The 57,671-nt window shown below is 67.7% G+C and carries 51 protein-coding genes (2 of these 51 only partly in view); 33 read left to right on the top strand and 18 right to left on the bottom strand.

What is annotated here, in order from left to right:
* The 15 genes from EPO41_RS06435 to ligA form a co-directional block, all read left to right on the top strand.
* Positions 1–765, top strand: the 3' portion of a protein-coding gene (locus EPO41_RS06435) for a UDP-N-acetylmuramoyl-L-alanyl-D-glutamate--2,6-diaminopimelate ligase (protein ID WP_296322068.1). 726 nt of this gene lie to the left of the window's left edge; 765 of the gene's 1,491 nt are visible here — the last part of the coding sequence; its start codon lies beyond the left edge, outside the window; it ends in the stop codon at positions 763–765.
* On the top strand, positions 762–2,168 hold the full coding sequence (gene murF, locus EPO41_RS06430; RefSeq protein ID WP_296322065.1) for a UDP-N-acetylmuramoyl-tripeptide--D-alanyl-D-alanine ligase: 1,407 nt from the start codon (positions 762–764) through the stop codon (positions 2,166–2,168). Before EPO41_RS06435 ends, murF begins: the two co-directional genes overlap by 4 nt.
* Position 2,169: 1 nt before the next feature.
* Positions 2,170–3,261, top strand: coding sequence for a phospho-N-acetylmuramoyl-pentapeptide-transferase (gene mraY / locus EPO41_RS06425; RefSeq protein WP_296322062.1), 1,092 nt, complete (start codon positions 2,170–2,172; stop codon positions 3,259–3,261).
* A 4-nt stretch (positions 3,262–3,265) separates the two neighbouring features.
* Positions 3,266–4,654, top strand: a complete 1,389-nt coding sequence (murD, locus tag EPO41_RS06420; protein ID WP_296322055.1) for a UDP-N-acetylmuramoyl-L-alanine--D-glutamate ligase — start codon at positions 3,266–3,268, stop codon at positions 4,652–4,654.
* Positions 4,651–5,778: a putative peptidoglycan glycosyltransferase FtsW gene (locus EPO41_RS06415; RefSeq protein ID WP_296322054.1), complete on the top strand. Its 1,128-nt coding sequence runs from the start codon at positions 4,651–4,653 to the stop codon at positions 5,776–5,778. The genes murD and EPO41_RS06415 overlap by 4 nt, the downstream gene beginning before the upstream one ends.
* Positions 5,775–6,902, top strand: coding sequence for an undecaprenyldiphospho-muramoylpentapeptide beta-N-acetylglucosaminyltransferase (gene murG, locus EPO41_RS06410; protein WP_296322051.1), 1,128 nt, complete (start codon positions 5,775–5,777; stop codon positions 6,900–6,902). The genes EPO41_RS06415 and murG overlap by 4 nt, the downstream gene beginning before the upstream one ends.
* Positions 6,899–8,374: a UDP-N-acetylmuramate--L-alanine ligase gene (murC, locus tag EPO41_RS06405; protein WP_296322048.1), complete on the top strand. Its 1,476-nt coding sequence runs from the start codon at positions 6,899–6,901 to the stop codon at positions 8,372–8,374. Before murG ends, murC begins: the two co-directional genes overlap by 4 nt.
* A complete protein-coding gene (gene murB, locus EPO41_RS06400; protein ID WP_296322084.1) occupies positions 8,374–9,300 on the top strand; it encodes a UDP-N-acetylmuramate dehydrogenase in 927 nt (308 codons plus the stop codon). Before murC ends, murB begins: the two co-directional genes overlap by 1 nt.
* Positions 9,297–10,226, top strand: coding sequence for a D-alanine--D-alanine ligase (locus tag EPO41_RS06395; protein WP_296322046.1), 930 nt, complete (start codon positions 9,297–9,299; stop codon positions 10,224–10,226). Before murB ends, EPO41_RS06395 begins: the two co-directional genes overlap by 4 nt.
* A complete protein-coding gene (locus EPO41_RS06390; RefSeq protein ID WP_296322043.1) occupies positions 10,223–11,104 on the top strand; it encodes a cell division protein FtsQ/DivIB in 882 nt (293 codons plus the stop codon). Before EPO41_RS06395 ends, EPO41_RS06390 begins: the two co-directional genes overlap by 4 nt.
* A 42-nt stretch (positions 11,105–11,146) precedes the next feature.
* The gene (gene ftsA, locus EPO41_RS06385; protein WP_296322040.1) at positions 11,147–12,382 is read left to right on the top strand and encodes a cell division protein FtsA; all 1,236 of its coding nucleotides are present in this window, start codon (positions 11,147–11,149) and stop codon (positions 12,380–12,382) included.
* A 149-nt stretch (positions 12,383–12,531) separates the two neighbouring features.
* A complete protein-coding gene (gene ftsZ / locus EPO41_RS06380; RefSeq protein WP_296322037.1) occupies positions 12,532–14,304 on the top strand; it encodes a cell division protein FtsZ in 1,773 nt (590 codons plus the stop codon).
* A 109-nt stretch (positions 14,305–14,413) separates the two neighbouring features.
* Complete coding sequence (locus tag EPO41_RS06375; protein WP_296322034.1) at positions 14,414–15,229, top strand: outer membrane protein assembly factor BamD; 816 nt, start codon at positions 14,414–14,416, stop codon at positions 15,227–15,229.
* Positions 15,230–15,238: 9 nt separating this feature from the next.
* On the top strand, positions 15,239–16,912 hold the full coding sequence (gene recN, locus EPO41_RS06370; protein WP_296322031.1) for a DNA repair protein RecN: 1,674 nt from the start codon (positions 15,239–15,241) through the stop codon (positions 16,910–16,912).
* A 10-nt stretch (positions 16,913–16,922) separates the two neighbouring features.
* Positions 16,923–19,091, top strand: a complete 2,169-nt coding sequence (gene ligA / locus EPO41_RS06365) for an NAD-dependent DNA ligase LigA (protein WP_296322028.1) — start codon at positions 16,923–16,925, stop codon at positions 19,089–19,091.
* Positions 19,092–19,585: 494 nt separating this feature from the next.
* Here ligA and EPO41_RS06360 read toward each other — a convergent pair whose 3' ends face one another.
* Complete coding sequence (locus EPO41_RS06360; RefSeq protein WP_296322025.1) at positions 19,586–19,720, bottom strand: hypothetical protein; 135 nt, start codon at positions 19,718–19,720, stop codon at positions 19,586–19,588.
* Between the two features lie 84 nt (positions 19,721–19,804).
* Here EPO41_RS06360 and EPO41_RS06355 point away from each other — a divergent pair, with 84 nt between their 5' ends.
* On the top strand, positions 19,805–25,381 hold the full coding sequence (locus EPO41_RS06355) for an autotransporter-associated beta strand repeat-containing protein (RefSeq protein ID WP_296322022.1): 5,577 nt from the start codon (positions 19,805–19,807) through the stop codon (positions 25,379–25,381).
* 21 nt (positions 25,382–25,402) lie between these two features.
* Here EPO41_RS06355 and EPO41_RS06350 read toward each other — a convergent pair whose 3' ends face one another.
* Entirely contained in the window at positions 25,403–27,412 is a 2,010-nt protein-coding gene (locus EPO41_RS06350; protein ID WP_296322020.1) for an aminopeptidase P family protein, read from the bottom strand.
* Between the two features lie 211 nt (positions 27,413–27,623).
* Between EPO41_RS06350 and EPO41_RS06345 the strand changes: the two genes are divergently transcribed.
* Entirely contained in the window at positions 27,624–28,031 is a 408-nt protein-coding gene (locus tag EPO41_RS06345) for a DUF1127 domain-containing protein (RefSeq protein WP_296322017.1), read from the top strand.
* A 71-nt stretch (positions 28,032–28,102) separates the two neighbouring features.
* Here the strand turns inward: EPO41_RS06345 and EPO41_RS06340 are convergent, their stop codons facing one another.
* From EPO41_RS06340 to EPO41_RS06320, 5 genes are all read right to left on the bottom strand, one after another.
* Positions 28,103–28,990 carry a 50S ribosomal protein L11 methyltransferase gene (locus EPO41_RS06340; protein ID WP_296322013.1) on the bottom strand — a complete coding sequence of 296 codons (888 nt, stop codon included), beginning with the start codon at positions 28,988–28,990 and terminating at the stop codon, positions 28,103–28,105.
* Positions 28,987–30,000, bottom strand: coding sequence for an ABC transporter ATP-binding protein (locus EPO41_RS06335; protein ID WP_296322009.1), 1,014 nt, complete (start codon positions 29,998–30,000; stop codon positions 28,987–28,989). Before EPO41_RS06335 ends, EPO41_RS06340 begins: the two co-directional genes overlap by 4 nt.
* A gap of 5 nt (positions 30,001–30,005) precedes the next feature.
* Positions 30,006–31,682, bottom strand: a complete 1,677-nt coding sequence (locus EPO41_RS06330) for an iron ABC transporter permease (RefSeq protein WP_296322007.1) — start codon at positions 31,680–31,682, stop codon at positions 30,006–30,008.
* Positions 31,683–31,830: 148 nt separating this feature from the next.
* Positions 31,831–33,156, bottom strand: a complete 1,326-nt coding sequence (locus EPO41_RS06325) for an extracellular solute-binding protein (protein ID WP_296322004.1) — start codon at positions 33,154–33,156, stop codon at positions 31,831–31,833.
* Between the two features lie 25 nt (positions 33,157–33,181).
* Complete coding sequence (locus tag EPO41_RS06320; protein ID WP_296322081.1) at positions 33,182–35,416, bottom strand: UvrD-helicase domain-containing protein; 2,235 nt, start codon at positions 35,414–35,416, stop codon at positions 33,182–33,184.
* 136 nt (positions 35,417–35,552) lie between these two features.
* Here EPO41_RS06320 and EPO41_RS06315 point away from each other — a divergent pair, with 136 nt between their 5' ends.
* The 6 genes from EPO41_RS06315 (at position 35,553) to EPO41_RS06290 (ending at position 40,737) form a co-directional block, all read left to right on the top strand.
* A complete protein-coding gene (locus tag EPO41_RS06315) occupies positions 35,553–36,572 on the top strand; it encodes a S1C family serine protease (RefSeq protein WP_296322001.1) in 1,020 nt (339 codons plus the stop codon).
* Positions 36,573–36,652: 80 nt separating this feature from the next.
* A complete protein-coding gene (locus EPO41_RS06310; protein WP_296321999.1) occupies positions 36,653–37,609 on the top strand; it encodes an MBL fold metallo-hydrolase in 957 nt (318 codons plus the stop codon).
* 67 nt (positions 37,610–37,676) lie between these two features.
* Positions 37,677–39,263 (top strand): FAD-dependent oxidoreductase, encoded by a 1,587-nt coding sequence (locus EPO41_RS06305; RefSeq protein WP_296321996.1) that lies wholly within the window; start codon positions 37,677–37,679, stop codon positions 39,261–39,263.
* A 10-nt stretch (positions 39,264–39,273) separates the two neighbouring features.
* The gene (locus EPO41_RS06300; RefSeq protein WP_296321993.1) at positions 39,274–39,489 is read left to right on the top strand and encodes a DUF2783 domain-containing protein; all 216 of its coding nucleotides are present in this window, start codon (positions 39,274–39,276) and stop codon (positions 39,487–39,489) included.
* Positions 39,486–40,241 carry a glucose 1-dehydrogenase gene (locus EPO41_RS06295; RefSeq protein ID WP_296321991.1) on the top strand — a complete coding sequence of 252 codons (756 nt, stop codon included), beginning with the start codon at positions 39,486–39,488 and terminating at the stop codon, positions 40,239–40,241. The genes EPO41_RS06300 and EPO41_RS06295 overlap by 4 nt, the downstream gene beginning before the upstream one ends.
* The gene (locus EPO41_RS06290) at positions 40,231–40,737 is read left to right on the top strand and encodes a GNAT family N-acetyltransferase (protein WP_296321988.1); all 507 of its coding nucleotides are present in this window, start codon (positions 40,231–40,233) and stop codon (positions 40,735–40,737) included. Before EPO41_RS06295 ends, EPO41_RS06290 begins: the two co-directional genes overlap by 11 nt.
* On the opposite strand, the gene EPO41_RS06285 is transcribed toward EPO41_RS06290, so the two are convergent.
* Both EPO41_RS06285 and EPO41_RS06280 read right to left on the bottom strand, forming a co-directional pair.
* Positions 40,712–41,230, bottom strand: a complete 519-nt coding sequence (locus EPO41_RS06285) for a thioesterase family protein (RefSeq protein ID WP_296321986.1) — start codon at positions 41,228–41,230, stop codon at positions 40,712–40,714. The genes EPO41_RS06290 and EPO41_RS06285 overlap by 26 nt on opposite strands.
* Before the next feature lie 8 nt (positions 41,231–41,238).
* Positions 41,239–41,751, bottom strand: coding sequence for a thioesterase family protein (locus tag EPO41_RS06280; RefSeq protein ID WP_296321982.1), 513 nt, complete (start codon positions 41,749–41,751; stop codon positions 41,239–41,241).
* A gap of 68 nt (positions 41,752–41,819) precedes the next feature.
* Between EPO41_RS06280 and EPO41_RS06275 the strand changes: the two genes are divergently transcribed.
* Positions 41,820–42,563 carry an SDR family NAD(P)-dependent oxidoreductase gene (locus EPO41_RS06275; RefSeq protein ID WP_296321980.1) on the top strand — a complete coding sequence of 248 codons (744 nt, stop codon included), beginning with the start codon at positions 41,820–41,822 and terminating at the stop codon, positions 42,561–42,563.
* Between the two features lie 137 nt (positions 42,564–42,700).
* Here the strand turns inward: EPO41_RS06275 and EPO41_RS06270 are convergent, their stop codons facing one another.
* Positions 42,701–43,423, bottom strand: coding sequence for an alpha/beta hydrolase (locus EPO41_RS06270; RefSeq protein ID WP_296321977.1), 723 nt, complete (start codon positions 43,421–43,423; stop codon positions 42,701–42,703).
* Positions 43,424–43,487: 64 nt separating this feature from the next.
* Between EPO41_RS06270 and EPO41_RS06265 the strand changes: the two genes are divergently transcribed.
* Positions 43,488–44,510, top strand: coding sequence for an NADP-dependent oxidoreductase (locus tag EPO41_RS06265; protein ID WP_296321974.1), 1,023 nt, complete (start codon positions 43,488–43,490; stop codon positions 44,508–44,510).
* Positions 44,511–44,514: 4 nt separating this feature from the next.
* Here the strand turns inward: EPO41_RS06265 and EPO41_RS06260 are convergent, their stop codons facing one another.
* On the bottom strand, positions 44,515–45,099 hold the full coding sequence (locus EPO41_RS06260) for an HdeD family acid-resistance protein (protein ID WP_296321972.1): 585 nt from the start codon (positions 45,097–45,099) through the stop codon (positions 44,515–44,517).
* A 106-nt stretch (positions 45,100–45,205) separates the two neighbouring features.
* Here EPO41_RS06260 and EPO41_RS06255 point away from each other — a divergent pair, with 106 nt between their 5' ends.
* The 7 genes from EPO41_RS06255 to EPO41_RS06225 all read left to right on the top strand — a co-directional run bounded on the left by EPO41_RS06255 (position 45,206) and on the right by EPO41_RS06225 (position 52,009).
* On the top strand, positions 45,206–46,045 hold the full coding sequence (locus EPO41_RS06255) for an NUDIX hydrolase (protein ID WP_296321969.1): 840 nt from the start codon (positions 45,206–45,208) through the stop codon (positions 46,043–46,045).
* Positions 46,046–46,170: 125 nt separating this feature from the next.
* Positions 46,171–47,613, top strand: a complete 1,443-nt coding sequence (locus tag EPO41_RS06250; RefSeq protein WP_296321966.1) for an OB-fold domain-containing protein — start codon at positions 46,171–46,173, stop codon at positions 47,611–47,613.
* A gap of 67 nt (positions 47,614–47,680) precedes the next feature.
* Positions 47,681–48,880, top strand: a complete 1,200-nt coding sequence (locus tag EPO41_RS06245; protein ID WP_296321964.1) for an acetyl-CoA acetyltransferase — start codon at positions 47,681–47,683, stop codon at positions 48,878–48,880.
* 82 nt (positions 48,881–48,962) lie between these two features.
* Entirely contained in the window at positions 48,963–49,424 is a 462-nt protein-coding gene (locus tag EPO41_RS06240) for a MaoC family dehydratase N-terminal domain-containing protein (RefSeq protein WP_296321962.1), read from the top strand.
* 11 nt (positions 49,425–49,435) lie between these two features.
* Complete coding sequence (locus EPO41_RS06235) at positions 49,436–49,864, top strand: MaoC family dehydratase (RefSeq protein WP_296321959.1); 429 nt, start codon at positions 49,436–49,438, stop codon at positions 49,862–49,864.
* A 22-nt stretch (positions 49,865–49,886) separates the two neighbouring features.
* On the top strand, positions 49,887–50,711 hold the full coding sequence (locus EPO41_RS06230) for an SDR family NAD(P)-dependent oxidoreductase (protein WP_296321957.1): 825 nt from the start codon (positions 49,887–49,889) through the stop codon (positions 50,709–50,711).
* Positions 50,712–50,803: 92 nt separating this feature from the next.
* Positions 50,804–52,009, top strand: a complete 1,206-nt coding sequence (locus EPO41_RS06225; RefSeq protein ID WP_296321952.1) for an NAD(P)/FAD-dependent oxidoreductase — start codon at positions 50,804–50,806, stop codon at positions 52,007–52,009.
* Here EPO41_RS06225 and EPO41_RS06220 read toward each other — a convergent pair.
* Positions 52,006–52,809 carry an AraC family transcriptional regulator gene (locus EPO41_RS06220; protein ID WP_296321949.1) on the bottom strand — a complete coding sequence of 268 codons (804 nt, stop codon included), beginning with the start codon at positions 52,807–52,809 and terminating at the stop codon, positions 52,006–52,008. The genes EPO41_RS06225 and EPO41_RS06220 overlap by 4 nt on opposite strands.
* A 47-nt stretch (positions 52,810–52,856) precedes the next feature.
* Between EPO41_RS06220 and EPO41_RS06215 the strand changes: the two genes are divergently transcribed.
* Positions 52,857–53,267, top strand: a complete 411-nt coding sequence (locus EPO41_RS06215; RefSeq protein WP_296321947.1) for a DUF2000 domain-containing protein — start codon at positions 52,857–52,859, stop codon at positions 53,265–53,267.
* Here EPO41_RS06215 and EPO41_RS06210 read toward each other — a convergent pair.
* The 6 genes in view from EPO41_RS06210 to EPO41_RS06185 are tightly spaced (at most 50 nt apart) and all read right to left on the bottom strand, a layout consistent with a single transcriptional unit that may run on beyond the window.
* Positions 53,242–54,447: an MFS transporter gene (locus EPO41_RS06210; RefSeq protein ID WP_296321945.1), complete on the bottom strand. Its 1,206-nt coding sequence runs from the start codon at positions 54,445–54,447 to the stop codon at positions 53,242–53,244. The genes EPO41_RS06215 and EPO41_RS06210 overlap by 26 nt on opposite strands.
* Before the next feature lie 13 nt (positions 54,448–54,460).
* Entirely contained in the window at positions 54,461–54,829 is a 369-nt protein-coding gene (locus tag EPO41_RS06205) for a nuclear transport factor 2 family protein (protein WP_296321943.1), read from the bottom strand.
* Between the two features lie 28 nt (positions 54,830–54,857).
* Positions 54,858–55,331 (bottom strand): SRPBCC domain-containing protein, encoded by a 474-nt coding sequence (locus EPO41_RS06200; protein ID WP_296321941.1) that lies wholly within the window; start codon positions 55,329–55,331, stop codon positions 54,858–54,860.
* Positions 55,312–55,698, bottom strand: a complete 387-nt coding sequence (locus tag EPO41_RS06195; protein ID WP_296321939.1) for a metalloregulator ArsR/SmtB family transcription factor — start codon at positions 55,696–55,698, stop codon at positions 55,312–55,314. The genes EPO41_RS06200 and EPO41_RS06195 overlap by 20 nt, the downstream gene beginning before the upstream one ends.
* 50 nt (positions 55,699–55,748) lie before the next feature.
* Positions 55,749–57,563: a patatin-like phospholipase family protein gene (locus EPO41_RS06190; protein ID WP_296321936.1), complete on the bottom strand. Its 1,815-nt coding sequence runs from the start codon at positions 57,561–57,563 to the stop codon at positions 55,749–55,751.
* Positions 57,560–57,671, bottom strand: partial view of a M14 family metallopeptidase gene (locus EPO41_RS06185; RefSeq protein ID WP_296321933.1) — the final stretch only. 980 nt of this gene lie beyond the right edge of the window; 112 of the gene's 1,092 nt are visible here — the last part of the coding sequence; its start codon lies off the right edge, out of view; the stop codon is at positions 57,560–57,562. The genes EPO41_RS06190 and EPO41_RS06185 overlap by 4 nt, the downstream gene beginning before the upstream one ends.

Raw genomic sequence — 57,671 nt, 5'->3', positions numbered from 1 at the left:
GACAGCGATCGCGCCACGGCGCTCGGCGCGATCTGCCGGCAGCGCGGCATCCGCTTCTGGACCTACGGCACGAAGGGCAGTGAATTCCGGCTGCTGGGCGACGATCCGACGCCGACCGGACAGCACCTTGCGCTGGAAATCATGGGCGCGCGCCACGAAGTCGAGTTGCCGCTGGTCGGCGGCTTCCAGGCTTCGAACGCGCTTGCCGCCCTCGGCCTCGTGGTTGCGACGGGCGGTGATCCGGCGCGCGCCGTGGAGGCTCTTCCCCATCTGACGGGCGCGCCTGGCCGCCTGCAGCTCGTCGCCCGCCATCGCTCGGGCGCCGCAGTCTATGTCGACTATGCCCACAAGCCCGAGGCGCTGGAGACGGTGCTGCGCACCCTGCGGCCCTTTGCCCGCGGCAAGCTGGTGGTCGTGTTCGGTTGCGGCGGCGACCGTGACCGGGCGAAGCGTCCGGTGATGGGCGAGATCGCGACGCGTCTCGCCGACCTCGCGATCGTGACGGACGACAATCCGCGCAGCGAGGAGCCGGCAGAGATCCGCGCCGAGATCGTGCGCGGCATCGCTGCCGACCGTCGCAACTGGATCGAGGTCGCCGACGGCCGGCACTCCGCCATCGCCGCCGGCATGGAGGCGCTGTCGAGCGCCGACGACCTGCTGCTGATTGCCGGCAAGGGCCACGAGACCGGCCAGACGATCAAGGGCGTGACACATCATTTCGACGATGCCGAGGAGGCGCGCGCGCTGGCCGGAGGTGAAGCGTGAGCGCGCTCTGGACTTCCGGCGAAGTGCAGGCCGCCTTGTCGGCGGCGTCGATCACCGCGCCGTTCGAGGCCACGGGCGTGACGTTCGACAGCCGCGCCGTCGGCAAGGGGGATCTCTTCTTCGCGCTGAGCGGCGAGACGACCGACGGTCACGGCTTCGTCACGGACGCCCTGTCGCGCGGCGCTGCGGCGGCCGTCGTCTCGCGCGACGTCGAGGGCGCTCGGGGCACGCTGGTCCGCGTTCCGGACACGATGAAGGCATTGGTCGAACTCGGTCGCGCCGGACGCCGCCGCAGCGTGGCGCGCATCGCCAGCGTCACCGGTTCGGTCGGCAAGACCAGCACCAAGGACGCTCTGCGCGCGATGCTGTCGGCCGAGGCACCGACCTCGGCCAGCGTGGCGAGCTACAACAACCATGTCGGCGTGCCCATCAGCCTTGTGCGCCTGCCGCGCGACGCGCGCTACGGCGTGTTCGAGATCGGCATGAACCACCCCGGCGAGATCGAGCCGCTCGCCCGCCAGGTCGAGGCGCATGTCGGCATCGTCACCAATGTCGGGCCGGTCCATATCGGCCATATGGGCAGCGAGGAAGCGGTCGCCGACGAGAAGGGCTGCCTGTTCGCCGGCATGGCGAAAGACGCAGTGGCCGTGCTCAATCGCGACAGCCGGCACTATGAACGTCTCGCCGGAAAAGCCCGCGAATTCGGCGTTTCCCGCATCGTCGGCTTCGGTCGCAGCGAGGCTGCGGAGGCCCGTCTTGTCTCCTGCAACCTGCAGGATTCCGGCAGTGATGTTGCAGCCTTGATCCACGGTCGCCGGATCGAGTATCGGCTGGGCGCGGCGGGCGAACACTGGGTGCTGAACAGCATCGGCGCGTTGGCCGTCGTCGAAGCGCTGGGCGCGGACGTGGTGAAGGCGGCGGCCATCCTGGCCGAGGTGAAGGCCTCGCCCGGTCGCGGTGCGCGCCGCCTGCTGAAGTTCGGCGGCGGCACGATCGAGCTGCTGGACGAGAGCTACAACGCCAATCCGGTTTCGGTGCGGGCGATGCTGGCGGTCCTGGCGCGGACCGAGCCGCAGTCGGGCGGACGCCGGGTGCTGGCGCTGGGCGATATGCGCGAGCTGGGCGAGGGCGCGGACGACTATCATGCAGGCCTCGCCGATGCTGTCGCGGCAAGCGGTGCGGCGCAGGTCTTCCTGTGCGGTCCGCACATGCAGGCTCTGTGGCAGCGGCTTGCGCCGGCGCAGCGTGGCGTGCACCGGCCGGATTCAACGGCGCTGGCGGGCGATGTCGCCGCCGCGCTCAAGGCAGGGGACGTGGTTGCGGTGAAGGGGTCGCTGGGTTCGAAAATGAAGATCGTCGTGGATGCCATCGTGGCGGCCAGCGGCGGCGAGGCGGGACGCTAGGATGTTCTACAATTTTCTCTATCCGCTCGCGGACCTGTTCACGCCGTTCAACCTGTTCCGCTATCTGACGTTCCGTTCGATCGCGGCCTTCCTCACGGCGCTGGTGCTGAGCTTCCTGATCGGCGGCGCGCTGATCCGCTGGCTGCGCAGCAAGCAGAAGCAGGGGCAGCCGATCCGCGACGACGGTCCGGCCAGCCATCTGATGACCAAGAAGGGCACGCCGACGATGGGCGGGCTGCTGATCCTCATCACCCTGTCGATCGCGACCCTGCTGTGGGCCGACCTCACCAACCGCTATGTCTGGATCGTGCTCGGCGTCACCCTGGCTTTCGGCGCGGTCGGCCTGTGGGACGACTTCCTCAAGGTCACCAAGCGCAACCCCAAGGGCGTGCCGGGCAAGGTCAAGCTTGCGCTCACGGTCGTGGCCTCCGGCATCGCGGTCTATCTCGTCGCCCAGGCCTCGCCGGCGCCGCTGCGCTACCAGCTTGCCGTGCCGTTCCTCAAGGACGTGCTGATCCCGCTCGGCGCCATCGGTTTCGTGATCTTCGGTGTGCTGGTGATCGCCGGAACCTCGAACGCCGTCAACCTGACCGACGGGCTCGACGGCCTCGCCATCGGCCCCGTCATCATGGCCTCGGCGGTATTCGGCCTGATCGCCTACGTCGTGGGCAACACGATCCTCACCAACTACCTCTATCTCCATCACGTGCCGCGCTCGGGCGAACTGGCGGTGCTGCTGGCGGCGCTGGTCGGTGCCGGCCTCGGCTTCCTGTGGTTCAACGCCCCGCCCGCCATGGTGTTCATGGGCGATACCGGCTCGCTCGCGATTGGCGGCGCGCTGGGTGCGGTCGCCGTCGTCACCAAGCACGAGATCGTGCTGTCGATCGTGGGCGGTCTGTTCGTGCTCGAGACGGTCTCGGTGATCGTGCAGGTTCTGTCCTACAAATGGACCGGCAAGCGGGTCTTCCGCATGGCGCCGCTGCACCATCATTTCGAGCAGAAGGGATGGGCCGAGCCCACCATCGTCTTCCGTTTCTGGATCATCGCCGCCATCCTGGCGATGGCCGGCCTCGCCACCCTGAAGCTCAGGTGAACGGATGATCGATCTCGCCATCCTGAAAGGTTCGTCGTTCGTCGTGCTGGGGCTCGCGCGCTCCGGCCTGGCGACCGTGCGAGCCCTGCGGGCGGCCGGGATCGAGTGCGTTGCCTGGGATGACAATGTGGCGTCGCGCGACGCGGCGGCACAGCTCGGCGCCCGCATCGTCGACCCCGCGTCGATCGACTGGCCAGGCGTCACCGCCCTGGTGATCAGCCCGGGCATTCCCAGCACCCTGCCGGTGCCGCATCCCGTGGCGGTCGCCGCGCGCGCCGCCGGCAAGCCGATCATCTGCGATGTCGAGCTGCTGGCCCGGGCGCAGCCCGAGGGACGGTTCGTCGCCATCACCGGCACCAACGGCAAGTCGACGACGACGGCGCTGGTCGGCCACATCCTCCAACAGGCCGGTGCGCGCTGCCAGGTCGGCGGCAACATCGGTCGTGGCGCGCTCGACCTCGAGCCGATCGGCAAGGGGGGTGTCTACGTCCTGGAGCTTTCCTCCTACCAGCTCGAGCTGCTGCAGACCTTCCGCGCCGACATCGCGGTGTGGCTCAACATCACGCCCGACCATATCGACCGGCATGGCGATCTCGCAGGCTACGTCGCGGCCAAGAAGAACATTTTTGCCCGCCAGCGCGCCGGCGACTGCGTCGTGATCGGCACCGAGGACGAGCCTTCGCGCGAAGTCGAGCGCGAGATGGCGGCACGTCCCGGCATCGCCTGTGTGCCGGTGGCGCTCGATCGCCCCGTGGCCAACGGCATCTCCTACCGCGCCGGCATGCTGGTCGATGCCGACGGCTATACAGTCGATTTCTCCGACGTGCCGACCCTGCCGGGCGACCACAATGCGCAGAACGCGGCCTGCGCCTGGGCGGTCTGCCGCTGGCTCGACATGCCGCGCGAAAGGATCGTCGCCGGGCTTCGCACCTATCCCGGCCTGCCGCACCGCCAGGAGCGCGTCGCCGCCGTCGGCAACGTCGTCTACGTCAACGACAGCAAAGCCACGAACGCCGATGCCACGGCGCGTGCGCTGTCGAGCTACGACCGCATCTACTGGATCCTCGGCGGCCAGGCGAAGGAGGGCGGCGTCGCGCCGCTCGCTTCGTACTTCGACCGTATCCGCCATGCCTTCCTGATCGGCGAGGCCACCGAACTCTTTGCCGGCCAGCTCGAGGGCAAGCTGCCCTACAGCCGCTGCGGCGACCTGCAATCGGCGCTCGACGCCGCGCATGCGCTGGCGCAGCGCGAGGCCGCGGAACCCGCGGTGGTCCTCCTGTCGCCCGCCTGCGCGTCGTGGGACCAGTGGAAGAGCTACGAACATCGCGGCGATGCGTTCCGCGCCATGGCGCGGGCGCTGCCGGGGGCGGAGAGTTTGGGGAGGGCGGCGTGATCCAGGTTCCGCGCGACGATCGCAGTGTGATCGGGCAATGGTGGTGGACCGTCGACCGCTGGTCGCTGGGCGCGATCCTGGCGATCATGGCCTTCGGCGTCATGCTGACCCTGGCGGCGTCGCCCCCGGCCGCCGAGCGCATCGGCGCCGACTCCTTCCTCTTCGCCAAGCGCCAGTTCCTGTTCCTGCCGCTGGCGCTGCTCGTCATGCTGTCGATCTCGCTCGCCTCGCCGCGGCACGTGCGGCGCCTGGCGCTGCTCGTCTTCTGCGGCAGCATCGTGCTGCTGGCAGCGACCTTCGTCATCGGTATCGAGATCAAGGGCGCGCGACGCTGGATTTCGGTGCCGGGCCTGTCGAGCGTGCAGCCGTCGGAATTCGTCAAGCCGAGCCTCGCGGTGATCTCGGCCTGGTTGCTCGCGCAGAGCCGTACCGAGCGTCGGGCGCCCGGCTATCTCCTCTCCACCCTGCTGGTCGGCGGCGTGCTGGCGCTGCTGGTGATGCAGCCCGATCTCGGCATGAGCGTCGTGGTGGCCGCCGTCTGGGCCGTCCAGCTCTTCGTCGTCGGCCTGCCGATGTGGGTCGCGGGCTTCGGCGCGATCGCCGGTGTCGGGGGCTTGGTCGGCGCCTACTTCCTCTTCAGCCACGTGCGCAGCCGCTTCGACCGCTTCCTCGATCCGTCGTCGGGCGACAACTACCAGGTCAACACCTCGCTGGAGGCCTTCATGAACGGCTCTCTGTTCGGCCGCGGGCCGGGCGAGGGCACGGTGAAGGCGCAGCTTCCCGACGCTCACACCGACTTCGTCATGGCCGTAGCCGGCGAGGAGTTCGGCCTCGTCGTCTGTCTGATGATCCTCTGCCTGTTCGCCTTCGTGACCCTGCGCTCGATGTCGCGCGCCTCGAAGGAGACCAGCCTGTTCATCACCCTGGCGTCGACGGGTCTCGCCGTTCAGTTCGGCCTGCAGGCCGCGATCAACATGGCCTCGACCATCCAGCTCATCCCGGCCAAGGGCATGACCTTGCCGTTCATTTCCTATGGCGGCTCTTCGGCGCTGGCGATGGCGATCTGCGTCGGCATGATGCTGTCGCTCACGCGCGAACATGCCGGCCTGAGGGAGGCCGTATGACGGAGGCCGTGCGCCCTGTGGTCCTGGCGACCGGCGGCACCGGCGGGCATGTGTTCCCGGCCGAGGCACTCGCCGGTGAGCTCGAGGCGCGGGGCGTGCCGTTCACCCTGGTCACGGACTCGCGCGGCCGGCAGTGGCAGGGCGCGCTGGCGCGGCGGCCCATCCACTACATCCATTCCGCGAGCCCGACCGGGTCGCCGGTGAAGAAGGCGCTGGCGCTTTTCTCGCTCGCCCTCGGCCTGTTCGACGCCTGGCGCGCGCTGGGCCGCATCGGTCCGTCCGTCGTCGTGGGCTTCGGCGGCTATGCCTCGGTGCCGACAATGGTCGCGGCCCGCCTGCGCCGCCTGCCCGCGATGCTTCACGAGCAGAACGCCGTGCTGGGCCGCGCCAATCGTCTCGTGCTGGGCGGCGCCGGACGCGTGGCGACCTCCTTTGCCCGCACCCGCTATCTCGACGGCGATGCGCGGGCCCAGCTTGTCGGCAACCCCGTGCGCGAGGCGGTGCGGGCGCTGCGCGATTCGCCCTATCGTGCGCCGGGCGAGGGACGGGTGATCGATCTCCTGGTGTTCGGCGGCAGCCAGGGCGCCGCCTCGTTCGGCGAGGTCGTGCCGCAGGCCGTTCTCTCCCTGCCGCAGTCGCTGCGCGCGCGCCTGCGCATCGTCCAGCAGTGCCGCCCCGAGAGCATCGACCGGGTGCGCACGAGCTACGTCCGCGCGGGCGTCGTCGCCGAGATCGCGCCGTTCTTCACCGATCTGCCTCAGCGCATCGCCGGCGCCCATCTCGTGATCGGCCGCTCCGGCGCTTCGACGGTGGCCGAACTGGCGGCGATCGGCCGGCCCTCCATCCTGGTGCCCTATCCCTATGCCGCCGACGATCACCAGACCGCCAATGCCCGGGCCTTCGAGGCGACGGGTGCCTGCATCGTGCTGCCGCATGCCTCCTTCACCGCCGCGACCCTGGCGGGGCACCTCGTGTCCCTGACCGAGGAGCCGGAGCGCCTTGCGGCGATGGCAGGCGCGGCCCACGCCGCCGGCCGTCCCGATGCCGCGGCGCGACTGGCGGACGTCGTCGGCAATTTCGTTTCGCTTCCCCTTTCGCCTTCAGCCACGGGAGTCGCCGCATGAGGGCGTTGCCGCTCGATCTCGGTCTCATCCACTTCGTCGGCATCGGCGGCATCGGCATGTCCGGCATCGCCGAGGTCCTGCACAATCTCGGCTACAAGGTGCAGGGCAGCGACGTCGCCGAGGGCGCCAATACGCGCCGCATCGCCGAACTGGGCATGAAGGTGATGATCGGCCATCGTGCCGAGAATGTCGGCAATGCCCAGGTCGTCGTCGTGTCGAGCGCCGTGAAGAAGGACAATCCCGAGGTGCTCGCCGCCCGCACGCGCCATGTGCCGGTCGTGCGGCGCGCCGAGATGCTGGGCGAGCTGATGCGCCTCAAATGGTCCATCGCGGTCGGCGGCACGCATGGCAAGACGACGACCACTTCGCTGGTCGCCTCGATGCTCGAGGCCGGCGGCCTTGATCCGACGGTGATCAACGGCGGTATCATCAACGCCTACGGAACCAACGCGCGGCTGGGCGAGGGCGACTGGATGGTCGTCGAATCCGACGAATCCGACGGCTCGTTCCTGCGCCTGCCGGCCACCATCGCCGTGGTGACCAACGTCGATCCCGAGCATCTCGATCATTACGGCACGTTCGACGCGCTGCGCGACGCCTTCGTGCGCTTCGTCGAGAACATTCCCTTCTACGGGTTCGCGGTGCTCTGCTCGGACCACCCGGAGGTCCAGGCGCTGATTCCGCGCGTCGCCGACCGCCGCATCATCACCTACGGCATCGGCGCCAACGCCGACGTGCGCGCCATCAACCTGAAGCTCGATCGCGGCGGCGCCGATTTCGACGTCATGGTCGAGAATCGCGCCACCAACGAATCGCGCACAATCACCGGCATGCGTCTGCCGATGTTCGGCCAGCACAATGTGCAGAACGCGCTGGCGGCCATCGCCGTGGCGCAGGAGATGGGCCTGCCGGACGACACGATCCGCCGGGCGCTCGGCGCTTTCGCCGGCGTCAAGCGGCGCTTCACCAAGACCGGCGAGGCGCACGGCATCACGGTGATCGACGACTACGGCCATCATCCGGTGGAGATCGCGGCCGTGCTGCGCGCCGCCCGTCAGGCCTATGGCGGCTCGGGCCGGGTCATCGCCGTCATGCAGCCGCACCGCTACTCGCGTCTCGGCGCGCTGCGCGCCGAGTTCGCCACCTGCTTCTCCGACGCCGATGCCGTGATCATCGCCGATGTCTATGCGGCGGGCGAGGCGCCGATCGAGGGCGTCAACCGCGACATGCTCGTGGGGCTGGTGCAGCGCGCCGGCCATCGCGACGTGATGCCACTCGGCGGACCGGGCGAACTCCCGGAAATGATCTGGCAGATCGCGCGTCCGGGCGACGTCGTGGTCTGTCTGGGCGCCGGCAACATCACCGCCTGGGCGCACGCGCTGCCCGGCCAGATCCAGCAGCTCGCGGCCGAGAAGGCCGGTCCGCGCGCCATCGCCAATGATTCGGGCTTCCACGGCGGATCGGCGGCATGATGGCGCTCGCGACCTCGACACCCCACCTGATCGACCGGTTGCCCCGGCCGCGCGGACGGCTGACCGCCGATGCACCGCTCGGTCCGCAGACCTGGTTCCGCGCGGGTGGTCCGGCCGAGGTCCTGTTCCGGCCGTCCGATGTCGAGGATCTCGCATTCTTCATGGCCGGCTTGCCGCCGGATGTGCCGGTCACGGTCCTGGGCGTTGGCTCGAACATCCTCGTGCGCGACGGTGGCGTGAAGGGCGTGGTGATCCGCCTTCTGCGCGGCTTCACCGGCATTTCGGTCGAAGGACACGAGATCGTGGCCGGTGCCGGCGCGCTCGACCTCAACGTCGCGCTGACGGCGCGGGACCATGCGCTGGCGGGCCTCGAGTTCATGAGCGGCATTCCGGGCACCGTCGGCGGGGCCCTGCGCATGAATGCGGGCGCCTATGAAGGCGACCTGGCACAGGTGCTGGTTTCGGCCGAAGCCATCGATCGAACGGGCAAGGTCCACGTGGTCGAGGCGACCGCGATGGGGTTCAGCTATCGCCACAGTGATGCGCCGGTCGACTGGATCTTCACCTCGGCGCGCCTGCGCGCGGCGCCGGGGGACCAGCTCGCCATCGCCCGCCGCATTGCCGATATCGACGCCGCCCGTACCGACTCCCAGCCGCGCAGCCGCACCGGCGGCTCGACCTTCGTCAATCCGCCCGGTGCCAAGGCCTGGCAGCTCATCGACCAGGCGGGCTGCCGCGGCCTGCGCATCGGCGACGCCCAGGTTTCCGAGAAGCATTGCAATTTCCTGATAAATCTCGGAGAGGCGACGGCGAGCGACATCGAGGGATTGGGTGAGGAAGTGCGCCGCCGCGTTCTGCAGAAGACCGGCGTGCAGCTCGAATGGGAGATCCGGCGCATCGGAGAACCAGCGGGGAGTGCGGGATGACGCGCGTTGCGGTGCTGATGGGCGGCTGGTCGCCGGAGCGTGAAGTGTCGCTGGTGAGCGGCAAGGCCTGTGCCGAGGGCCTGCGCGAAGGCGGGCACGAGGTCGTCGAATACGACGTGAAGCGCGACCTGCGCGCCCTGGTCGATTTCCTGCGTCCTGCCGTTGGTGACGGACCGGACGTGGTCTTCAACGCCTTGCACGGCCGCTATGGCGAGGATGGCTGCATCCAGGGCGTCCTCGAGATCATGCGTGTGCCCTATACGCACTCCGGTGTGCTCGCCTCCGCGATCGCCATGGACAAGCCGCTGGCGCGGCACATCTTTGCGTCGCTCGGCCTGCGCGTCGCCGAAGGCAGGGTGATCGAGCGCCGCACGCTCGCCTGCGGGGATCCCATGCCGCGCCCCTATGTCGTGAAGCCGATCGACCAGGGGTCGAGCATCGGCGTCCACATCGTGCGCGACGGCGACAACCTGGCCGCCGTCGAGGCTGCCGAAGCCGCTTTCGGCGAGCGCGTGCTGATCGAGAAGTTCGTGCCCGGCCGCGAGCTCACGGTCGCGGTGATGGGCGACAAGCCGGTCGCAGTGACCGAACTCCGGCCGCGCACCCGGTTCTACGACTACGAAGCCAAGTACACCGACGGCATCACCGAGCATCTCGTGCCGGCGCCGATTCCCGAGGACGTCTATGAGGCCGCCAAGCAGTGGGCGTTCGCGGCGTATCAGGAACTCGGCTGCAACGGGCTCGCCCGTGCCGACTTTCGCTGGGACGATTCGAAGCCCGGCACCTCGGGCCTCGTGATCCTGGAGCTGAACACCCAGCCCGGCATGACGCCGCTGTCGCTGGCACCGGAGCAGGCCAAATGGGCCGGCATCTCGTGGTCGCAGCTCATGACCTGGATGGTCGAACACGCGAGGCACCCCTCGTGAGCGCCGCACGGAAGACGACCACGCCGAAGGCCGGCACCGCGCCGCGGCGCGACTACGATCGGCGCAAGAAGCGCGGGCCGATCCGCAAGACCGGCCGTCCGTTCTGGAAGCAGCCGGTGCTGCTCGGCGCCATCGTCCTGCTGCTGGGCTGTGGCGGCGGAGGCGGCTGGTGGGCCTGGCGCGAGGGCTGGCTCGTCGAGGCGCAGGACCGCTTCGACGCGATATCGCGCAGCGTCGTCGGCGCCATCACGCCCTTCAAGTTGGCGGACGTCACGGTCGAGGGCCGCGACTATGTCGAGCGCAGCGATCTCCTGGCGGCGCTGAATGTGAGCCGCGGCGACTCGCTGCTCGGCATCGACCTCCAGGCGTCGCGCAAGCGGCTCGAGGCGATCGACTGGGTCGAATGGGCGACGGTGGAGCGCCGCCTGCCGGACACGCTCTATGTCACGCTGAAGGAACGCCGTGCCGTCGCGATCTGGCAGAACGGCACCGAGTACACGCTGATCGATGCGAACGGCCGCACCGTGCGGGCGAGTCGCATGCCGCCCGGCGCCGCGACCCTGCTGCTGCTGGGCGGTCCCGGCGCGCCGGATCATGTCGGCGATCTCTTGCTGCTGCTCACCTATGAGCCGACCGTGGCGCAGCAGCTGCGCGCCGCCGTCTGGGTCGGACAGCGCCGCTGGAACCTCATCCTGAACAACGGTGTCGAGATCTGGCTGCCGGAGGAGGACGCCGTCGCGGCCCTCCAGCATCTCGCCAAGCTCGACGGACAGCACAAGCTGCTGTCGCGCGAATTCGGCGTCGTCGATCTCAGGCTGCCCGACAAACTTTATCTCAGGAAGCGCAATCCGGGCGACGCGACGCCTGGGCCGGCGTAAAATCGAAGAATTAGCGAGAGTACGCGTAAGACGGGGGACATCGTGGCGAAGACGAGAAATGGCGTCGTTGCGGCGCTCGACATCGGAACGAACAAGGTCGTGTGCTTCGTGGCGCGCGTCGATGGCCAGGGCCTCCGCGTCGTCGGCATCGGGCACCAGCCCGCGCTTGGCATGCGTTCCGGCAACATCGTCGACATGGAGGCCGCGACCCGCGCGATCTCCTCGGCGGTGTCGACCGCGGAGGAGATGTGCGGCGAGCAGGTCCGTGACGTGATCGTCGGCGTGAGCGGCGGCTCGGCCGCCTCGCACAACCAGAGCCTCGAAGTGGCGATCGGGCATCACGAGATCGGCGAGCGCGACGTACGCCGCGTCCAGCAGCACATCCAGCTTCCGGCCGAAACGGCTGATCGCGACATCATCCATTCTGCCGCCATCGGCTATACGGTGGACGGGACGCCGGTGCGCGACGCCCGCGGCATGTTCGGCGAGCGGCTGGGCGTCGATGTCCATTTGGTGACCGCCGCGAGCGGCGCGATGCGCAACCTGCAGGTCTGCGTGCGCCGGGCCCACCTCGAGATTGCCGACCGCGTGGTCGCCGCCCATGCCGCCGGCCTCAGCTCGCTGGTCTCGGACGAGCGCGACCTCGGCGTCACCCTGATCGACATGGGCGCCGGCACGACGTCGATTGCGGTCTTCTATGAAGGCCATCTCGTCCACGTCGATTCGATCCCGGTGGGCGGCGAGCATGTCACGCGCGACATCGCGCGTGGCCTGTCGACGCCGGTCGCCCATGCGGAGCGGATGAAGACGCAGATCGGCCGCGCCGTCGCCAAGCCTAACGACGAGTACGACATCATCGATGTGCCGCTGATCGGCGAGGAAGATCGCACGCGACCGAATCACATTCCGCGTTCGATCCTGGTCGGCATCATTCGGCCGCGGGTCGAAGAGACGTTCGAACTCGTGCGCAGCCGGCTCGAAGCGAGCGGTGTGGATAAGTTGGCGGGCGGACGCGCCGTTCTGGTCGGCGGCGGTTGTCAGCTCGATGGCGTGCCCGAGGTCGCCGCTGCGATTCTCAACAAGAAGGTCCGGACCGGCGCGCCGCTCAGGCTCGCGGGTCTTGCGGATTCAACCGGTGGGCCGGCATTTTCCGCCGCCGCCGGACTCCTCACCTTCGCGCTCCACAATCATGCGGTCGTGCAGAACCAGCCGGCCCCGAACGAAGCTCCGGCCAGTCGGATCGGCCGGATTGGCAGTTGGATTAGGGATAACTTTTAGGCAATATGTTGTGCGGGATAAGGCAGTTCCCACAGGCTATAGACAAAAAGACAAGAAGAAACCGGTGTCGGTGAAGGGTCTCTAGCGTAACAGGAGGCTCACGCTGTCGCTCCGGGCAGATTACCCCTCGTTTGCGTGGAGAAAACCGAATGACAATCAACCTCAGTCTCCCTCAGACGGAGTCCGAGATTAAGCCGCGCATTACCGTCGTCGGTGTCGGTGGCGCGGGCGGAAACGCCGTCAACAACATGATCAGCGCCGCGCTTGAAGGCGTGGAGTTCATCGTTGCGAATACCGACTCGCAGGCGCTCAGCCAGTCGCTCGCCGACCGGCGCGTGCAGCTCGGCATCACCATCACCCAGGGACTTGGCGCCGGCGCACGGCCCGAGGTCGGCCGGCAGGCCGCCGAGGAAGCGCTGCCCGAGATCCTGCAGCTCCTCGATGGCGCCAACATGGTGTTTGTCACCGCGGGCATGGGCGGCGGCACCGGCACCGGTGCGGCGCCCGTCATCGCCGCCGCGGCGCGCGAGCAGGGGATCCTCACCATCGGCGTCGTGACCAAGCCGTTCCACTTCGAAGGCCGCCGCCGCATGCAGTCGGCCGAGCAGGGCATCACCGAACTGGAGAAGGTGGTCGACACGCTGATCGTCATCCCCAACCAGAACCTGTTCAAGATCGCCAACGAGAAGACGACGTTCGCGGACGCCTTCAAGATGGCCGACGACGTGCTGCACATGGGCGTGCGTGGCGTCACCGACCTCATGGTCATGCCGGGCCTCATCAACCTCGACTTCGCCGACATCCGCACCGTGATGGGCGAGATGGGCAAGGCGATGATGGGCACGGGCGAAGCCGAAGGTCCGGATCGCAGCCGCGTCGCGGCCGAATCGGCGATCTCCAACCCGCTGCTGGAAGATCATTCGATGAAGGGCGCCAAGGGCGTGCTCATCAACATCACCGGCGGCCTCGATATGACGCTGCACGAAGTCGACGAGGCGGCCAACCGCATCCGCGAGGAAGTGGACGGCGACGCCAACATCATTTTCGGCTCGACCTTCGACGCCACGATGGACGGTCGCATGCGCGTGTCGGTGGTCGCCACCGGCATCGCCGCCATGGCCGCCCAGCAGCCCGCGCCGAACTACCTGTCGCTCGACATGAACCGGCCGATGCAGACCGGCCAGCCGGCGCTCAGCCGTCCGGCCGCGCCGCCGATGGGACGTGTCGCCATGCCGGCCGCTGCCGTTGCGGCGCCCGCTCCGGTGATGCCGGCCGCTCCTGCCGCGCCGCCGGCTCCGCCGGTCGCCGTTGCGCCACCGGCCCCGCCGGCCGCTGCGCCAGCGCCGATTGCCGCCGCCGCGACGGCTGCGCCGATCATGGCCTCGATGCCGACGCCGGCTCCCGTCTACGAAGCACCGATCGAAGCCCCCGTCATGATGGCGCCTCCGGTGGAGGCCGCGCCGGTCGCTCCGGCGCCTGCGCCGATGCCGGCTCCCGTCGCGGTCGCTCCCGCGACACCGGCGCCCGCTCCGGCGCCCGCGCCGCAACGCCCCCTGGTCGACGAGAACGACTGGCGCGTCAGCCGTCCCTCGACGGCCAAGGCGCCCGTGCGGGCCGAACCCGTCGCGCGCCCGACGATGGCGCGTCCGGCGACCGACAATCGCGCGCCGAACCTGTTCCAGCGGATCACCGGCGCCTTCTCGGCGCCGAAGCCTGCGGCGACGGCGGCCGAGCCGCCGGTCGCGCGTCCGGCACCCGCGCCGGCTTCCGAAAATGTCGTCGCGGTGGCTCCGAAGGCGCCCGTGTCGCGTCCCGCGCCGGTCCAGACCTCGATCAGCCTCGACGTCACGGAGCGTGCGAAGCCCGCGCGCGATGACGACGACCTGCAAATTCCGGCTTTCCTGCGGCGGCAAGCCAACTGACGCAGGGATTTTCTGCTCTTCACGCATCTTCCGAGGGGCCGTGCGGCCCCTCTTTTTTTTGCTCGCGCGTGATATAAGGCGGCGGCACGTAGTTCATTGCGGATGGGAAATGTCGAAGTTGGTTGTGGGTAAGGGCCGTCGCATCGCGGTGGCGCTCGCGCTGTCGGCGGCGTTCGGGCTCTCCGCGTGTGGCTCGGACGACGACAAGTATGTCGAGCAGCCCGTCGAGCAGTTGTACAATCGCGGCCTCGATGCGCTGGGCCAGCAGGAATACAAGACGGCGGCCAAGAACTTCGAGGAAGTCGATCGCCAGCATCCCTATTCCGTCTGGGCGACCAAGGCCCAGATCATGGCGGCCTTCGCCTATTACCAGTCCAACAAGTATGACGAGGCCATCATCGCGCTGGACCGGTTCATCCAGCTCCATCCCGGCCATCGCGACCTGCCCTATGCCTATTATCTGAAGGCGCTCTGCTACTACGAGCAGATCTCCGACGTCGGCCGCGACCAGCGCACGACCCAGCAGGCGCTCGATGCGCTGGCCGAGGTCGTGAAGCGCTTCCCCGAATCGCCCTATGCCCGCGATTCGCGCCTCAAGGTGGAACTCTGCATCGACCATCTGGCCGGCAAGGAGATGGCGGTCGGCCGCTACTACCAGACCAACCAGCAGTATGTCGGCGCCATCAACCGCTACCGCGTGGTGATCGAACGCTATCAGACGACGACGCACGTGCCCGAGGCACTGCATCGTCTGGTCGAGACCTACCTCGCACTCGGCGTGAAGAGCGAGGCCCAGGAAGCGGCAGCCGTGCTCGGCTACAATTTCCCCGGCAGCGAGTGGTACCAGGACAGCTACTTCCTGATGACCGGCGAGGGCACACGGCCGCCCGACGAGAAGCGCGGCTGGTTCTCCCGCCTCTTCTGACCGCCCGGCATGCTCGCCACGCTTTCGATCCGCGACTTCGTGCTGATCGAGAAGCTCGACCTCGATTTCGCCCATGGCGGAGGCCTCGGCGCGCTGACCGGTGAGACCGGCGCCGGCAAGTCGATCCTGATCGACGCGCTGGGCCTGGCGCTCGGCGCGCGCGCCGAATCGGGCGTGGTGCGGCGCGGCGCCGCCCAGGCCTCGATCGCCGCCTCCTTCGATCTGCCGCGTGAACACCCGGCACGCTCGGTCCTCGCCGAGCAGGGATTGGACGAGGAAGACGTGCTGACCCTGCGCCGCATGATCGGTGCCGACGGCCGCGGACGTGCCTTCGTCAACGACCAGCCGGCCTCGGTGGCGCTGCTGCGCCGGCTGGGCGACACCCTGGTCGAGATACAGGGACAGATGGAGCAGCACGGACTGCTCGACATGGCGACACACCGCGCCTCGCTCGACTCGTTCGCCGGTCTCGAGAAGCAGGCGGTTGCCGTTGCGTCGGCATGGGCGACCTGGCGCGGCGCCGAGCAGGCCCACGCCGACGCGCAGGCGACGGCGGAGGCGGCGCGGCGCGACGAGGAATTCCTGCGCCATGCAGTGAAGGAACTCAATGCCCTGGCGCCCAAGGCCGACGACGAGGAAATCCTGGCGGGCGAGCGAGCGCTCATGCGGGCCGGCAGCGCGCTGGGCGAAGCGGTCACTCAGGCACTGGCCGAGCTGGAGCAGGGACGCGGCGCCGTCGCGAGCCTCCGGACGGCGCATCGCCTGGTCGAACGCAATGCCGACAAGGCCGCGGGCCGCCTTGATGCGCCGCTGGCGGCGCTCGATCGGGCGCTCAGCGAGACGATGGAGGCGCAGGCCCAGCTCGAGATGGCGCGCGATACGCTGGAGTTCGATCCGGCGCGACTCGAGAAGATCGAGGAGCGGCTGTTTGCGCTCAGGGCCCTCGCCCGCAAGCACAATGTCGCCGTGGCCGGGCTCGCGGAACTCGCTGAAAAGTTCTCGGCGCAACTCGCGGCCCTCGACGACGGCGAAGCCGGGCTGAAGAAACTCGCCGCCGCGGCGAAGGCGGCGCGTGCGGCCTACGTGACGGTGGCGGAAGCGCAGGCCGCCGCGCGGCGCAAGGGCGCGGCCAAGCTCGACAAGGCAGTGGCGGCCGAACTGGCGCCGCTCAAGCTCGAACGGGCGCGGTTCGTCACCGAGGTCGCCGCCGTGCCGGAAGCCGAGTGGTCGGCCGCCGGCACCGATCGCGTGCAGTTCACCGTCTCGACCAATCCCGGCGCGCCGCCGTCGCCCATTGCGAAGATCGCCTCCGGCGGCGAGCTCTCGCGTTTCCTGCTGGCGCTCAAGGTCTGCCTCGCCAAGGCGGGCGACGCGCCGACCATCGTGTTCGACGAGGTCGATTCCGGCATCGGCGGTGCGACGGCGGCCGCCGTCGGCGAGCGGCTGAGGCGGCTGGCGAAGGATGTCCAGGTGCTGGTCGTCACCCATTCACCGCAGGTCGCCGCGGTGGCTGACCGTCACTGGCTGATCCGCAAGACCACGACCCGGACGGCCGCCAGCACCGATGTGGTGGCGCTGGATGCCAAGGGCCGCCGCGAGGAGATCGCGCGCATGCTGTCGGGAGCGGAAGTAACGGTCGAGGCGCGTGCCGCAGCCGACCGGCTGCTGGCGACGGCAGGTTAGGAGGACGACGATGTCCCGTGCGGCGAAGGTCGTGGCGGCGCTCGCGGTCGACAAGCTGACCGAGCGGCAGGCGCGTTCCGAGCACAAGCGCCTGGCGGAGCAGATACTCCATCACGACAGGCTCTATCACGAGAAGGACGCGCCGGAGATCTCGGATGCGGAATACGACAGGCTGCGCCAGCGCCTGAAGGCGATCGAGGCGCGCTTCCCGCAGATCGTCGACATGTTCAGCCCGACGCAGAGGGTGGCGCCGACACCGACGACGGCTTTCGCCAAGGTGAAGCATGCGCGGCCGATGCTGTCGCTCGACAACTGCTTCACCGACGAAGAGCTGCAGGATTTCCTCGACCGTGTGCGTCGCGGTCTGGAACGGGAAACCAACATCGGCCCGGACGACGAGATCGCGTTCAGCTGCGAAGCCAAGATCGACGGCCTCTCGATCAGCCTGCGCTACGAGGACGGCGAGTTCGTTCAGGGGGCGACGCGCGGCGACGGCACCACGGGCGAGGACGTCACCGCCAACCTGCGCACGGTGAAGGACATTCCGCAGACGCTGAAGGCGCACGGCAAGGACGGGTTCCCGAAGTCCATCGACGTGCGGGGCGAAGTCTACATGGAGCGCAAGGCGTTCCAGGAGATGAACGAGCGCCAGGAAGAGGCGGGCGAGAAAACCTTCGCCAATCCGCGCAACGCCGCCGCGGGCTCGCTGCGCCAGCTCGATGCGAGCATCACGGCGAAGCGCCCCCTGCGCTTCTTCGCCTATGCCTGGGGCGAGGCCGAGCCGCGCAGCTGGAAGACGCACAGCGAATACCTGGAACTGCTCAAGGCGTGGGGGTTCAAGACCAATCCCCTGACGAAGCTGTGCCGCACACCGGACGAGGTGCGCGCCTTCTACGAGAAGATCGGGGTCGAGCGCCCGTCGCTGCCCTATGACATCGACGGCGTCGTCTACAAGGTCGACCGCATCGACTGGCAAGAGCGGCTGGGCTTCGTGAGCCGCGCGCCGCGCTGGGCGACGGCGCACAAGTTTCCCGCCGAGCAGGCGCGGACGCGTCTCAACGGTATCAACATCCAGGTCGGCCGCACCGGCGCGCTGACTCCGGTGGCCGAACTGGAGCCGGTGAATGTCGGCGGCGTGATGGTGTCGCGCGCCACGTTGCACAATGCCGACGAGATCGAGCGGCTCGACGTGCGGGTCGGCGACATGGTGACGATCCAGCGGGCCGGCGACGTGATCCCGCAGGTGCTGGGCTTCATCGCCGACGAGCGACCGAAGAACGCGCGCAAATACCACTTCCCCACGCGCTGTCCCTGTCCGCTTGAAACCGAAGTGAAGGCCGAGGAGGGCGGCGTGGTGCGGCGCTGCTCCGGTGGACTCGAATGCCCGTTCCAGCAGGTCGAGCGCCTGCGTTACTTCGTGTCGCGCAACTGCTTCGACATCGAGGGGCTGGGCGGCACGCACATCGAGAACTTCTTCAACGACGGGCTGCTCAAGGTGCCTGGCGACATCTTCCGCCTGCCCGAGCATGAGGCCGACATCAAGAAACGCGAGGGCTGGGGCGATCTCTCGGTGCGCAACCTGATTGCCGCCATCGAGGCGCGCCGCACGATCTCGCTCGACCGATTCATCAACGCGATCGGCATCCCGCTGATCGGCGAGGCCACGGCCAAGATCCTGGCCCAGGAATATGCCGACGCCGATACCTGGCTATCGGAGATGCTGGCGGCGGCGAAGGAGCGCAAGGCGCATCCCGATGCGGCGAAGAAGGAGAAGGCCGTCGAGACGGTCGGGCCGAGCTACGGCCGCCTCTGCAACGTCGAGCAGATCGGCGTGACGACGGCCGACGCGATGTGCGCCTTTTTCACCGAGGGGCACAATGTTGAGATCATCCGGGACCTGCTGAAGCAGCTCACGGTCCAGCCGGTCGAGCGCAGGATCATCGCCGCCGACGCCAAGCTCAAGGACAAGATCGTGGTCTTCACCGGCGAGCTGTCGACGATGACCCGCGAGGCCGCCAAGGCGCGCGCCGAGGAGCTGGGCGCCAAGGTCACCGATTCCGTCTCCAAGAAAACCAGCCTCGTGGTGGTCGGCGAGAACGCCGGCTCGAAGGCCCGCAAGGCGGCCGAGCTGGGCATCCAGACCATGACCGAAGAAGAGTGGGTCGAACTTTCGGCCTGATCGGCTCGTTCGAAGCGTGGGCTCGAATCCCTCTTACTTTTTTCACTGGCGTTGCGGTAACCTGCCGGCGGGGAGTTGCTCTGCTTCGGGGGTACGCGTTGTCCATCCAATCTCAGGCACCAACGAGAATGCTTGGTTCTCGTTCGGCTCCCGCATGGTTAGGCCGCTTTGCCGCGGCACTTCTCGCGACGACGGCCCTCACGGGCGCTTACCCGTTGTCATCAGCATGGGCGCAAGTCAGCACCGGTAGCGGTGGCGCGGGTGCCAGTTCCACAACAATCGGAGGTGGGGGCGCTGGAGGTTCGGGCAGTGTCGCCTCAGCAGGCGCGGCCGGCGGGACGCCGACAACCTCTTCGGCGGGCGGCGGTGGCGGTGGCGCCGGCGTCACGGGCGGCAGTGGTGGCATGGGCAGCAACTATGGTGGCGCCGCCGGTATGTATGGCGGCGCCGGAGGAGCAACCCCCGGGGCACCCGGTGCCGATGGCGGGTCAGGCTCAACCTATAGTGGAGATGGCGGCGGCGGTGGCGGTGGCGGTGCGCATGGTTCGGTCGTAGCCACAGCGACAACCAATACCAGCGTCGTCGTCGGGGGCGGCGGCGGCGGCGGCGGTGCCGGTGGCGGTGGCCAAGTCATGAATGGCGGGGGCGGCGGCGGACAAGGTGGCTATGGAACCGTCGTTGAAGGTGCAGTCTCCTACACGAACAGTGGAACCGTGGCGGGAGGCAATGGCGGTGCAGGCGCGGATGGCAATTCTGCCTACGGCAGTCTGGCCGGCAACGGTGGCGATGGCGGTCACGGCCTTGCAGCCGTCGTTTCCGGGGCCGCCATAAACAATGGCGGAACCATCGCCGGCGGCAAGGGCGGAAACGGCGGCAGCATTCCGATCCCCTCGGGCTCCCCTGGCTCGGGCGGCAATGGCGGGGCCGGTATCCTCGGCAGTGGTGTTACGATCAATAACGTGGCCTCGATCACTGGAGGCAACGGCGGTGCGATCGGCACAGGTGCGGTGACAGTCGGCAATCCGACACCGGGCATCGGCGGTGCGGGTATCGTCGGCTCCGACCTCACCATCATCAACACCGGCTCCATCACCGGTGGGATGAACGGCAACGGCACGGCACAGGCCAACGCCATCACGTTCACCGGCGGTGCGAACACGCTCGTCCTGGCTGGCGCATGGAGCTTGTCAGGAAACATTGCGGTCGAAAGCGGCAGTGTCACGTTCAACCCGCTGAGCGCGCTGACAGTGGCGAATGCGATCACGGGCAAGGGTTCCGTCATCGTATCCAGCACCAATACGACGACTCTCGCGGGAAACAACACCTACGAGGGCGGTACGACGGTAAATGCCGGCACGCTCTCGATCTCCGCGGCCGCCAACCTGGGAAGCGCGACGGGCGGCGTGACGCTCAACGGCGGAACGCTGCAGTCGACGGCGAGTCTGTCGAGCGGCAGTTCGTTCTGGCTGAGCGGGAGCGGTGGGACGTTCGCCCCCGCGACGGGCACGACGCTGACCCTGAGCGGCACGATCAATGACCTGGGCGCAAGCGCGGGCAGTGTCACGATGGCCGGTACCGGCACGCTGGCGCTGGCGGGTGCCAACGCCTACACCGGCGGCACGAACATCACTGAAGGCACTGTGTCGATCTCGTCGGATGCCAATCTCGGCGCTTCGTCGGGCTCGTTGACGGTGGATGGCGGTACGCTGCAGACGACGGCCAGCCTGTCGAGCGACCGGTCGATCACGCTCGGCGTGCGGAGCGGCGCGTTCAGCCCTGCCGCCGGGACGAACCTCGTCCTGAACGGCACGATCGGCGGTAACGGCGGGCTGATGATGATTGGCCCCGGCACGCTGACGCTCAGGGGCAACAACAGCTATCAGGGCGGCACGGTCATCGATGCCGGTACCTTGACGGTCTCATCGGGCGGCAATCTCGGGAGCCCGGACTACGGCAGTCTGACGATGAACGGCGGCACTCTGCGGACGACCGCGAGCATGGGGTATGGTCTGCCGGTTGTCCTGAACCAGGCCGGCGGGACCTTCACCCCTGACGCGGGCACCACGTTGAACCTGAATGGCAGCATAGGCGGTGCCGGTGGGCTGACGATGGCGGGGGCCGGCACGCTGGTCCTCGCAGGTGGCAGCTGGGTCAGCAATTTCAGCGGCGGTACGACGATCAATTCCGGAACTGTGTCGACTTCGTCCAACCAGTATCTGGGCACGGGTGGCCTGACGTTGAACGGTGGCAATTTCCAGACAACTGCCGATCTGTCGACGGGGCGTTCGATCACCCTGGGCAGCGGCGGAGGAACCTTCAGTCCGGACGCGGGCACGACGCTCTCGCTGACCAGCAATATCGCGGGCGCAGGCAGTCTGACGATGGCGGGCCTCGGGACGTTGATGCTGACGGGGGAAAACAACTTCACCGGCGGTACGGTGTTCAACGCCGGTACGCTGTCGATCTCGGACGACCGCAACCTCGGCCATGCCCGTAGCGGCCTGACGATGAACGGCGGCACGCTGGCCTCGACTGCGGACGTGTCCACCAATCGCTTGATCGAGCTGGACAGCGGTGGCGGCAGTTTCGCCCCCGCCGCCGGCACGACACTCACCCTCACGCGTGCGATCGAGGGCGGCGGCGGGTTGACGGCGACGGGCGCCGGCAAGCTGGAGCTCAAGGGCGAGAATGTCTACACCGGCGCGACCACCATCTCTTCCGGCACGCTGGCGCTCGCTGATTTCGGCAAGATCGCGCAATCGAGCGGCGTGGGTCTCACGGGATCGGGTGCCGTCTTCGACATCGCCGCCGCCAACGGGGAACGGACGATCCAGGGCCTGTCCGGCATCGCCGGGACACTGGTCAAGCTGGGGAGCAGAACGCTCACGATAGACGGCACGAACTCGACGACCTTCGCCGGCACGATCGAGGGCAGCGGCGGTCTGACCAAGAAGGGCACCGGCACGCTGGCATTGACCGGCGCAAGTACCTACAGCGGCGGCACCAGGATCGAGGCCGGCACGCTGTCGATTTCATCGGACAGCACTCTCGGCAATGCGAGCAGCGGCCTGACGCTCGACGGCGGCATGCTGCAGGCATCGGCGAATATGTCGACCAGCCGGACCATCACATTGGGTAGTGGAGGCGGAGCACTCGGCGCGGCTTCCGGGATGACGTTGACCGTGAACGGCACGATTGGCGGCGCTCAAGGGCTGACGATCGCCGGGGCCGGTACCGTGGCGCTCGCGGGCACCAACAACTATGCCGGTGCGACCACCGTCACCTCGGGCACGCTGGCGCTGACGGGTGGGAGCAACATCGGCCAGTCGACGGGCGTGAACCTCGCAGGGTCTGGCGCGGTCCTCGACATCTCCGGCAGCAGCGGCAACCAGACGATCCAGGACCTGGCCGGCATCACGGGCACGACGGTCTATCTGGGCGCCAACGGGCTCGTCGTGGGCACGGCCGGCGCCTCGACGTACGGCGGCACGATCGGCGGCACGGGCGGGCTGACGATGGCAGGGCCCGGCACGCTGACGCTGGCGGGCGGCAACACCTACGGCGGCGGCACGACGGTCACCGCCGGCATACTGTCGATCTCGTCGCAAACCAGCCTGGGACTCACGAGCGGCGGTCTGACGCTCGATGGCGGTACACTGCAGACGACCACGGATATGAACATCGGGCATTCGGTAACCTTGGGGACCGGCGGGGGCACGTTCAGTCCAAACGGCGTGCTTGGCGTGTTCGGATCGGTTGGCGGTGCCGGTGGTCTGACGATGGCCGGTCCAGGCGTTCTGGCGTTGAGAGGAGCCAACACCTACAGCGGCGGCACAACGGTCAACGCCGGTACGTTGTGGATCACGTCGGACGCCAATCTCGGCAGCGCGAGCGGCGGCGTGACATTGAACGGTGGCACGCTGCAGGCGACGGGGACTTTCTCCAGTGCTCGTTCGGTCACGCTCGGTTGGAGCGGGGGTATCCTCATGAGTGACGCGGGGGGGACACTGACCTGGAACGGCGCGATCGGGGGGGCGGTCGGCTGGGGCCTGGGAATCCAGGGCGCCGGCACGGTCGCTCTCGGCGGGGTCAACACCTATGGCGGCTGGACGAGCATCGGGAGCGATAGCCGGTTGGCCCTGGTCGGCAATGGCAGCATCGCACAGTCAGCTGGTGTGGCGTTTCTGACCTCCGGCTCCTTCGACATCTCCGGCAGCAGCGGCAACCAGACGATCCAGAGTCTGATCGGCTTGGCGGGTACGACGGTCAACCTCGGCGCCAATACTCTCGCGCTCGGCACGGCCAGCCTGTCGAACTTCGGCGGCGTCATCCAGGGTAGCGGCGGCTTGCTCAAGCAGGGCAGCGGCACCCTGACGCTATCCGGCCAGAACACCTATAGCGGCGGTACGACGGTCAATGCCGGTACCCTGTCGATCTCGTCGGACGGAAATCTGGGCAATACCGGCGGCATGCTGTCGCTCGACGGCGGAGCATTGCAGACGACTGCCAAGCTCACGAGCGCCCGCTCGATCATGCTGGGCGGCGGGGGCGGGACGATCAGCCCCGATGCAGGCACGACGCTGACCCTGACCGGTCCCGTCGGCGGCGCGGGCGGCCTGACCATGGCGGGCGCCGGCACGCTCGCCCTGACAGGCGCGAACACCTACGCCGGCGGGACCGGGGTCACGGCGGGCGCGCTGATATTGGACAATGCCAGCCTCGCCAGCGGTGTGACGGTCAATGCCGGCGCGACCTTCGGCGGCATCGGCTCGGTGAACGGCAACGTCACGAACAGCGGCACGATTGCGCTCCGCACCAGCGGCCGGATGGATGTCACCGGCACCTACACGAACAATGCCGGCAGCACCTACCAGGTCGAGGTGACTCCCTCGAAGACCGGTCGGCTCAACGTCAATGGCAACGCCGTGCTGAATGGCGGCACCGTCGCGGTGATGGCGGGTAACGGCAACTATACGCGCGGCCCGGTCTACACGATCCTCAACGCATCGGCGGGCGTGACGGGAACCTTCGCCGGCGTCACCTCCAACCTGGCCTTCCTGACGCCGTCTCTCCGCTACGACGCCGACAACGTCTACCTGTCGCTCCTCCAGAGCAGCAATGCCTTCTCCAAGGGCGCGCAGACCGCCAACCACGGTGCCGTCGCCGCCGCGCTCGACAGGGCCAACAACAATGTCGGCGGCGATTTCGCCACCGTGCTGGACGCCATCGTGCAACTCGACACGCAGCAGGGACCGGCGGCGTTGAACGCGATCAGCGGGCAGTCCTATGCCAACCTCGGCACCTTCAACACACAGACCGCCGGAGCCTTCATGTCGGCCGTGGGGGCGCAGTTGAACGCGCTTCACGGTGGGCAGGGCAAGGGAGGGACCTACGTGTCGATGGCCTCCCCCGTCGAGGATGCCTGCAATGCCACCTGCGATGTTCCGCAGGAGTCGTCACGCTTCGGCGCCTGGCTGAGCGGTGTGGGTGGCCTGGGCTCGGTGCTGGGCAACGCGAACGCCGGAACCATGACCTACAATTTCGGCGGCGCCGCGGTCGGCATGGATTATCGGGTGCGGCCCGACCTGCTGGTGGGCATCGGGGTGGGCTACATCGGCGGAACCCAGTGGGTGAACGGCTTCACGGGCCAGGCCAACACCGATGGGGTCAGCGGCAGCGTCTACGCGTCGTACACGCCGGGCAATCTCTACGTCGACGGCCTCGTGGGCTATGGCTATGCGAGCAACCGCATGACACGGATGATCGCCATCCCGGGACTGTCCGCGCGCACGGCACAGGGCACGACGGCGGCGAACCAGTTCCTGGGCCAACTCGAGACCGGATGGCGTTTCGACGTACCGCTGTCGCAGCCCGCTTCGGTCACGCCGTTCGTTCGCCTGCAAGGCTCGACGACGACGCAGAACGGCTTCACGGAAAGCGGAGCCGACTCGCTCAACCTGTCCGTCCAGCAGCAGACGGTGAATTCGCTGCGCAGCACCATCGGGATGGACCTGGCGGCGACCTTCTCCAGGACAACGATCGGCCTGCGCCTCGGCTGGCAACACGAATTCGCCGACACCAGCCGCCCGATGACGGCGTCGTTCTCGGGCTCGCCCGGCACGCCCTTCACCGTCTTCGGCGCCACCCCGCAACGGGATTCCGCGGTGCTCGGTCTCGGCGCCACCTTCCAGGTCGCCGACGCGACCGAGGTCAGCCTACGCTACGACGGCGAGGTCGGCGGCGGTACCAACAACAACGCCCTCACCCTGGGCCTCAGGATGAAGTGGTGAGAGCTGAACTGCTGGCCAGGCTCAGATCGGACGTGTCGCCTTGGCAAGCCAGGCGCGGGTCGCTTCGTCGACGGTCGGGCCGACGGTCTCTCGCACCCGGCGGTGATAGTCGTTGAGCCATTGCCGCTCGGCTTCCGTCAGCAGGCCGGTCTCGATGCACGCGAGGTCTATCGGCGCCAGGGTCAGGGTCTCGAATTCGAGGTAGCGGCGGTCGGCGCCCTCGATCTCGACCTCCTTGACCGCCACGAGGTTCTCGATGCGGATGCCGTAGGCGCCGGTCTTGTAGTAGCCGGGCTCGTTGCTGACGATCATGCCGGGCTGCAGGGCGATGGAGTTCGGCATCTTGGAGATGCGGTGCGGGCCCTCGTGCACCGAGAGATAGGCACCGACGCCGTGTCCCGTCCCGTGATCGTAGTCGAGGCCGACTTGCCACAGCGCGTAGCGCGCCAGCACGTCGAGCTGCGAGCCGGTCGTGCCCACCGGGAAGCGGGCGCTGGCCAGCGCGATGTGGCCCTTCAGGACGCGCGTGAAGCGGTCGCGCATCTCGGGCGACGGCGTGCCGACGGCGACCGTGCGCGTGATGTCGGTCGTGCCGTCGCGATACTGGCCGCCCGAGTCCACCAGATAGAGGCTGCCGGGCTCGAGCGTGCGCTCCGTCGTCTCGGAGGCCCGGTAGTGCACGATGGCGCCGTTGGCACCGGCGCCGGAGATCGTGTCGAAGCTGAGGTCGCGCAGTCTGCCCGTCTCCTGGCGCAGCGCCTGCAGCCGGTCCGATACTTCGATCTCGCGCAGGTTCCCGGCACCGGACTTCTGGTCGAGCCACTCCAGGAAGCGGCTGACCGCGGCGCCGTCGCGGCGATGGGCGACGCGGATGCCTTCGAGTTCGACGGCGTTCTTGCAGGCCTTGGGGAGCGCGATGGGATCGGCGTCACGAACCAGGATCGCGCCCGCGGCTTGCAGTCGTGTCGCGGCCCAGTAGGGTGCGGTCGAGGTTTCGAGCAGGACGCGCTTGCCGATCTTGCCCAGCGTGTCGAGCGCGCTGCCAAGTTCCTCGGGCGGCGCCAGGGTCACGGCATTGCCGAGCCAGGAGACGGTGCGGTCGGGGATCTTGCGGCGGTCCATGTAGAGGTCGACATGGCCGTCGGCGTGGATCAGCGCGAAACCCAGCGCGAAGGGCGTGCGCGGAACATCGCCGCCGCGCACGTTCAGCAGCCAGGCGATCGAATCGGGCGCGGTGATCAGCGCGACATCGGCGTTCCTGGCCGCGAGCGTCGAGGCGATGCGGGCGCGCTTGCTCTCGCTGGTTTCGCCGGCGAATTCCACGGGATGCGGCAGCACCGGCGCGAGCGGCGCCGGCGGCCGGCCGCGCCACACCGTATCGACAGGATTGGATTCGACGGCTGCGAAGCTGCCGCCGGCGCGCTGGCAGGCGCGGGCGAAGCGGTCGTATCCGTCGACCGTCTGCAGCCAGGGATCGAAACCGAGCTTTCCCCCCTTGGGCAGGTTGTCGGCGATCCACTGTTCGGCCGACTGCTCGGGGATCTGGTGCGGCACGAAGGCCTCGACGTCGACCTGGTCACGCACCGCCAGCGTATACCGGCCATCGACGAAGATGGCTGCGCGATCCGCCAGCACGATCGCAAGCCCGGCCGAGCCGCTGAATCCCGTCAGCCATCCCAGGCGCTGAGCGCGGCGCGGCACATATTCGCCTTGGTGCTCGTCCGCGCGGGGGACGACGAAACCATCGAGCCCGCGGCGCTTGAGTTCGGCGCGCAGGTCGGCGAGGCGTGCGGGCGGGGCCGGGCTCGCCTGCAGCCCGTCGTCGGCAGCCGCGAGCTCTGCCCGCCAGGCAGACAGCGCCCTGGTCAATTCGGCATCAGCCGCCGGATCGACCAGTTCAACCCACTCGGGCCCTGACAGACTTTCGGGGGCGGCGGCGACCCCCCGCATCAGTTCCTCGAGGGCAGCGGGGTCGGCACCGCGGCCATGGCGGCGGAGGAGGGTGATTACGTCGTCGGGAGCGGTCGTCATGATGAAGGGGACCCTACGCGCGGCAATGGACCGGATCAAACTGAGCAATAATATTTCGCTCGCAGGTGCGAAATGCTTGAATATCACATGCTATGCGCGGTGTGCATATCGAACCTTCAGAGTCCGCACTTATTGTTGTTCCTCAAGGCTCTATATTTGCTGGGTGCAGTGCAGCATCGACTATCGCGCCGCACAATAGAAGGAGAGACACATGATGACCCAGCCGATTCGGACCTTTGAGGATCTGACCAGCGAAACTGCGCCGGCGGGGGGAAACGCGAATACCAAGATCGGCTTCACCCTGGACGATCGCCGCCTGCTCGAACTGCGCGCCCGCTACGCGCGCGCGGAATGGCTGGCGAACGCGATGGGTGACGTGATCCTGTGGGCCGGCCGTCTGTACGATCGCGCCGTCGGCGGGATCAAGGCCGACCTCAAGCTGCGGGCCGCCGAGGCCCAGCTCCACCGCATGAGTGACCGTGAACTGTCGGACCTCGGCCTCTGCCGGGCCGACATCAACTTCGCCGTCCGTGAGGCCGCCGAGGGCGTCACCCCGCAGTTCGAGCGGGCTGGCGAGCGGGTTGCCGCGGCGAACCAGAATCTGCGCCGCGCGGCGTAGCCATCTTCGAGTAGAGTAGCGTAGCGTAAGCGTACAAGGGTCGGCGAAAGCCGGCCCTTTCGTTTTGGGACTCAGCTGCGTCGCAAGACCAGGCTGCGCCACCAGGCGCCGCCCGTTTCGAGATCGATGCGACGCTCGAAGGTGAAGCCGCATCGCTCGTAGGCAGCGAGGATGCTGGAAGCCTGCTCGACCAGCAGGCCGCTCAGCAGCACGCGCCCGCCGGGGCGCACCGACGCGCCGAAGCCCTCCGCGAGTTCGAGCAATGGCCCGGCCAGGATGTTCGCCACGATCAGGTCGTAGGGCGCGCGGCCGGACAGTTCTTCGGCCTCCAGGCCCGCGGAGACGAAGAAGGAGCAGAGTTCGGGCACGCCGTTCAGTGCCGCGTTCTCCTGCGCGACCTCGACGGCTTCGGCATCGTTGTCGCCGCCGATCACCGGCCGATTCCAAAGCTTCGCCATCGCGATGGCGAGGATGCCGCTGCCGCAGCCCACGTCGACGGCGTTGACCGTCTCGGCCGGATCGAGGGTCGCCAGCATCTCGAGGCAGCCGCGGGTGGTAGCGTGGGTGCCGGTGCCGAAGGCGAGGCCAGCGTCGATGCGCAGAGGCAGCAGGCCGACCGGCTTTCCTTCGGGCACGTGCGACGGGTGCACCCAGAAGGGCCCCACGGCGAAGGGCCGGAAGGAGCGCTGGTTCTCGGCCACCCAGTCGATGTCGGGCAGCGCTTCCCAGCGCCAGTCCGGCCGGTCGAGACCGAGGGCGCGGGCCGCGGCATCGATGGCAGTCTCGACCAGCGCCTCGTCGCCCTCGCCGAAAATGTCGATGCGCCAGGGACCGTCACGCGAGATCTCGCAGCTTGCGACGATGAAGCCTTCCTCGCCCAGCCGTTCTTCCAGGAGGATTTCCCAATCGGCGCGCTGCGCCGCCGGCGCGACGAAGCCCGCCTTGCGTACTTTGCTCATGCCGGAAGGAAGAGCATGCGTTGGGGCGGCAAGTCCACGCCCACCATGTCGCCCACCATGCGTAATTCTCTGCCGGACTGGAACGGCGTCTCGATCAGCACCTCGCTGTCGCCGATGCGCACGGCATAGCGGACGGTCGCACCCAGGAATTCGCGATGGGTGACCGGCCCATGCAGTGACGCACCGGCGGCTACCGAGAGGGTGGCGTGTTGCGGCCGGAAGACCAGGCGCTTGCCCGCAGGGATGGGCACGCCGGCCCGCTCGTCGAGGATGTTGGCCGAGCCCAGGAAGTTGGCGACAAACAGGTTCGCCGGGTTCTCGTAGAGCTCCATCGGCGTGCCGACCTGCTGGATCCGGCCGGCGTCCATCACGGCGATGCGGTCGCAGATCGTGTTGGCCTCTTCCTGGTCGTGGGTCACGAAGATCGTCGTGAGGCCGAGCCGCTGCTGAAGAGAGCGCAGCTCGCGGCGTACGGTGACGCGCATCTTGGCGTCGAGGTTGGAGAGCGGTTCGTCGAGCAGCAGCACCTTGGGCTCGACGGCGATGGTGCGCGCCACGGCCACGCGCTGCTGCTGGCCGCCCGACAGCTGCGCCGGCCGCCGTTCCGCAAAGGCCGAGAGGCCGACCAGTTCGAGGGCCTGCGAAACCCGGCGGTCGATCTCGGCGCGCGGCAGGCGGCGCTCCTCCAGCCCGAAGGCGACGTTCTTCGCCACCGTCATGTGCGGCCACAGCGCATAACTCTGGAACACCATGCCGACGTCGCGCTTCCACGGCGGCAGCGGCGCCACGTCCTGTCCGTCGAGCAACACCTTGCCGGTCTGCGCCTGGGCGAAGCCCGCGATCAGCCGCAGCAAGGTGGTCTTGCCGCAGCCCGAGGGGCCGAGGAAGGCGAAGAACTCGCCGGGCCGGATCGAGAGGGCGACGTCCTTCAGCACGTGGGTCGTACCGTAGGACAGGTTGACCCCGCTGATCTCGATGCCCACAGCCCGGGCCGGCTTCGACATGGTCATGTCCGTCATATATCGAGCCCCCGGGCGCGTTGCGAGCGATCGACCGCGAGCTGCGACAGTCCCATGCAGATCGCCACGATGAGCACGGCGATCACGCCCAGCGCCGCGCCGGCGCCGCGTCCGGCCGGGGTCTGCATCAGCACGTAGAGACCGTAGGCCAGCGGCGCGTCGGAATTCGACTGGACCAGGATCAGCACGGCCGACAGTTCGACCGCGGCCGTGGCGAAGCTGGTGACGAAGCCCGCCAGCAGCCCGCCGGTCATCAGCGGGACTACGACCCGGCGTACCGTGCGCGCCTTGGTGGCGCCGAGATTCTCCGCGGCTTCCTCCAGCGACACCGAGATCTGCTGCAGGGCCGCATAGGCGGCGCGCAGCGCATAGGGCAGGCGGCGGATGGCGATGGCCAGCACGATCACGATCCACAGCGTCGCGAGCGGCGTTCCGTCGGGCAGGCTGACGCCGTAGAAGGCGCGCAGGTAACCAATACCCAGCACCACGCCGGGAACCGCGAGCGCGGTGCTGGCGGCCCAGTCGAGCCATTGCCGCCCGGGCAGGCGCGTGCGCAGGACGAGATAGGCGATGGTGCCGCCGATCACGACGTCGATGGCCGCCGCGAGGCCGGAATAGAGCAGCGTGTTCTTGATGTAGACCGAGCTGTCACCCAGCACGCGCATGTAATGCGCCAGCGTGTAACCGTCGGGCAGCGGGCTGAACGACCAGACCGTGGCGAAGGACAGCAGCACCAGCCCGACATGCGGCGCCAGCACCAGCGTCAGGATCAGGATCACGACGGCATAGGCCAGCACCTGCTCGCGCGGCTTCAGCTGCCGCCGGGCGAGTCCGCCGCCGCCGCGCTGGGTCGTGGCATAGTCCTTGCCCTTCATGACCAGCGCGGTTGCCCACATGGTCGCCACCGCGACGAGGATCAGCACGACCGAGATGACGTAGCCCATCGGATCGTCGATGCCGATCGAGGTGATGCGCAGATAGGCCTGCGGCGCCAGCATCTCCTTGACGTTGAGCAGCAGTGGAGTCGCCACGTCGTCGAACACCTTCACGAACACCAGGCTGGAGCCTGCGATGTAGCCCGGCAGCGCCAGCGGCAGCGCGATGCGGCGGAACAGGCGCAGCCCGTGCGAGCCCAGGTTCTGCGCCGCCTCCTCCATGCTGCGGTCGATGTTGCGCAGCGCCGCCGACAGGTTGACCAGGATGAACGGGAAGTAGTGGATGGCCTGCAGGAAGATGACGCCGTTCAGCCCTTCCATGAAGCCGATCTTGAAGTCGAACCATTCATCGAGCAGCAGGTTCACCGAGCCGTTGCGGCCGAACAGCAGCTGCATCGCCACGGCGCCGACGAAGGGCGGCATGATCAGCGGCAGGAAGCCCAGGGTCTGCACCAGCATGGCGCCGCGGAACTCGAAGCGTGTCGTGAGATAGGCGAGCGGCAGCGCCAGCGCCGAGGCCCACACGACCGTCATTCCCGACACGTAGACCGAGTTCCAGAACGACCGCACGAACAGGTCGGTGCGGCCGAAGTCGAGGAAGTTGACGAGAGTGAGCCCGCCGCCACCCTTCTCGGTGAAGGCGACATAGACGACGGTCGCCACCGGCACGATCAGGAAGACGCCGAGGAACAGCGCGATGGCGAGCGCCAATGCGACCTGACCGGGGGAGCGGCTCATACGCCTCCCCATTCAAATGGGGAGGTGCCCCTGTAGTCAGGGGCGGAGGGGTCATGAATCGTGACCCCCAACGCGATGACCCCTCCGCCCGCGTGAGACGCGGGCACCTCCCCAGATGACTGGGGAGGCAGGTGATACGAGTCCCGCACTAGCGCGCCAGCTTCAGCGCCTCGTCGGCCTTGGCTTTGGCGGCGGCGTACTTCTCCTTGGCGAAGGCGGCCCATTGCTGTTCGAGCTCTGCCTGGCGCGCCGACTTTTCCTTTCCGCCGGTGAAGGCGGCCTTGATCTCGGGCGAGGCGGCCTGGGCCTCGGTGATCGGCATGGCGGCGATCAGGTCGCGGGCTTCCTTGGCGAGCGCGCGGGCCTGGGCATTGTCCTTCTTCTTCAGCGCCGCATCTACTTCATGCAGCACCTTCGTCACGGCCTTCAGCGGCTCGAGCTGGAAGGTGATGAGCTGGTCGAACAGCGTGTCGACGGCCGCCGTGCGCTTCTCCGACAGTTCGGCGTTGAAGGTGAGCAGCCCCTGGAGGTTCTTGTCCTTGAAGGGGTTGGGATAGTCGGCCGGCGCCTTGGCATAGGTCTCGGGACGCACCGGGAGACGGCGGATCGTCGGTTCGAGCAGCACTTCCTGGCCCGTGGGCGACAGCAGGAACTCGATGAAGGCCTCGGCGCCGGCCTTGTTGGGCGCGTTGGCGACGACGCCGACATTGGCGGGCACCAGGGTCGTCACCGACGGATAGACGAACTTCACCGGGAAGCCCGCGCCCTGCGAGGAGAAGGCGAAGAAGTCGATCACGATGCCGTAGCCGACCTGGCCGGAGTTCACGGCCTCCGGCACGCCGAACGAGCGATCGGTCACGGTGCGCAGGTTGCCGGCGATGTCCTTGGTCGTGCGCCAGCCCTTGTCCCAGCCTTCGCCCTGCAGGATCGTCTCGATCGTGAGGTGTGTCGTGCCGGAGCGCGACGGCGCCGAGATCGACACATGGTCGAAATAGGGCGCCTGCGCGAGGTCCTGCCACTCCTTCGGTGTCGGCAGCTTGTTGGCCTTCACGTAGCGCTCGTTCCACATGATGCCGTAGCCCGAGGCCGCGAAGCCGGAATAGAAGCCGTCCTTGTCGTTCACCGGATATGAGCCGACCTTCTCGGCAATGCCGGTGGCCTTGGGCTTGTAGGGGCTGAGCAGCTTCTTGCCCTTCAGCACCTCGAAGGCGTCTGGCGCGGAGGCCCAGAAGAGGTCGACCTGGTTGTTGCCCTTGGTCTCCTCGACGAACTTCACGCCGGCATTGGTATTGCGATTCTGCACTTCCAGCATCGCGCCCGGCACGGCCTTCTCGAAGGCCTTCTTGATCGGGTCGGTGACGTCCTTGGAGAACGAGGTGACGACCGTCACCTTGCCGGTCTGCGCAAAGCCGGCGCCGGAAGCGAGCACGAGACCCAAAGCGGAGCCGAGGGCAAGGGCGGAGCGGCGGAACATGGCGTTTCTCTCCTGCGGTTCTTGATCAGGCGGCTTCGATGAAACTGTCGAGCACCTTCTTGGGGCCGGCTTTCTCGAAATCGATGTCGAGCTTGTTGCCATCGACGGCAACGATGCGGCCGTAGCCGAATTTCTGGTGGAAGACACGCTGGCCGATGCTGAGATCGACCCGGTCGCCTTCGGTCGCGCGGCGATCGTCGGCGGTCTCGTCGCGATAGCGGCCGCGCCGGCCGGTGACGCCCAGGCTCTCATATTCGAAGCCACTGGCCTGGTCGCGCAGGCCGCCATGGTGGCCGGCGGAATAGGTCGCGTAGAGGCCGGCATCGCTGCTTTCGGCAAGCTGGCCCTGCGGCAGCTCGCGCAGGAAGCGCGACGGGATCGCGGCCTGCCACTGGTTGAAGACCCGGCGGTTGGCGGCGAAGGAAACGTAGGCCCGTTTGCGCGCGCGTGTCAGCCCGACATAGGCCAGCCGCCGCTCCTCCTCGAGACCCGCCAGCCCCTTGTCGTCGAGCGCGCGCTGGTTGGGGAACAGGCCTTCCTCCCAGCCCGGCAGGAAGACCGTGTCGAACTCGAGGCCCTTGGCGGCGTGAAGGGTCATCACGCTCACCATGTCGGTGTCACCGCGCTCGGCCATGTCGGTGAGCAGAGCCACGTGCTCCATGAACGCCGGCAGCGAATCGAATTCCTGCAGCGCGTTGATGAGCTCCTTCAGGTTCTCCAGCCGGCCCTCGGCTTCGGGCGACCGGTCGATTCGCAGCATGTCGGTGTAGCCGGACTCGTCGAGGATGGTCTCGACCACCTCGACGTGGCTCATGCCGTCGAGCATCGCCCGCCAGCGTTCGAAGTTGCGGATCAGGTCGCCCAGCGCCTTGCGCGGCCGTGCCTTCAGCTCGTCGGTCTCGAGCGCCCGCCGTGTCGCCTCGAACAGCGAGATCTTCTGCGCCCGCTGGATCAGTCGCAGCGTGCGCAGCGCCGATTCGCCCAGGCCCCGGCGCGGCGTATTGTAGATGCGTTCGAAGGCGAGGTCGTCGTCGTGCTGGACGGTGACGCGGCAATAGGCCAGCGCGTCGCGGATTTCCTGGCGCTCGTAGAAGCGCGGGCCGCCGATCACCCGGTAGGGCAGGCCCATGGTGATGAACCGCTCCTCGAATTCGCGGGTCTGGAAGCCGGCGCGCACGAGGATCGCGATCTGCGAGAGCCTGTGCTTGTCGCGCTGCAGCGCCTCGATCTCCTCGCCGATGGTGCGCGCTTCCTCGTCGCCGTCCCAGACGCCGCGCAGCGAGATGCGCTCGCCTTCCTTGGCGTCGGTCCACAGCGTCTTGCCGAGCCGGCCCTCATTGTGGGCGATGAGGTGCGAGGCGGCGGCCAGTATGTGCGGTGTCGAGCGGTAGTTGCGCTCCAGCCGGACGATGGTGGCGCCAGGGAAATCCTTCTCGAAGCGCAGGATGTTGCCCACCTCGGCGCCGCGCCAGCCGTAGATCGACTGGTCGTCGTCGCCGACGCAGCAGACATCCTGCGTGCCCTGCGCCAGCAGTCGCAGCCAGAGATACTGCGCGACGTTGGTGTCCTGGTATTCGTCGACCAGGATATGGCGGAAGCGGCGATGATAGACCGCGAGGATGTCGGGATGCTTCTGCCACAGGGTGACGCAATGCATCACCAGGTCGCCGAAATCGACGGCATTCACCTCGGCGAGGCGCTCCTGGTACTGGCGGTAGATGTCGGCGGCACGGCCACCCGCGAATTCGCCGGCTTCGTCGCCGGACACCTTGTCCGGCGTCAGGGCGCGATCCTTCCAGCGCTGGATGATCCCGGACAGGATGCGCGCCGGCCATTTCTTGTCATCGATCCCCTCGGCCTGCAGCAGCTGCTTGATCAGCCGCGTCTGGTCGTCGGTGTCGAGGATCGTGAAGTTGCTCTTCAGCCCGATCAGCTCGGCATGGCGGCGCAGCACGCGCACGCCGATCGCGTGGAAGGTGCCGAGCCACATCCCGTCGGCGGCGCCGCCGATCAGGCTCGCCACGCGGTCGAGCATTTCGCGCGCCGCCTTGTTGGTGAAGGTGACCGCCAGGATCTGCGACGTCCGGGTCTGGCCGGTGATCAGCAGATGGGCGATGCGGGTGGTGAGCACGCGGGTCTTGCCGGTGCCGGCCCCGGCCAGCACCAGCAAGGGCCCGCCGGTATGGGTCACGGCCTGGCGCTGCTCGTCGTTCAGCCCCTCGAGATGGGCCATGGACGCAACGGCGCGCCGCGCCGGCATGGGATCGGCCGGGACGGGTTCATCGGTGATTTCGAACGGATCGGCGGGGGGCGCCATGACCGTCATATAGCAATCGGGGCGGCGGACGCCTATCTTTGAGACTGTGGACGCGCTTGGTGCGCGCGGAGGTGTGCGGATGGCCCGAGGGTTGAACGGTTCCGCAAACGGTGCCGGCCATTGGCCGCCGCCCGGCGAGGAGGGCGTGGTCGCCCGCACGCCTGGAGGTGGCTCGAACCTGCCGCCGCTGGTTTCGGCGGCGCTGCCGGCCGTGGTCGGCGTCAGAACGACGATTCCGGAGACCCGCCGTTCGGCCCAGAATTTGGGCACGGAGCGTGAAGGTCACGGCATCCTGGTCGACGATGAAGGGCTGATCCTCACCATCGGCTATCTCATCATGGAAGCGGACACGGTGACGATCACCGACATCGACGGTAACGAACTGGCCGCCCGGATCGTCGGCTACGACTATGAGAGCGGCTTCGGACTCGTGCGGACCGAGACTCCGATGCCGCTGAAGCCGATGCGGTTCGGCGACTCCGATTCCCTCACCTTGCGCGGCGAGGCCTATGTCGCGGGCCTGGGCGGCGAGAAGGCCGCGCTCAAGGTCAAGGTCGCCGGCCGGCGCGAGTTCGCCGGCTACTGGGAATACCTGCTCGACAATGCAATCTTCACGGTGCCGGCCTATCCATTATGGGGCGGCTCGGCCCTGATCAGCCTGGAGGGCGAGCTGCTGGGTGTCGGCTCGCTGCTGGTGCAGGAAGCGCTGGGTCCCGGCTCGCCGGCATTCCCGGGCAACATGTACGTGCCGATCAACCGGCTGAAGCCGATCTTCGACGAACTGGTGGCCACAGGCCGGCTGTCGACGCCGCCGCGTCCATGGCTGGGCCTCTACACGCTCGAGCATATGGGCCAACTCGTGGTCGGTGGCGTTTCCGACGGAGGACCGGCCGACCGCGCCGGGTTGCAGCGTGGCGACATACTGCATGCTCTGAACGACGAAGTGCTCGACGATGTCGGTGACTTCTACCGCAAGCTCTGGGCGATCGGCCCCGCGGGCTCGGTGGTGAAGCTCCGGATGGAACGCGGCAACGATACGTTCGACGTCACCGTCCGCACCGGCGACCGCGCGACCTATCACAAGTACGGCGCCGACTGATCCGCCTGTGAATAGCTGCGCTTTGACTCAGGGCTCGCGCGCTGCATAGGTTCGCGCCAAGCGACAACGGGGAGATATCGATGGCCAAGGCGTTCGCCTCGCAGGCGGATATGACGGACAAGAAGATCACCTTCAGCCGTCTCTCCGAACACGCCTATGCCTTCACCGCGGAGGGCGATCCCAATACCGGCATCGTGATCGGCGACGACGCGGTCATGGTGATCGATGCGCAGGCAACGCCGAAGATGGCGGAGCAGGTGATCGAGCGCATCCGCACCGTCACCGACAAGCCGATCAAGTACGTGGTGCTGTCGCACTATCATGCCGTGCGCGTGCTGGGCGCCAGCGGCTACGCGCCCGAGCACATCATCTGCAGCGAAGCCACGCGCGAGATGATCGTCGAGCGCGGCGCGGAGGACTACAAGTCGGAGCTGCAGCGCTTTCCGCGCCTGTTCCAGGCGGCGGAGACCATTCCGGGTCTGACCTGGCCCACCATCACTTTCACGGACCGCATGACCCTGTGGCTGGGCAAGCTGCAGGTCGACATCATCCATGCCGGCCGCGGTCATACCAAGGGCGACACGATCGTCTGGCTGCCCGAGGAGCGCACGCTGTTCAGCGGCGATCTCGTCGAGTACGGCGCCACGCCCTATTGCGGCGACGCGCACTACAAGGACTGGCCGGAGACGCTCCAGAAGCTGCGCGACCTCAAGGCCGAGGCGCTGGTGCCGGGCCGGGGCGACGCGCTGATCGGCGAGGGCCCGGTCGAGGAGGGGATCGCCGGAACCCAGGCCTTCCTCAGCGACCTCTACAAGGTCGTCGAGAAGAGCGCCGAGAGCGGCGACTCGCTGAAGCAGGCCTACGACAAGGCGATGGCCGCGCTGCAGCCGCGCTACGGCAACTGGGTGATCTTCGAGCACTGCATGCCCTTCGACGTCAGTCGCGCCTACGACGAGGCCAAGGGCCTCGACCATCCGCGCATCTGGACCGCCGAACGCGACATCGAGATGTGGGCGGCGCTGGAAAAGGCCGAGTGACAATGCTCGCCTTGGAGCGCGCCACTCCAGTGGCGCATCATGAGCGCCACTGGAGTGGCGCGCTCCCATGAGTTCCTACACTTACCGTCACTATCCCTATCACCGGCCCGCCGAACTCGATGGCAAAAGCGAGCGCCGACCGGTCGTGATCGTTGGCGCCGGCATGGCCGGACCGACTCTGGCGCTCGCGCTGGCGCAACGCGGCGTGGCGTCGGTGGTGCTGGACGAGGACGACACGGTGAGCCTGGGGAGCCGCTCGATCTGCCAGGCCAAGCACAGTCTCGAGAGCTGGGATCGGTTCGGCATCGCAAGCCGCATGGTCGAGAAGGGCATCACCTGGGAGCAGGGCGAACTCTATCTCCACGACAGGCCGGTCTTCCGCTTCAACCTGCAGCCCGAGCCGGGCCACAAGTTCCCGGCCTTCGTGAACCTGCAGCAATATTACGTGGAGGAATATCTCTACGAGCGCTGCCTCGCCGAACCTCTGGTCGAGCTGCGCTTCCGCAACAAGGTGGTCGCGATCACACCCAGCGACGAAGGCGTCACGGTCGAGGTTGAGACGCCGGACGGGCGCTACAAGCTCGATGCCGATTGGTTGGTCGCCTGCGACGGCGTGCGCAGCACCGTGCGGCACCTGATGGACCTGCCCTATCCCGGCGAGGTCTTCCACGACCGCTTCCTGATCGCCGACATCAGGCTGTTGAGCGAGCTGCCGAAGGAGCGGCGCTTCTGGTTCTATCCACCGTTCCATCCGACCAACTCGGTGCTGCTGCACCGCCAGGCCGACAATGTGCTGCGCGTCGACTTCCAGCTCGGCCCCGACGCCGATCCGGAAGAGGAGAAGAAGCCCGAGAACATCGACCGGCGCCTGCGCCAGATGTTCGGTCCCGATGCGCGCTGGGAGCATGAATGGACCAGCGTCTACACCTTCACCTGCCGGATCATGGAGCGTTTCGTCCACGGCCGCGTGATCTTCGCCGGCGATGCCGCCCATGTGGTCTCGCCTTTCGGTGCGCGCGGCGGCAACGGCGCCATCGCCGATGTCGACAACCTCGCCTGGAAGCTGGCGATGGTGCTCGGCAAGACCGCTCCGGTCTCGCTGCTCGACAGCTACTGCAGTGAGCGTCGTGCGGCGGCGCAGGAGAACATCCTGAACTCAACGCGCAGCACCGACTTCATCACGCCGAAGTTTGCCGCCTCGCGCGCCTTCCGTGACGCCACCCTGTCGCTGGCGCGTGACTTTCCTTTCGCGCGCGCGCTGATCAACAGCGGTCGGCTCTCCGTGCCGACCGCGCAGCCGGGCTCGCCGCTCGACACGGCGGATACCGATGCCGACTGGGTGCGCGGCCCGGCGCCGGGATGCGCGATGCTCGACGCGCCGATCGGCCGGGAGGGGGAAGGCTGGCTCATCGACCGGCTCGGTCCGGATTTCACGGTGCTGACCTTTTCGGATTACGATTCGCCGGTGACGGAATTCCCGCGTGGGACGACCGGCGTTTGCATTGCCGGCGACGGGCTGGCGCGCCAGCGCTACGATGCGCGGCCGGGGACGACCTATCTCGTTCGTCCCGACCGATACGTCGCCGCCCGCTGGCGCCGCTTCGACGGCGCTGCGATCGCCGCGGCGATCGGGCGGGCGACTGGCAACGGCTGAGGAGACCGCCATGGCCGACACCTCGACTGGCGCGTTGCGTCGCACCTTGAATCTCGCGCGTCCCGACGACGTCTATAACGCGATCGTCGACGCGCACCGCGATCTCAGCGACGATCAATGCCGCGCCTTCGACGCACGCCTGATCCTCCTGCTGGCGAACCATGTCGGCGACGAGGTGCTGCAGGAAGCGTTGGTCGCGGCGCGCGAGACGATGGAGGAGACATGAAGGACATGCTCAAGGGCCGGCTGGCGCTGGTCACCGGCGCGGGCCGCGGCAACGGCGCCGCCATCGCGCGCGGCCTGGCGGCGGCGGGCGCCCGCGTCATCGTCACCGACGTCGATCTGGATGCCGCGCGCGCGATCGCCGACAGCATCGTCAAGGCGGGCGGCGAGGCGCGCGGTCATGCACTCGACGTTACCGACGAAGAGAGCTGCACCAAACTGGCGCAGGACGTCTCCCTGCTGGTCGGCCCGATCAGTATCCTGGTCAACAATGCCGGCATCTTCCTGCGCGGCGGGCTGACCGGGCCGGACGGCCGGGCGCGCTGGGAACGCACGATGGAGGTGAACGTCCAGGGCCCTTTCAATGTCACCATGGCCTTCATCGAGCAGCTGAAGCACACCAGGGGCAGCATCGTGAACATCGCCTCGATCAACTCCTTCGTCGCGCCGGCCGGCAGCGGCGTCTATCCCGTCTCGAAGGGCGCGCTGGCCCAGTTCACGCGGGCGCTCGCGACGGAGCTGGCGCCCGACGGCGTGCGGGTGAACGCGCTGGCGCCGGGTATCATCGCGACGGCGATGACGGAGGTGACGCGTGCCGACCCGAAGAAGCTGGACGGCTTCCTGGCGCACGTGCCGATGAAGCGCGTCGGCCAGCCGGAGGAACTGGCCGGGCCGGTGGTCTTTCTGTGTTCGGAGGCGGCCAGTTACATCACCGGCGCCATCCTCCCGGTCGATGGAGGATATCTTGCCGTCTGATCCGCAGACACTGGTGGTGCGGCCGGCCACGGTCGCGGATGTCGATACGCTGCATCGTTTCTCGGTCGATCTCGCGACCTACGAGGACGAGCCGGACGCCGTCGGCTCGACGCCCGAGACGCTGGCGCGCGACGGCTTCGGCGAGCACCCGCAATTCGCCGCCCTGGTCGCCGAGCGGGGCTCCACGCCCGTGGGCTTCATCCTCTATACGTTCAACTATTCCGTCTGGACCGCCGCGCGCGGCATCTTCATCGAGGATATCTGGGTCGTACCCGAGGAACGCCGCGGCGGCGTGGCGCGCGCGCTGATGCAGGGGCTGGCGCGGGAATGCGTGGCCAAGGGCTACAAGCGCATCGATCTCAACGTGCTCGACTGGAACCCGGCGCGCGGCTTCTACGAGCGCCTGGGCTATCGCTGGATTCGCAACTGGCTGCCCTATCGCCTCAGCGGCGAGGCGCTGGCCGCGCTCGCTAGCTCCTCTTCGAAAGCCCCATGACGCGGCCGGCCTTGGCCGGTTTCGGCAAGGCCTGGTGCGTCGCCCAGATCGCATCGAGACGCTCGGCCACCGGCACCGGCCAGGGGCCGGAACGTCGCGTCTCGTAGTTGATGTTCATCACGATCGTCTCGTTGGTCGCTGCCAGATAGTCCTGCTCGGCATGGTACATCTCGTGGAAGAGGTGGACCTTCTTGGCATCGCGCGCGAGCAGCTGGGTGGTGAAGCGCAGCGGCGCGCCTTCGCGCACTTCGCGATCGTAGGTGACGTGGGTCTCCAGCACGAAGGTCATGCCGAGCTTGCCGTCGACGTAGCGGCGGCCCAGCCCCATGTTGCGCATGAAGGCGCCCGAGGCCTGATCGAAGGCCGCCACGTAGAAGGCCACGTTCATGTGGCCGTTCCAGTCGACCCATTCGGGAATCACGGTCGAGCGGTGGGTGTCGAGCGGGGCGCGGGTGATCAGTTCGGGAAGTTCGTACGGCAGGGACTGAAGCATGGACGCTGTTACTTCTTCTTGATTCCGATGAGGCGGCCGGCCTGGGACGGACGAGGGAGGGCGGCATGCGCCGCGGCGAGCTGCTCGATGCGCTCCATGGCGAAGCCGGGCCAGGGCGCCGAGCGGCGGGTCTGGTAGTCGATGTTCATCAGCATGAGTTCGTTGGTGGCCGCGAGATAGCCTTCCTTCGCATGATACATCATGTGGATGAAGTGGAGGCGCTTGGCGTCGTGATCGAGGATCTGCGTGGTGATGCGCAAGGGGTCGCCTTCCTTGACCTCGCGATCGTAGGTGACGTGCGCCTCGAGCACGAAGGTCATGCCGATCTCGTCGCGCGTATATTCGTAGCCGCAGCCGAATTGCTGGCAGAGCGTGTCCGTCGCCTTGTCGAAGGCGACGACGTAGTAGCCCACGTTCATGTGGCCGTTCCAGTCGATCCAGTCGGGCAGCACGGTGGCGGGATGGCGATCGAGCGGCGCCGCAAGGTCGAGATCGATCATGGGGTACGGAGCTAATTTCATGCGACCGACCGTAGCGAAGCGGCCCGGCGCACCGCAAGTTCCGTGCAACGGTGTTGCGAGGAGCGAACATGGCGAAGAAGACGAAGGCGGTCGTGCTGGGCGTGGGCGCCGAGCGCGGGCTTGGCGCGGCGGCGAGCCGGCGCTTTGCGAAAGAGGGATATCACGTGCTGGTGGCCGGTCGCACCGGGCCCAAGATCGACAAGGTCGTGCAGGGGATTCGCGAGGCCGGCGGCTCGGCGACGGCCGTCGTGGTCGACGGCACCAAGGAAGACCAGGTGGTCGCGCTGTTCGACCGGGCGATGGCCGACGATGCCGACGGCGCACCGGCCGACCTGCTGGTGTTCAACATGGGCAACAATGCCGCCGTCGATTTCCGCGAGATGACGGCACAGCATTTCGAGGATTCCTGGCGGGTCGGCTGCTTCGCCGGCTTCCTGTTCGGCCGCGAAGCCATGCGCCGGCTGGCGCCGCTGGGACGCGGCACGGTGATCTTTACCGGCGCCTCGGGCTCGTTGCGCGGCCGGCCGCGCTTCGCCGCCTTCAATGCCACCAAGGGCGGCCTGCGGCTGATGGTGCAGTCGATGGCGCGCGAGTTCGGGCCACAGGGAATCCATGTCGCGCACGCCATCATCGACGGCGGCATCGAGGGCGAGCGTCTGCTGTCGCGCATGCCCGACCGCGCCGACAAGGCCGGTCCGGACGGCCTGCTGAACATCGACGCGATCGCCGACAGCTATTGGCACCTGCACCGCCAGCACCGCAGCGCCTGGACGCACGAGATCGACCTGCGCCCGTACAAGGAACCGTTTTGAAAATTCCCCGTCGTCCCGAGCGGAGCGCAGCGAAGTCGAGGGACCTCTTTTCGCCTCGGCACATCGTGCGTCGGAAAAGAGGTCCCTCGACTGCGCCGCCCCGGGGGCGGCTTCGCTCGGGACGACGGGCTTGGTGATTAACGCGGAATCGCCAGCAACTCCGCGGCCACCAGGTCCGGCGCCGAGATGATGCAGTTGTGGCCGGCTTCGATCGAACGGTAGCGGACATGCGACATCGTCTGGACCTTCTCGTGCATGCCGGCCGACACCGGATAGCGCGGCCTGGTGCAGGCGATGTAGGTCATCGGGCGGCCGTTGCCGGCGGGGTGATGGAGCGTGATCGGCTTGGTGTAGCAGGCGAGCGGATGCGGCGTGAGATGGCGGTGCGTCCAGGCGGCCAATTCCGGATCGTCGATGATCAGGCTGCCGACCGGCGCGAAGGGCAGGACCTCCGTGCCGTTCACGACCTTCACCAGCTTCTTCCGCTTGGCCACGATCTCGGGCGGGATGCGGCCGAAGATCGACTGGCCGTCGGTGGCGATGCCGCCGTCGACGATGACGAGATGGCCGATGCGCTCGGGAATGCGATCGGTGACGAGGGTGGCGATCAGGCTGCCGAAACTGTGGCCGACCAGAACGATGTCGCGCAGGTCTTCCTTCTCCAGCGTGGCGATCGTGTCGGCGAGGAACACGTCGTTGTCGAGCTCGGGCGACAGTTCCGCCGCGCGCTCGCCGATGCCGCGAAAGGGCAGGGCACGAGCGTCGTGGCCCGCCGCGGTCAGGCGTTCGACGACGAATTTCCAGGACCAGGCGCCCATCCAGGCGCCGGGAAGACAGATATAGGTACGAGACTCGGTCATTCAGCTCGGCGTTTTCGGGGTTTTCATCGGCGTGCTACCGTGCCGCAAACAAGTAGAGGATGCCATGGCCACCAATCGTCGCGTGCTGCTGAAGTCGCGTCCGCAGGGCGAACCGACGCCCGCCAATTTCGAGGTCGTCGACCAGTCGATCCCCGAGCCTAAGGACGGCGAGTACCTGTCGCGCACGATCTGGCTGTCGCTCGATCCCTATATGCGCGGCCGCATGGCGGAGACCAAGGGCTACGCCTCGAACGTCAATCTCGGCGACGCGATGGTCGGCGGCACGGTGGGCCAGGTGGTGAAGTCGAGGAACCCGCGCTTCAAGGAAGGCGACTATGTCGTCGAGTATGCCGGCTGGCAGAGCTACGCCGTCTCGACCGGCGACATGTCGATGAAGCTCGATCCCGACGCCGCGCCGCTCTCGACCGCGCTGTCGGTGCTGGGCATGCCGGGCATGACCGCCTGGTGGGGGCTGATGGAGATCGGCAAGCCGAAGCCTGGCGAAACCGTGGTCGTGTCGGCGGCGTCCGGCGCCGTCGGCTCGGTGGTCGGCCAGCTCGCCAAGCTCAGGGGTTGCCGCGCGGTCGGCATCGCCGGCGGCAAGGAGAAGTGCGACTACGTCGTGAACGAGCTGGGCTTCGATGCCTGCGTCGACTATCGCGCGGCCGGTGCAAACCTGTTCAAGGAGCTGCGGGCCGCGGCGCCCAAGGGCATCGATATCTACTTCGAGAATGTCGGCGGGGCGGTGCAGGCCGCCGTCGTGCCCCAGCTCAACGACTTCGCGCGTGTGCCGCTCTGTGGCCTGATCTCGCAATACAACGAGATGCAGATGAACCCGGGTCCCGACTGGCGCCTGCTGCTGATCAAGCGTGCCACTGTGACCGGCTTCATCGTGTCGGATCACTTCGGCCAGATGGCCGACTTCTGGAAGGAAGTGCCGGCTGCGGTGAAGGCCGGCAAGATCAAGTATCGCGAGGATATCGTGCAGGGCATCGAGAACGCGCCCGAGGCGTTCATCGGCCTCCTGAAGGGCCGGAACTTCGGCAAGCTGCTGGTGCAGGTCGCCGAGGATCCGACCCGGAAGTAGCGCCTCAGGCGGCCGGGCGGTTCTTCAGCGCGAGGCCCATCGTCACCCAGCCCGAGCCGATGAAGATCAGGTCGATGCCGAGGAAGATGCCCAGCACGAAGAAGCTGGAGGCCGGCCACTGGGCGATGATCATGGCGCCCAGCAGCAGGGTCACGAGGCCGGACACGACGACCCAGCCCCACGGCTTGCCCGCGGACTTCATGCTGAAGGCGAGGAAGATGCGCAGCACGCCGCCGGCCACGAGTGCCGCACCCAGCATCAGCGTGAGGATGGTGGCGGCCGCGAAGGGGTTGCCGATGGCGATGACGCCGGCGCCGACATAGAGCAGGCCGAGCAGCATCCAGACGGCGAACTTGCCCCAGCCCTTGACGCTGAACGCCGCGACGATTTCCGCGACGCCGCCCATGATCATCATGATGCCGACGATCATGACGGCGGAAGCGGTCGCCGCAACGGCGCTGCCCAGCGCGACGAAGCCCGCGAACAGGAACACGACGCCCAGCGCCACGATCCATCCCCACTTGGCGCGAAGGACCTTGATGCCTTCCGCGAGATTCGGAGGAAGCGGCGTGTTGGTGGACATTGTCATGGCGATGCTCCTTCAGAGCGGAATGGACAATGTCAGGATACACCCGCGCAATGGCACTGTCGCCGGTTGTATGGGACACTCAAGTGTCACAGGAATGCAGGAAGACATGAACGATTCTAAAAATGAGGCATCCCCGCCGCGTCCGGCCACAACCGTGCTGCTGCTGCGGCCGTCAAAGCCGGGAGACGCCGCCTCACCGCTCGAGGTCTTCATGGTCGTGCGCCATCACCAGATCGACTCCTTCTCCGGGGCGCTCGTCTTCCCCGGCGGCAAGCTCGAGGAAGCAGACGGCGCCCCGTCGCTGCGCGCCCGCTGCGGCGGCGCCGACAAGATCGACGATGCCGAGCTCAAGTTCCGTGTCGCCGGCGTGCGCGAGGCCTTCGAGGAATGCGGCGTCCTGCTGGCCCGCAAGCGCGGCCAGCGGGCGCTGATCGGGGCGGCCGATCTCAAGGGGATCGAAGAGCGCTGGCGCGCCAAGCTCGCCAAGGACGAGGCGAGCATCGTCGATATGGTCGAGGCCGAGGACCTGGAGATCGCGACCGAGCTGATGACGCCCTACGCGCACTGGATCACGCCGACCTTCGTGCCCAAGCGCTTCGACACCTGGTTCTTCCTGGCCGAGGCCCCGGAGGACCAGGTTGCGCTGCACGACGGCTCGGAATCGACGGACTCGGTCTGGATCGGCGCCCAGGAAGCGATCGACGAGGCGAAGGCCGGGAAGCGGACGCTGGTCCACGCAACGATGAAGAACCTCGAGCTGCTGGCGGAGGGCAAGACGGTCGCGGGCGCGATCGCCGCGGCGAGTGCCCGCAAGATCGTCACCGTCCAGCCATGGGTCGAGGTGAAGGACGGCAAGAAGTTCCTGCACATCCCCGAGGGTGCGGGATACCGCAACCTCGTCCGCGAAATGCCGCCGTCCGGCGGGGTTCCGCAGACCGGAAGATAATTCCGCGCATAACGATTCGGACACGAAAAGCGGCTCGCCGGGAACGGGCGACCGCGCTAAGAGCGACCCCATAAACGCTCGTTCATGAACCGACCTCGGTCGGACCAGGTGGAGGAAGAAGAACGATGGTCGGAATCGTGGCCTATGGCGCCTATGTGCCGCGCCTGCGTCTCAACCGTCAGGCCGTCTACGACGCCAACAAGTGGTTTGCGCCGGGCCTGCGCGGCCTCGCCAAGGGCGAGCGCTCGATGGCCAACTGGGACGAGGACTCGATCACCATGGCGGTGGAGGCCTCGCGCGACTGCCTGACCAGCCACAAGGCCGAGGACGTCCGCAACATCTACTTCGCCTCGACGACTCATCCGTTCAAGGACCGTCAGAACGCCGGCGTGATCGGCACGGCGCTCAACGTCGAGCAGAATTTGTCGGCGATGGACGTCGGCGGATCGCTGAAAGCCGGCACCTCGGCGCTGATCGCCGGCCTCAACGCCTCCAAGGATGGCGCGCCGTCCCTGGTGGCGGCCGCCGACAAGCGGATGGCCCGCGTCGCCTCGGCCAACGAACTCAACTACGGTGATGGCGCGGCGGCGCTGCTGTGCGGCACCGAGAACGTGATCGCCAGGCTCGTCGGCCACCATTCCGTATCGATGGACTTCGTCGATCACTTCCGCGGCGAGGACGCCGAGTTCGATTACGGCTGGGAAGAGCGCTGGATTCGCGACGAGGGCTACTCGAAGATCGTGCCGCCCGCGATCAAGGCGGCGCTTGCGGCCTGCAAGCTCAAGGGCAGCGACATCACCCACTTCATCATGCCCAGCCTGATGCCGGCGGTGCCCAAACTGATGGCCAAGCTGGCGGGCATCGGCGAGGGCGCGGTGCGCGACCTGATGGGGGCTTCGCTTGGCGATACCGGCGCGGCGCATGCGCTCGTCATGCTGGTCGATGCGCTGGAAGGCGCCAAGGCGGGCGACAGGATCATGGTCGTGGCCTTCGGCCAGGGTGTCGATACGCTGGTCTTCGAGGTCACGGCCGAGAAGGACAAGCTTCCCAAGCGCAAGGGCCTGTCCGGCTGGATGGCGCGCCGCAAGGAAGAGAAGAACTACATGAAGTTCCTCGCCTTCAACGACATGCTGCCGATCGACAAGGGCATGCGGGCGGAGTTCGACAAGAAGACGGCGCTGTCGGTCCTGTGGCGCAAGCGCGACATGATCTACGGGCTGGTCGGCGGAAAGTGCAAGGTGTGCGGCACGGTGCAGTTCCCGCGCACACAGGTCTGCGTCAATCCCAACTGCCATGCCATCGACAGCCAGGATCCCTACGCGATGGCCGGGCTCGAATGTTCGGTAATGTCCTTCACCGCCGACTCGCTCACCTATTCGCCGGACCCGCCGGCGTATTACGGCATGATCACCTTCCCCGAAGGCGGGCGCTTCATGGCCGACTTCACCGACAGCGATAAGGATCAGGTCAAGGTCGGTGCCAGGATGCGCATGACGTTCCGCATTCGCGACAACGACCAGATGCGCGGCGGTTTCAAGCGTTACTTCTGGAAGGCGACACCGGTCTGATCGCCTTCCTGGTTCAAGCGTTTCGTTGATCTCAAGAGTTCCACCCTCACCACCAAGGAGACCTGCAATGGCTCGTGGTATCAAGGACAAGGTCGCAATTCTCGGCATGGGCTGCTCGAAGTTCGGCGAACGCTGGGACAGCGGCGCCGAAGAGCTGATGCTCGAAGCCTACAAGGAATGCCTGAAAGACGCCGGCATCGACCAGAACCAGCTGCAGGCGGCGTGGTTCTCCACCGCCATCGACGAGGTTCACGTCGGCAAGTCGGGTATCCCGCTCAGCATGACGCTGCGCCTGCCCAACATCCCGGTGACGCATGTCGAGAACATGTGCGCCTCCGGCACCGAGGCCTTCCGCGGCGCCTGCTATGCCGTGGCGTCCGGCGCCGCCGACTTCGCCCTGGCGCTCGGCGTCGAGAAACTGAAGGACACCGGCTACGGCGGCCTGCCCGGCGGTCGCGGCGGCCCGCTGCAGGCCCTGTGGAACGCCAACGGCACGGCGCCCGGCAACTTCGCCCAGCTCGCCACCGCCTACATGACGGCGCACGGCGTGAGCGGCGAGGACCTCAAGAAGGCGATCGGCCACGTCTCGTGGAAGAGCCACCAGAACGGCGCGAAGAATGCGAAGGCCCATCTCCAGAAGGCCGTGGAGATGGACACCATCCTCAACGCGCCGATGATCGCCTCGCCGCTCGGCCTGTTCGACTGCTGCGGCGTGTCCGACGGCGCGGCCGCGGCCATCGTGACGACGCCCGAAATCGCCAAGGCTCTCGGCAAGCACGACATCGTCAGCGTCAAGGCGCTGCAGCTCTCGGTCTCGAACGGTTCGGAGTCGGGCCACAATTCGTGGGACGGCAGCTACTTCCACACGACGCGCATCGCCTCGAAGAAGGCCTATGAAGAGGCCGGCATCAAGAGCCCGCGCGACGAAGTGTCGATGTTCGAGGTCCATGACTGCTTCTCGGTGACCGAGCTCGTCACCATGGAAGACCTGCACATCTCCGAGACCGGCAAGGGCTGGAGGGACGTGCTCGACGGCTTCTACGACGCCGACGGCAAGATCCCCTGCCAGATCGACGGCGGCCTCAAGTGCTTCGGCCATCCGATCGGCGCCTCCGGCCTGCGCATGCTCTACGAGATGTACCTGCAGCTCCAGGGCAAGGCCGGCCCCCGCCAGCTCAAGGACCCGCGCATCGGCATGACACACAATCTCGGTGGCGCACCGCGCGAGAACATCGCGAGCGTGGCCATCGTCGGCCGCTACGAGTAGTCGCGAATCGCGAAGCCCTCTCTCTGACTCAAGGCAGTCGGGGAGAGGGCTTTTCTTTGTATCCGATCAGGAGGAGACATCCATGGAGCTCGACAAGAAGCTCATCGGCCACGAGTTCAAGCCGTTCACCGCCACCGTCGAAGCGGGCAAGATCAAGCTGTTCTGCAAGGCCATCGGCGAGGAAGCCCCGATTTATGCCGACGAGGAAGCGGCCAAGGCGGCGGGCTATCGCGGCATCACCGCGCCGCTCACCTTCCTGCGCGCCCTGCAGGCCGACGATCCCAACAAGGGCGGGCTGCTGCGCCTGCTCAACGTCGATATCGGCCTGATCCTGCACGGCGAGCAGCATTTCGAATACTACGCGCCGGTCGTGGTCGGCGACGTCGTCACCTGCCAGGAAAAGGTCGTTGACATCTACGACAAGAAGGGCGGCGCGCTGTGGTTCGTCGTCCAGGAGATGGAGATGAAGGACCAGACGGGCAAGCTGCTGGCCAAGGGCCGCGGCGTCACCGTCGTTCGCAACCCCGACGCGGCGAAGAAGTAAGGGAGGCACTCATGGCAACTGCGACCGCTCCGAAAATTGCCGACGTGAAGGTCGGCGACGAACTCAAGCCGCTGGTGCTGCCGCCGATCAGCCGCCACCAGCTCGCCCTCTACTGCGGCGGCTCCGGCGACCACAATCCGATCCATGTCGACATCGACTTCGCCAAGAAGTTCGGTTTCAAGGACGTGTTCGCCCACGGCATGCTGTCGATGGCCTTCCTCGGCCGCCTCGTCACCTCCTGGGTCCCGCAGAAGCAGGTGCGCGCCCTCGGCACGCGCTTCACCTCGATCACCTGGGTGGGCGACGTCATCACCGTGTCGGGCAAGGTCACGGGCAAGCGCGAGAAGGACGGCGAGACGCTGGTCGATCTCGAGGTCAAGTGCACCAACCAGAACGGCCAGGACACGCTTCAGGGCACCGCCACGGTCGCGCTGAATTAGCGTAGCGCATCAGGAGACAGACATGGGTCAGATGGACGGCAAGGTGGCGATCGTCACCGGTTCGGGACGCGGCATCGGCAAGGAGATCGCCCTGCGCCTGGTGCGTGACGGCGCCAAGGTCGTGATCAACGACATCGACGACGCGCCCGCCAGGGAGACGGTGGCCGAGATCGAGAAGATGGGCGGCAAGGCCGTCATGTGCAACGGCGACGTCGCCAAGCCGGATTTCGGCGACCGCATCGTCCAGACCGCGGTCGACGCTTTCGGCGGCTGCCACGTCGTCGTGAACAATGCCGGCTACACTTGGGACTCGGTCATCCAGAAGATGACCGACGAGCAGTGGTACGCCATCCTCGACGTCCATCTGACCGCGCCGTTCCGCATCCTCCGGGCCTTCCAGCTCCACTTCAAGGATGCCGTCGAGAAGGAGCGCGCCGAGGGCAAGCGCATCGTGCGCAAGGTCGTGAACATCTCCTCGACCTCGGGCGTCAACGGCAATGCCGGCCAGTCCAACTACTCGGCGGGCAAGGCCGGTATTATCGGCCTGACCAAGACGCTGGCCAAGGAGTTCGGCCGCTACGACGTCACGGTGAACGCCGTGGCCTTCGGCTACATCCAGACGCGCCTCACCAAGCCGCTGGCCCAAGGCGAGTCCGGTGAGATCGAAGTCCAGGGCCGAACGGTCAAGATCGGCGTCCAGGGCGGCCGCCTCGCTGCCTTGAACCAGATGATCCCGCTGGGCCGCGGCGGCCTGCCGGAGGAAGCGGCGGGCTCGGTCTACCTGTTCTGCAGCCCGGACAGCGATTACGTCAGCGGCCAGTGCCTGGTCGTGAACGGCGGCCTCTGACATCCAACCGGCAAAAACGGCTAAAAGGGTGGCCTGTTGGCCACCCTTTTTCGTTGTATACGCTTCCAAGGGCAGAATGGTGGATGGCGTTGGTGCCTTTTGAGATCGGAATCGTGGGGTGCGGCGTTGCCGGTCAGGCCGCCGCGAGTTTCCTCGCCGATGCCGGACATCGTGTTACCGTGCTGGAACGATTCGAGCAGCCGCATCCCGTGGGCGCCGGCCTTCTGCTGCAGCCCACTGGACTGGCGGTCCTGCGGGCGCTTGGCCTGGAGCGGGACGCCCTGTCGGCAGGCGCCCGGATCGACGGGCTGCTCGGCGAAAACCAGTGGGGAATCCGGGTCATCGATCTGGCCTATTGCGACCTGCATCCAGCTGCCTTCGGCCTCGGCATCCGCCGTTCGGACCTGTTCGATCTGCTGCGTCGCCGCCTTCTCGCGGCGGGCGCCCGCCTGGTTCCCGGCGTGGAGATCGTCGACGTGGAGCGCGAGGGTGCCCGCGCCGTCGCGCTCGACCGGAAGGCCGGCCGGCACGGCCCGTTCGATTTGCTGGTCGTCGCGGATGGGACACATTCGGCGCTGAGGCAGCGCGTGTTTCCGAGGGCCCGGGCGCCGCTTTATCCGTGGGGCTGTATCTGTGCGACCGTCCCCGACCCCCTGGCGTCCGGCGCTGTCAGGCTGCTTCGCCAGCGCTTCGCCGACACGACGACGATGATGGGTATTCTTCCGGTGGCGCCCGACGCGGTCACGATGTTCTGGAGTCTGCGGACGCGGGATCTTGGACCCGAGCGGCCGCTTGATCTGGAAGCCGTCCGGCAGGAGGCGCTGGCACTGTGGCCGGAAGCAGCGTCGACCATCGAACGCGCGGTCAGCGGGGGCGAATTCTCGCGCGCGACCTACCGGCACGTGGCCTTGCCCCGCTCGAGCGAGGGACCGGTCGTGTTCGTGGGCGATGCCGCGCACGGCACCAGCCCGCAACTCGGGCAGGGGGCCAATCTCGGGCTGCTCGATGCCCATGCCCTGGCCCGCAGCCTCGCCGAGGCGGGCGATCTCGCCCAGGCGATGGAACTCTTTTCGCGCCGGCGGGGGGCGTCGAACCGCTTCTACCGATCCGCCAGTCATCTGCTGACGCCGTTCTTCCAGTCGGACAGCGTGCCTCTCGCCATCCTGCGCGACCTCCTGCTTCGCCAGGCCTGCCAGACGCCGATCGTACGGCCGATGTTGACGGGCGTGTTGGCCGGCCTGCGTCGGGGCTGGCTGTCGGCCGAATCGCTCGACACCGACGGCCAGTATCCGCTCTAGCTTGGCCGCGACAGGGCGGCCCAGCGGCCCGGCGTGACGCCGAAGCGGGCGGAGAAATGCCGCGTGAGATGGCTCTGGTCGGCGAAGCCTGTGGCGGCCGCGGCTTCCGACAGGGCGATGCCCTCGACGATCAGGGCCTGCGCGCGCATCAGGCGCTGGCCGACCTGGAAACGATGCGGCGAGGTGCCGAAGGCCAATCGGAAGTGACGGGCGAGGGTGAAACGGTCGAGCCCGCTCACCCTCTCCAGCTCGTCGGAGCCGACGATACGGTGCGACTCGGCCACCAGGAACTCGCGGGCCAGCCGCACCGCGCGGAGCGCGACACTGCCGCGTTTCCGATGGGGCCCGCAGTCGCCGCGCCGTGCCAGCAGGTCGGCGAGGCGGCCGATCGCAGCGTCGATGGCCAGCGGCTCGAGCGGCTGCGGGAAGTCGACGAAGGCTTCCTCGATGACGCGGGCCATCGCCGCATCGTGCGCAACGGCCTCCGCGACATGGGGCGGGCTCGCGCCATCGAGGGCCCGGGAGACCGACGCGGGATCGAGATAGAGCATGCGATAGGCGAAGGCCCGGCCCTCGCCAGCATGGCCGTCATGCGCCTCGTCGGGATGCAGCACCAGCACCTGTCGCGCCCGGCTCGCCCGCAGGCTGCCGCGATAGTGGAACTGCTGCACGCCGTAGAGAGTGAGGCCGATACCGTAGGTCTCATGCCGGTGCAGGTCGTAGGCATGGCCGCCGAAGCGCCCTTCGAGGCGCTGCAGGCCGGACGTGGGCCGGTCGAGGCGGATCTGGTCGAGGATCATGCACGAACGTTCAAGACGGTGGGAACAGCATGCCCCATATCGGCAGCATGATCTACGAAACCAAGACAGCCCTTGTGCTGCGAAGGGAGCTGGCCGCCTGGCAGGTGGCCAACGTGGCGGCCTTCCTGGCGGGCGGCCTCGCCGGCACGCATGCCCATATGATGGGCGAGCCCTATCGCGACGGCGGCGGTCGCGCCTACACCGCGCTGATCCGTGAGCCGGTGTTCGTCTACGGCGCGACGCTGGAGGAGCTTCGGCGGACGCATCAGCGGGCGCTGTCGCGCGAGCTGGTGCCGGCGATCTACATCGAGCCGATGTTCACCACGACCAACGATGCCGACAATCGCGCCGCCGTGGCCGCGGCGCCCGTCGATGCGCTGGACTTCGTCGGCATCGGCGTGCATGGGCCGCGCAAGGCCGTCGACAAGGTGGTCAACGGGCTGAAGTTCCTGTCCTAGGGCGCATCAGGATCAATGCCGATGCCGTAAGATTGAGGCCCATGCAGACGGCCAGCGGCACGCCGTAGCCGCCCGACGCATCGCGCAGCACGCCCAGCAGGCCTGGCCCGAAGGCGTAGAGGGTCTGCATGATCGCCGTGGAGAGGGCGACGATGGCGGGGAAACGATCGGGCGTGAATTCGCGCTGCACGATCATCGGCGACAGGGTGATGATGTTGCCGACGGCGAGGCCATAGGCGGCACAGGCGCCGTAGACGGCGAGCGGTGTCTCGACGAATTGCAGGACAGCGATGGCGCCGGCCTGCACCAGGAAGCAGACCGCCGAGGCGCGGCGGGGCTCGAACCGGTCGATGACCAGTCCCAGCACCACGCGGCCGGCCAGCGCCGTCACGGCGTTGATGCCGACGGCAAGGGCGGGGTCGATCGCCAGCCCGCTGGCGGCCGCGCGGGAAGTCACCAGCGGCACGAGATGGGTGAGGAAACCGACCTGAGAGGTCAGCACGATGGCGAAGGGCGCGGCGATGCTCCAGAAATGCCACTGCCGCAGTGGCGCCAGCCGGTCCGGCCGCGCCGCCGTCAACTTGGGCGACAGCGGCCCGCGACGAACGAACAACACGACGGTGCCGGCCGCCAGCACGATACCGATCGCAACCAGCAGCCGCTCGGCCATGGCGAAGCCCAGCGCCGGGATGGAAGCGAGCAGCACCGGCGTGACGGCGAGGCCGGCCACGGTGGCACCACTCAGCGCGAGGTTCAGGGCGAGGCCACGCTTGCGGTCGAACCACTGGCCGACCGTGGCGGCGATCGGCGCCACGCTGGTGGCGTTCCAGCCCGGCGCCATGGCGATGTAGAGCACGACCAGCTGCCACGGCTCGGTGACCGACGGCAGCAGCATCAGGGCCGCGGCGCTGGTCGCCAGGCCCGCCAGGAACACGGTGCGCGGGCCGAAGCGGGCGATCGCTTCGGCGATGCGTGGCAGCAGCAGGGCGCCGAGCAGGTAATGCGCGGTGACGACGGACGAGATGAAGCCCGTCGACCAGCCGCGGGCCCGTTGCAGTTCGACGAGATAGATGCCGTGCGCGTAGAAGCCGAAACCCCAGGCGAACACTGCCGTCACGAAACAGGCGAAGACGACGCGCCACGCCGCCGGCGACGTGTCGGTGGCCGGAGTCAGCGACATGGCGACGGCGCGCTCAGGAACGGCTGACGTGGGCCGAAACGCAGCGCCAGCCCTCCGGCCGGAGCTGCCAGTCGTCGGTGTACCAGCCGGCGCCCGGGCTGCCGTCGGGCTTCGTGTAGCTCGTTCGGGCATGGATGATGGCGAAGCCGCCCAGCAGGCGGATCTTCACGTCGTGCTCGCGCAGATCCTTCACCGCCGAACCGCGGCCGATCTGCGCCAGGAAGGCGGCGCGCTCGATCACGGAGCCGTCGGGATTGGTATTGTGGAAATCGTCCGACAGGTGCCGGTCGAACCACTCGACGTCGGCTTCGGCGACCGAGCGCACGTAGTGGTGGTTGAGCTCCCGCAGGGTCGCCAGATGCCGCGCCTTGTCGTCCGTCACGATGCTTCCTCCGTCTTGCCGGCCGCGTTCACAGGCGAGGCGCGTATTTGGTGAGCTGCTCCAGCGACGAGCTCCAGCCTTCCTCGTGGCTCTGGCAGAATTCGGGCGAATGGAAGTCGGATTGGGTGAAGCGGACCTCCGTGCCTTCATCAAGGTCCGCGAAGGTCACGGTGACGAGGGTCGTCGGCGTCAGCGACCCGTCGCGTCGGACCCAGGCATGGGTGAAGACGAGGCGCTCGGGTTCGGAGATCTCCCGATAGGTGCCGACTTCGGTCTGGATGGCGCCGGTCTCGTCCGACCGGATCCGCATGCGCCAGGCGCCTCCCTCGCGCAGGTCGAGGGCGCAGGACAGGATGTGGAAGCCGCGCGGCGCCCACCATTGCTTCATGCGCTCGGGTTCGATGAAGGCGCGGAAGACGAGCGCGCGCGGCGCTTCCACCACCCGGTTCAGCGTGAATTCGCGACGCGCCGGAAAGCTCGGTTCACTTGCTCTTGCGGGCATGGGTCGGTTTCCTCTTCCTGGGCGCGGGCGAAGACGCCTGGGCTTCGTGCAGGTAGGCTTCCAGCCGGTCGAGACGCTGCTCCCAGAAGCGGCGATAGGTGGCCACCCAGTCGGAGACCTCGTGCAGCGGTGCGGCGGCGAGGCGGCAGGGGCGGCGCTGGGCGTCACGCCCCCGCGCGATGAGTCCGGCGCGCTCCAGCACCTTGAGATGCTTGGAGATCGCCGGCAGCGACATGTCGAAGGGCTCGGCCAGTTCGCCGACCGAGGTCTCACCCAGGGTCAGACGCGCCAGGATGGCCCGTCGCGTCGGATCGGCGAGGGCGGAGAAAGTGGCGGTGAGGCGATCGCTGGCAGGAGTCATGGCCATTCTTCATTATTAACCGTCAGGTAAAATAGAAGCGGTGGGCCTGCTCGCTGTCAAGACAGGAAGAGACGCGCCCCGATCGGCAGTGTTCGGGCCTTCTCCAGCCCCTCGAGGGTCGTGCGGTAGCCGAGTTCGATGGCCGCGTCGAAGCTCGTCCAGTCGAGCAGGTCGATATGGGTCATCGGAGGCACGATCAGCAGCTCCGCGGCGGCGCGATCCTCGGCCGCGCGCGAGGTGCTGGCGACCAGCGCCGAGCGCAGCAGGATGCGCACGATCGAGGGGATCGGCAGTGTCTCGTTGCGCTTCCAGACGAGGCGCCGGAAGAACTGCCAGGCCGACCAGGGTTCCATGACGCCCTCGCCAGCGGAGAGCGCGCCGCCGGTGTCGATGTCGACGCCGATGGTCACGCCGCGGCCCAGCCGCTGCATCGCGCGGACAGGGAAATTGTCGATGACGCCGCCATCGACGTGGACCTCGCCCGCTTCGTTGAAGGGCGGCATCACGCCGGGGATCGACACCGACGCGCGCAGCCACCGCCAAAGCCGCCCGACCGTATGGATATCGGCCTTGGACGTCGTGAGGTTCGCGGTCATGCAGTAATAGGGCAGGACCAGGTCCTCGATGTCCTTTTCGCCGAAGGCCATGCGCAGCAGGCGCGTGACGCGGCGGCCGGCAAAGAGCGAGATCAGCGGCACCGTGTAGTCGCTGAGCGGATTGTTGTCGACGAAGGCTCGGCGGAAGCGCGAGTCGAGCTCCTCGTCGTTCCAGCGCGAGGCGACGCCGGCCGCGACGATGGCGCCCATGCTGGTGCCGCCCACCAGGTCGATCGGCACGCCGCTCTGGCGCAGCGCCTTGACCACGCCGATATGCGTGAAGGCGCGCGCGCCGCCACCGGCCATGACGATGCCCACGGCATGACCCGTGAGGATGCGGGCCAGCCGGTCGATGTCGGCCGTGATGTCGAGCCGCACGTGATGGTGGTTGCCGTAGAGGCCGCCCGCCAGCAGCGGGGCCGTCGAGCCGGGCTTCGGATCGTGACCTTCGTGCAGCAGCACCAGCTCGCGGCGCCGGTGGAACACCGCGCCGCTCTGCGCCGTCTCGATCTCGAACGGCACCCTGGTCGGCGCGTCGTTGTCGGCGTTGCGCATCACCACCAGGCAATCGGCCTGGCGCAGGCAGAGCTCGGTCCACGGTGTCAGGGTCGGATCGGCGCGGTAGAGCACGAACGACGATTCCATCTCGCAGCGCGTGAACCATTCGGGTTCCTGCTCGAGCGATTCCGATCCCAGCATCTGCACCTGGGTGCCGATGCGGCCGAGCGCGTTGGCCAGCATCACCGCGAATCGCGCCGACGGGACGTCGGGCCCGCTCGGCAGGAGGGCGAAGGTGCGCGGCTGGCGGCGCCGGTTCCCGACATCCTGCGCATTGCGCGCCACGACGCTGCGCATCAGCGCCGGCAGGACCTCGGGATGATGCGAGGTGAGGGCGTGGAAGCTGGTCTGGGGCAGCCGCCAGACTTCGCTGTCGCGCAGCGCTGCGACGCTGCGCGTGCGCTTGCCCTGCGACAGGAGCGACATCTCGCCGACGAGATTGCCCGGCGGGATCTCGGCGATCAGCACGGGCTCGCGGGCGTCGCCCGCTTCGTGATGGCGAAAGACGCCGAGGGAGCCGCTCGTCACGACATAGACGGCGTCGGCCGGTTCGCCCTGGCGGAACAGCGCCGCGCCGCCCGGCAGGACCAGCAACGTCAACTGGTGTTCGACCGCCGCCAGGGCTTCGGGGTCGAGGTCGGCGAACAGCGGAGTCTGCTGCAACACCTTCTGCAGACGCAGCCGGGCGGTGTCCTCGCTCGGCACGGTCAGACTCATCCCCCGGTCATGCCCTTCAGCGCCCAGCCGATGGTCTGGTCGGCGCGCGTCCAGACCATCTCGCGCCATTTGTCGCCGGCCGGGAAGAAGCGCTCCTTCATGTCGGCC

The sequence above is a fragment of the Reyranella sp. genome, assembly GCF_004297265.1.
Taxonomy (GTDB): domain Bacteria; phylum Pseudomonadota; class Alphaproteobacteria; order Reyranellales; family Reyranellaceae; genus Reyranella.
Note: the sequence above shows the minus strand (reverse complement) of the source record. Positions and strands in the feature narration are given on the sequence as shown.

Coding starts and splice junctions, on each gene's coding strand:
- EPO41_RS06285 (WP_296321986.1), bottom strand. CDS start 41,230: ATGCTTCAGTCCCTGCCGTACGAACTTCCCGAACTGATCACCCGCGCC.
- EPO41_RS06260 (WP_296321972.1), bottom strand. CDS start 45,099: ATGACAATGTCCACCAACACGCCGCTTCCTCCGAATCTCGCGGAAGGC.
- EPO41_RS06265 (WP_296321974.1), top strand. CDS start 43,488: ATGGCCACCAATCGTCGCGTGCTGCTGAAGTCGCGTCCGCAGGGCGAA.
- EPO41_RS06250 (WP_296321966.1), top strand. CDS start 46,171: ATGGTCGGAATCGTGGCCTATGGCGCCTATGTGCCGCGCCTGCGTCTC.
- murB (WP_296322084.1), top strand. CDS start 8,374: ATGGCGCTCGCGACCTCGACACCCCACCTGATCGACCGGTTGCCCCGG.
- murC (WP_296322048.1), top strand. CDS start 6,899: ATGAGGGCGTTGCCGCTCGATCTCGGTCTCATCCACTTCGTCGGCATC.
- EPO41_RS06315 (WP_296322001.1), top strand. CDS start 35,553: ATGGCCCGAGGGTTGAACGGTTCCGCAAACGGTGCCGGCCATTGGCCG.
- ftsZ (WP_296322037.1), top strand. CDS start 12,532: ATGACAATCAACCTCAGTCTCCCTCAGACGGAGTCCGAGATTAAGCCG.
- EPO41_RS06325 (WP_296322004.1), bottom strand. CDS start 33,156: ATGTTCCGCCGCTCCGCCCTTGCCCTCGGCTCCGCTTTGGGTCTCGTG.
- EPO41_RS06340 (WP_296322013.1), bottom strand. CDS start 28,990: ATGAGCAAAGTACGCAAGGCGGGCTTCGTCGCGCCGGCGGCGCAGCGC.
- EPO41_RS06235 (WP_296321959.1), top strand. CDS start 49,436: ATGGCAACTGCGACCGCTCCGAAAATTGCCGACGTGAAGGTCGGCGAC.
- EPO41_RS06240 (WP_296321962.1), top strand. CDS start 48,963: ATGGAGCTCGACAAGAAGCTCATCGGCCACGAGTTCAAGCCGTTCACC.
- recN (WP_296322031.1), top strand. CDS start 15,239: ATGCTCGCCACGCTTTCGATCCGCGACTTCGTGCTGATCGAGAAGCTC.
- EPO41_RS06245 (WP_296321964.1), top strand. CDS start 47,681: ATGGCTCGTGGTATCAAGGACAAGGTCGCAATTCTCGGCATGGGCTGC.
- EPO41_RS06320 (WP_296322081.1), bottom strand. CDS start 35,416: ATGCCGGCGCGGCGCGCCGTTGCGTCCATGGCCCATCTCGAGGGGCTG.
- mraY (WP_296322062.1), top strand. CDS start 2,170: ATGTTCTACAATTTTCTCTATCCGCTCGCGGACCTGTTCACGCCGTTC.
- EPO41_RS06395 (WP_296322046.1), top strand. CDS start 9,297: ATGACGCGCGTTGCGGTGCTGATGGGCGGCTGGTCGCCGGAGCGTGAA.
- EPO41_RS06345 (WP_296322017.1), top strand. CDS start 27,624: ATGATGACCCAGCCGATTCGGACCTTTGAGGATCTGACCAGCGAAACT.
- EPO41_RS06190 (WP_296321936.1), bottom strand. CDS start 57,563: ATGAGTCTGACCGTGCCGAGCGAGGACACCGCCCGGCTGCGTCTGCAG.
- EPO41_RS06375 (WP_296322034.1), top strand. CDS start 14,414: ATGTCGAAGTTGGTTGTGGGTAAGGGCCGTCGCATCGCGGTGGCGCTC.
- EPO41_RS06305 (WP_296321996.1), top strand. CDS start 37,677: ATGAGTTCCTACACTTACCGTCACTATCCCTATCACCGGCCCGCCGAA.
- EPO41_RS06215 (WP_296321947.1), top strand. CDS start 52,857: ATGATCTACGAAACCAAGACAGCCCTTGTGCTGCGAAGGGAGCTGGCC.
- EPO41_RS06270 (WP_296321977.1), bottom strand. CDS start 43,423: ATGACCGAGTCTCGTACCTATATCTGTCTTCCCGGCGCCTGGATGGGC.
- EPO41_RS06275 (WP_296321980.1), top strand. CDS start 41,820: ATGGCGAAGAAGACGAAGGCGGTCGTGCTGGGCGTGGGCGCCGAGCGC.
- EPO41_RS06310 (WP_296321999.1), top strand. CDS start 36,653: ATGGCCAAGGCGTTCGCCTCGCAGGCGGATATGACGGACAAGAAGATC.
- EPO41_RS06195 (WP_296321939.1), bottom strand. CDS start 55,698: ATGGCCATGACTCCTGCCAGCGATCGCCTCACCGCCACTTTCTCCGCC.
- EPO41_RS06330 (WP_296322007.1), bottom strand. CDS start 31,682: ATGAGCCGCTCCCCCGGTCAGGTCGCATTGGCGCTCGCCATCGCGCTG.
- EPO41_RS06335 (WP_296322009.1), bottom strand. CDS start 30,000: ATGACCATGTCGAAGCCGGCCCGGGCTGTGGGCATCGAGATCAGCGGG.
- EPO41_RS06255 (WP_296321969.1), top strand. CDS start 45,206: ATGAACGATTCTAAAAATGAGGCATCCCCGCCGCGTCCGGCCACAACC.
- EPO41_RS06280 (WP_296321982.1), bottom strand. CDS start 41,751: ATGAAATTAGCTCCGTACCCCATGATCGATCTCGACCTTGCGGCGCCG.
- EPO41_RS06210 (WP_296321945.1), bottom strand. CDS start 54,447: ATGTCGCTGACTCCGGCCACCGACACGTCGCCGGCGGCGTGGCGCGTC.
- EPO41_RS06230 (WP_296321957.1), top strand. CDS start 49,887: ATGGGTCAGATGGACGGCAAGGTGGCGATCGTCACCGGTTCGGGACGC.
- EPO41_RS06295 (WP_296321991.1), top strand. CDS start 39,486: ATGAAGGACATGCTCAAGGGCCGGCTGGCGCTGGTCACCGGCGCGGGC.
- ligA (WP_296322028.1), top strand. CDS start 16,923: ATGTCCCGTGCGGCGAAGGTCGTGGCGGCGCTCGCGGTCGACAAGCTG.
- EPO41_RS06350 (WP_296322020.1), bottom strand. CDS start 27,412: ATGACGACCGCTCCCGACGACGTAATCACCCTCCTCCGCCGCCATGGC.
- murG (WP_296322051.1), top strand. CDS start 5,775: ATGACGGAGGCCGTGCGCCCTGTGGTCCTGGCGACCGGCGGCACCGGC.
- EPO41_RS06200 (WP_296321941.1), bottom strand. CDS start 55,331: ATGCCCGCAAGAGCAAGTGAACCGAGCTTTCCGGCGCGTCGCGAATTC.
- EPO41_RS06220 (WP_296321949.1), bottom strand. CDS start 52,809: ATGATCCTCGACCAGATCCGCCTCGACCGGCCCACGTCCGGCCTGCAG.
- EPO41_RS06300 (WP_296321993.1), top strand. CDS start 39,274: ATGGCCGACACCTCGACTGGCGCGTTGCGTCGCACCTTGAATCTCGCG.
- murD (WP_296322055.1), top strand. CDS start 3,266: ATGATCGATCTCGCCATCCTGAAAGGTTCGTCGTTCGTCGTGCTGGGG.